Here is a 56,419-nt window from a genome sequence, read left to right as displayed (position 1 = left end):
TCGGGTGATGACACCAGGCGGCAGCTCCAGGTCGGGGAGGCGGGTGGAGTTGTAGACGAGATCGACCAGCAGGGGGAACTGACCGTCAGCGGTCTGACGGTTGAGGAGATCGAGGACCTCGCCGCGGCGGAGGCCGTTGCGGTTCTCCAGGTCGGCGCTGATCTTGCGGATAGCGGGCACGAACGCGGCGTAGTACCCCGGCGCCTGGACGGAATTGATGCCGGGAGCAACTCTGTCGATGCCTAGTCGGTGGATGTACTCGTCGAGATGATCGTGCGCCCAGGCTTCGGTGACGCCTTCCTCCAGTTGCCGGCTGCCGGGTTTGAGGAAGGCTTCGCGGGCCGACTCCTGGGTGGAGCCGGACGGACCGAGGAAGTGGGCGTGTTCGTGGAGCAGTGTGGCCAGGGACTCCCGGTAGCTGGCAAGGGTGGGGATGGCGTGATCCTCACCGGCGTGCTCGTACAGGTGGTGGATGGGATCGAGGATGGATTCGCGGTCGAGATAGAGCGTGCCGTCCCAGTGCGCCAGACCGAGCACACCGGCGGGTGCCTCGGCGATCCGCCCGTTCCACGCCGACTGGTCGGCCCCGGCAAGAACGCGAGCGGTCTCGCCGCTGGCGGCGAGGAGTTCAGCGGCGGAGGTCGGGACGGTAGGGCTGGGTGCGGTCGTCGCGGTGGTCACGAGCGGAACGCGATCGCGAGCCGGACGAGCGAGTCGGCAGTGCGTCGGAAGCGGGCCTGGTCGTGCGGATCGTCGGCGTCGGCCGCGAGCCGCCCGAGCTCGGTGATCAGCCAGTCGGCCCGAGCCTGCCGCTCGTCGACGGGCGCGACCGACGCGACTGCGGCGACTGCGGCGACAGGCGCGCCAGATCCGGCCGATGCGGCAGATGCGGCCGTCGCGACAGATCCGGCAGGTGCGTACGGCGTCGTACCGCTGGGGTGCTCCATGTGATGTCCTCCCGAGGTGTGAAGTCGGCGGAGAACATACGGAGATCGACCACGAAATCAGCGGCCGATTCTGGAGCTGTGGATAACTAGAAGAGCGTCGGCGGCTCGGTGGCGACCGGTTCGGGGAGCGGCGCCAGTGTGGGCACCGCTGCGGCGACAGTCGCGTGGAAGCGGCGCGCGAGGTTGAGCGCCTCGTCGTTGTCCGGGGTGTGCAGGAAGATCGTCGGGGAGCGCCCTTCGGACAGCCAGGTCACGACGAGTTCGACGAGGTACGCCCAGCCTTCGACGGTTTCGTGGACAGAGTCCCGGCCGATGTAGCGCACGATCGGGTGGCCGGTGAGCGCACGGGTCCGCCGGGCGACCCGCGGCTTCTTCATCCAGGCGTCGCGCTCGGCGAGGCTCGTCGGGCGGCGACCGAACAGCGTGCCCGTGTCGAACGGCACCCATTCTGCGTTCGCGCGGGCCAGCACGCGCTCCAGGTTGGCGGCCGCGCCCGGGTCCTCGAAGAACGCACGGTGGCGGACCTCGACGGCGTACCGGAACTCGCGGGGCGCGTGGTGCAGGAAGGCGGCGAGGGTGCCGAGGTCGGTGGGGGAGAACGCGGCCGGCAGTTGGATCCACAGGGCATGGTTGCGCGGGCCGAGCGGTTCGACGGCGCTCACGAACTCGCGCAGTTCCGCGTCGACGTTGGTCAGTCGTCGCTCATGGCTGATGACCTGCGGCAGCTTCACCACGAAACGGAAGTCCGGCGGTGTCTGCGCAGCCCAGGAAGCCACCGAGGACACGGACGGCGTCGCATAGAACGTGGTGTTGCTCTCGACCGCATTGCACCACGAGGCGTACGACCGCAGCTTCTCCCGAGCCGGCTGCGGCCAGGCGGGATGCGTCCACTGCGCACAACCGACGTGAAGCGGCATGGTCACAGCGCCCGGACGTACTGCCGGCAGACATGCACCCGCTCGAACCGCTCCCGCATCGAGGCCTCGGCCGACATCGGCGCATGCATGAACGCAGACACCACTTTGTCCACCCCGTCGGGCGCCTCAAAGCCGTCCGAGTCGTCCTGCCACGACTTGTAGACATGCAGATACCGGAAGCTCTCCACGAACCCCGACCGCTGGTACCAAGCGTTCGCCGACGCATCCCCACGCGTCCACGCATCCAGTACGCCGACCTTCAGCCGAGGCAGCACCGCCTCGAGCATCTGAGACGCCAACCCGCGCCGCTGATGATCCGGATGGACGGCGAGCACGTCGATCGTTGCCCGGTCCTCGAAGATCTCGACGTCCATCAGCCCGACGACCGTGTCGTCCTCGGCCGCGACGAGGCGATACGCGGGGTTCTCGAACGTGGGGCGGTCGACCACGACGTCGTCGAAGTACTCGGTGCCGAAGAAGCCGAGCAGGCGGCAGCGTAGCCAGCTGTGGGCGTCGGAGTCGCGGTACGCACGGATCTCGGTCATCCGGCGCCATGATGGCACGCTGCCCCGCGACCCGGGAGGGGTGCGGGGCGGCGTGCTGTCAGAACGAGGTCAGCGCTCGACCTCGCCGCGGATGAACTTCTCCACCAGGTCGCGGCAGACGTCGTCGGCGTACTGCTCCGGCGGCGACTTCATGAAGTACGAAGAGGCGGAGAGGATCGGGCCGCCGATGCCGCGGTCCTTGGCGATCTTGACCGCGCGGATGGCGTCGATGATGATGCCGGCCGAGTTCGGCGAGTCCCAGACCTCGAGCTTGTACTCCAGCGACAGCGGGACGTCGCCGAAGTTGCGGCCCTCGAGCCGGATGAACGCCCACTTGCGGTCGTCCAGCCAGGCCACGTAGTCCGACGGGCCGATGTGCACGTTGCGGGGCTCGATCTCGTCGCGCAGCTGCGAGGTGACCGACTGCGTCTTGCTGATCTTCTTGGACTCCAGGCGCTCGCGCTCGAGCATGTTCTTGAAGTCCATGTTGCCGCCGACGTTCAGCTGGTACGTGCGGTCCACGGTGACACCGCGGTCCTCGAACAGCTTGGTCAGCACGCGGTGCGTGATGGTGGCACCGATCTGCGACTTGATGTCGTCGCCGACGATCGGCACGCCGGCCGCGGTGAACTTGTCCGCCCACTCCTTGGTGCCGGCGATGAACACCGGCAGCGCGTTCACGAACGCGACACCCGCGTCGATCGCGCACTGCGCGTAGAACTTGGCCGCCTGCTCCGAACCCACCGGCAGGTAGCAGACCAGGACGTCGACCTGCGCCTCGCGCAGCGCCGCGACCACGTCGACAGGGTCCGCGTCGGACTCGGTGATGGTCTCCCGGTAGTACTTGCCGAGGCCGTCGAGGGTGTGACCACGCTGGACGGTGACGCCGGTCGGCGGCACGTCGCAGATCTTGATCGTGTTGTTCTCGCTGGCACCGATCGCGTCGGCGAGGTCCAGGCCGACCTTCTTGCCGTCGACGTCGAACGCGGCCACGAACTGCACGTCGCGGACGTGGTAGTCGCCGAACTGGACGTGCATCAGACCCGGGACGCGCTCCTCGGGCTTGGCGTCGCGGTAGTAGTGCACGCCCTGGACGAGCGAGCTTGCGCAGTTGCCGACGCCGACGATCGCTACGCGGATCGAGGTCATCTGGAATCTCCTTGAGTAGGCGGGTGGTGCTTGTCAGGGGGCCGCTGGTGCCGCCGCTCGCCGTCGATCAACTCGGACAGCCAGCGGACCTCGCGCTCGGCCGACTCCAGGCCGTGCCGTTGCAGCTCGAGGGTGTAGGCATCGACGCGCTCCGCCGTCCGGCTCATCGCCGCCCGGAAGTTGGCCAGCCGCTCCTCCATCCGGGCCTTGCGGCCCTCGAGGATGCGCAACCGGGTGGCCGGATCGGTCCGGCCGAAGAACGAGAAGCGGACGCCGAAGGTGTCGTCCTCCCAGGCCGACGGGCCGGCCTCGTGCATCGCGTGCGCGAAGTAGTCCTTGCCGTCGGCGGTGATCGTGTACACGATCTTGGGCCTGCGACCCGACTCCGGCGTCCCGGGGTCGGCCGTGATCAGCCCGTTGCGAAGCATCGCTTTCAGGCACGGGTAGAGCGAACCGAACGACAGCACGCGTCCCCACCCGAACTGGGCGTTGACGCGCTTGCGGAGCTCGTAGCCGTGCATCGGCGCTTCGTGCAGCAGACCGAGTACGGCGAGCTCCAGGACACCACTGCGGTTTCCCATGACTCACCTCCCTCGGTCCTAGTTTGTCATGACCTGATGTATCGGTTCGATACATCGCACCGCCACTGTAAGCAGACGCCAGGCCTGTGGACAAGCCCTAACAAAGTCCGCGTTTGTCAGCTATAAGGGCCGCCGCGCCCAGAAACCTGTTACGTCAGGCGCCGATCTGCGTTAATCGAATGACAACCCAGAGTCGTGGTCCAGGAGCGGAGGGTCATGGCCGACGTCCATGCCAAGCACGCCAAGTCCGATGTCGAGACCGACGGGGCGCTCGCCCGGCTGGCGCTGCGGTTCACCGCCTTCACCGAGAAATGGCTGCCGGACGCGTTCGGATTCGTCCTGGTCGGCACGTTCGTGGTGCTGGCGTTCGGCCTGCTCACCGGCGAACCGCTGCTGAAGCGCCCCGACGACCCGGCCGCGACCAAGGGCTTCGGGCTGGTCGACGCCTGGGGCATCGGGTTCTGGTCGCTGATCACGTTCACCCTGCAGATGGCGATGATCATCATCGGTGGGTACGCCGTCGCGACCAGCGGACCGGTCGCGCGTCTGATCACCCGACTGGCGCGGATTCCGAAGAGTCCACGGAGTGCGGTCGCGTTCGTCGCCGCGATCGCGATGCTGGCGTCGTACCTGAACTGGGCGTTCAGTCTGATCTTCGCCGCGATCCTGGCGCGCGAAGTGGCGCGGAACGTGCCGAAGGCGGATTACCGCGCGCTGGGTGCGATGGCGTTCCTTGGTCTCGGGACTGTGTGGGCACAGGGGCTGTCCGGCTCGGCCGCGTTGCAGGTGGCGAGTGCGAGCAGCAGTCCGCCGCCGGTGCAGGAAGTCATCAAGGCAAGCGGCCACGCGAGTGGACTGATCCCGCTCAGCGACACGATCTTCACCTGGCAAGCGCTCGTGGCGACGCTGATCGTGTACGTCGTCGGCGTCGGGATGGCGTGGTTCATCGCCCCGGGAGAAGGCACTGCGCGGACCGCGGACGACATCGGGATCGAACTCAAACCGCTGATCGGCCGAGGATCGGCATACAACGGTCAGCGGGAGGAGGGCGAGACGCGGAGGCCTGGTGACTGGTTGGAGCATTCACCACTGTTCAGTCTGCTGATCGTTCTGCTCGGTGCGGTCTATCTGGTCCGCTACTTCAGTGGGAAGAGTTTCTTCAACGCACTGGACCTCAACACGGTCAACCTGATCCTGTTCCTGCTCGCACTGCTGCTGCATTGGCGGCCGTGGCGGATGGCGCGCGCGGTGCGTGACGGTGCTCCCGCGGCAGCCGGCGTACTGCTCCAGTTCCCCTTGTACGGCGGGATCTTCGGGATGATCGCCTACACGGGGATCTCCGCGCGACTGGCCGGCTGGTTGGTGCACGCGAGCAACCAGTTCCTGTTCCCGCCACTCGTCGCGATCTATTCGTGCGTGCTCGGCATCTTCGTCCCGAGTGGCGGCAGCAAGTGGGTCATCGAGGCGCCGTACGTGCTGCAGGCTGCCAACGAGCTCAAGGTCGACGCGGGCTGGATGGTCGTCGTGTACGACCTCGGGGAGGCGAGCGCCAATCTGCTGCAACCGTTCTGGATGCTGCCGACGCTCGCCATCCTCGGCCTGAAGGCGCGGGACATCATGGGCTACACGTTCACGATGTTCCTGGCCTGCTTCCCCGCCGCACTGATCGCCGTGACGCTACTGGCGCCGCACATCACCTCATGACCCGGAAGTAGTCGAACTGCGCGGTCGCCTTGCCGTACTGCGCTTCTGTCTGCGTTGACGATCCCTGCGACACCAGTCCGATCCGAGGCGTCGTACCGGCGGGCAGCGTCCAGGCCGCACCCCACACCCAGTGCTTCCTGTCGGTGCTGGACGCAGCGCGGTACCGGTGCTCACCGGTCTGCGGTACGACGTCGTGCGCGAGCCGCAACCAGGTCGTCTCGGCCGGCGGACCGATCATCGCGCCGCCGAACGTGACGACAGACGGAGCGCCGACCGGAGTGAACCGCATCCGCTTGCCGAACTCGACGAAACGGCCGGTGCCACCGGCAACGTGGTCGAGCCGCATCCAGTTCTCGTCGTCCACATAGACCAGCAGACCGGCCTGCTGGTAGTTCCGCACGGTGTCGGTGCCGACGTCGAGCTTCAGCTTGGTCTCCACGACGAAGTCGCCAGTCGGCTGATCACGCAGCAGCAGAGACGCCTTGGCTGCTGTGTTGTTGTCAGTCAGGTCGTTCGTCTCGGTCTTCCACTGCAGTTCGCCGTTGCTGACCGTGGCGTCCGCACTGGTGTTCCGCCAGGTCCAGCCAGAGCCCAGTCCGCGCGTGAACTCGTCGGAGTACCGCTGGTCGACCTGACCGATGCGAGGAGTGGGTGCAGCACGCGTGACCGGCTTGTACAGAGGTGCGACCGAGAAGTTGCCGGCTGCACCGACCGGGCTCGCAGTACCGCCGGTCCGCGCGACCGGAACGGAGATGGTGGACAGGGCATCGCCGAGTCGGTCCTCGCTGAACTCGGCTGTCGCCTGGTGACCGCGGACCTCCAAGGAGACAGTGCCTGGGACATTCAGTGGAAGACGCGCGGTCCGCGTGAAACCGGTAGCTGTCGTCAGTCGGAGCTGGCCGTTGTCGATGACCGCAGTCGCGCCGCCTGCGGTCACACCTTGGCCGGATCCCGTCACGTCAACCTCAGCGCGTACGTCGCCTGGTACGGCGCTCGACGTGGTGACTGGGGAGGCCTTGCTCGACTCGCTCGGGCCGGCGCCGGCGTTGACGGCAGGCCAGCCGTCGATCCAGTCGAGGCGGTCCAGCAGCATCGGTCGGAGCAGCCACCCGTTGGAGTTGGTCACGAACGGGTCCGTCCGGTCGACCGCGTGGTACGCGAACCACTGCTGACCGCTCAGGTCCGTGACGATCGACGAGTGCCCCGTACCGACCCAGCGGTTCCCGTTCGACGCGACCACCGGCGTACCTCCGGTGCGAGACGCGTTCAGGTCGTTGCCGAGTCGATCCACGAACGGCCCGAGTGGACTACGGGATCGGCCGGCGAAGACGGCGTACCCGGTGGTCGGGCCGGCGCAGCAGTTCGAGGAGGAGCCGAACAAGTAGTAGTACCCGTCGCGCTTCACGACGTACGGACCCTCGAAGCGGTCGCGGGCCACGTCGGTGACGGCACCGACGGTCCGCAGTCCGTCAGCGGTCAGTCGTACGGCGTGGATGCCGCCGTTGTAACTGCCCCAGTACAGGTACCGCGTACCGTCCGTGTCCGTGAACTCGGCTGGGTCGATGGTCCACTGGAATCCACCACCGGACGCTGGCCGTGGCGCGACAACAGGTGCGCCGGAGTCGGTCCACGGGCCTGCTGGCGTCGGGGCGGTCGCCGCACCGATCGCGTAGTCCCAGTTGTCCGGCGTGGTCGTGGTGTTGTGGACGGTGAAGTACAGCACGTACTTCCCGTCGATGTAGCGGATGTCCGGAGCCCAGAACCCGCTGGTCGGGTCGGCCCAGGTCGGCCGGTTGTCCGCGCCGAACACCGAGCCCACCTTCTCCCAGTGCGTCAGGTCGCGGGAGCGGGCGATCTTGTACGAGTCGCCGTCGTGCCCGTCCTTCGCGTACGGACCGCCGGTCGAGTAGGCGTACCACCAGCCGTCCCGGCCCTTGATCATCGACGGGTCCGGGAAGTCGGCCGAGTACCCGGCGGTGACGGGGTTGGCGTAGCCGGTGGCCGGCGGGGCCGCGGCGTGGGTCACAGGCGCGGCGTGGGTGACGGACGTGGCCAGCAGACTGAGGCCGGCGGCGAGCAGTGAGAGGCGGATCACAGTCGTCAGCCAAGGCCAACCTTGCAACGTTGTAAAGGGTCAGTACTCCGGTGCCCGTAGACCACTTTTCGCTTGGGAGACCCGGCGTTGCTACGATCCGGAGCGGATTCGGGCCCGTTACCACACCCACCGTAGTCTGTGGGGCAATGACTTCCGCGAGATCGTCGAGGATTGCACTGTGAGTGAAGCTCGTAGAAAGGCCGCCCCGACCCGCCGGCGCAAGAAGCACTGGGCGCTGCGGGTCCTCGGGTGGTTCGCCGCACTCCTCTTCCTCGGCGTCATCGCGGGCTGCGCGGCGTTCTTCATCATGTACCAGACGACGAAGATCCCGGACCCGAACAAGGAGTTCGCCACCAACACCACCACGGTGACGTACGCCGACCAGCGGAACCCGCTGGGATCGTTCTACGAGCAGAACCGGCACACGGTGCCGCTCGCCCAGATCCCGAAGTGGGTGCAGGACTCGGTCATCGCCGCCGAGGACCGCACGTTCTGGACGAACCCCGGTATCTCCCCGTCCGGCATGGTCCGGGCCGGCGTGAACATCATGCGAGGTGAGCAACTGCAGGGTGGTTCGACGATCACCCAGCAGTACGTCAAGGTCATGTACCTGACTCAGGAGCGGACGGTCTCCCGCAAGTTCAAGGAACTGTTCATCGCCACCAAGCTGGGCCGGCAGCAGGATAAGAGCAAGACCCTCGAGGGCTACCTGAACACGATCTACTTCGGTGAGGGTGCGTATGGCATCTCCGCCGCGGGTGATGCCTACTTCAAGAAGTCTGACCCGAAGACGCTGAGCGTTCCGGAGTCGGCTCTGCTCGCGACCGTGCTGAACAACCCGACCCTGTTCGACGTCAATGACCCCGATCCGCGGACCAAGAAGCGGATCATCGACCGCTACAAGTACGTGCTCGACGGCATGCAGCAGATGGGCACGATCACCCCGGCCCAGGAGAAGCAGTACGCCAACAAGCTGCCGACGCTCAACCCGAGGGAGAAGAGCAGCCGCTACGGGGGTCCGAACGGCTTCCTGCTCGACATGGCGCGCAAAGAGCTGGTGCGCCTCGGCTTCGACGAGGACGCGATCACCGGTGGCGGTCTGAAGGTCACCACCACGTTCAACTACCAGCAGCAGAAGAAGATCCTGCTCGCCGCCAAGAACGAGCACCCGGAGAAGACCGGCGGACTGCACGTCGGGATGGCCGCGGTGCAACCCGGCACGGGCCAGTTGCTGGCGATGTACGGCGGACCGGACTTCCTGAAGAGTCAGCTGAACTGGGCGACGACGAAGGCCAGACCGGGTTCGTCGTTCAAGCCGTTCGCGTTGGCCGCGGCGCTCGAGCAAGGGAAGTCGCTCTGGGACGTCTATCAAGGCGACAGTCCGATCGTGGTCCAAGGGCAGAAGTTCGGTAACGAGCTCAGCACCGACTACGGCGACGTCACGCTGATGAAGGCGACGGAGCAGTCGATCAACACCGCCTTCTACGACCTGGTCGACAACGCCATGGAGGACGGGCCCTCCAAGGTCGTCGACGCTGCCGAGGCGGCGGGTGTCCCGGCAACGAAGACACTGGAGAAGGACCGGAAAGCCCCGGCCACCGTGCTCGGCCCGGACGCGTACGCCTCGCCGGTCGACATGGCGAACGCCTACGCGACGTTCGCTGCCGACGGCAAGTACACGCCACTGCACGTGATCAAGGAAGTCCGCGGCCCGGACGGCAAGGTGCTGTGGTCGGACGCGCAGGTGCTGAAGCAGCAGAAGGATGCCTTCGATCCGGAGATCGCCAAACTGGTGAACTTCGCCCTGCAGAACGTGGTTCAGAAGGGCACCGGCGAGGGCGCCAAGGATCTGGACCGTGCGGTCGCCGGCAAGACCGGTACGGCGGGTGGCGTCGCCGTTGAGGACCGTGCGAAGAACAAGGCGTGCGATGGCTGTAAGGAGGGCTCCGCGACGCTGACCTCGTGGTGGACGGGCTACACGCCGCAGGTGTCCACGTCGGTGCTGTACCGGGCCGGCGCCACTGGTGAATCGGACCTCGACCCGTACAGCGACGACCCCGCGTTCTTCGGTGGCAACTGGCCGCTGAAGACCTGGCTGGCGTTCATGAAGTCGGCCCTCGAAGGTGTGCCCGACGCGGAGTTCGCGGAGCCGGACAAGGACCAGATCAAGGACACGTCGACCCCGACGTTCACGCCGCCGACGAACACGCCGACGAACACCCCGCCGCCCAGCACGCCGCCCCCGAGCACCCCGCCGCCGAGCACACCGCCGCCCAACACGCCGCCCCCGAACACGCCGACGGACAAGCCGACCAAGACGAAGCCGACGAAGCCGACGACGACCCCGGTCTTCCCGTCACTACCGACCGGCGGGGCGACGACCAAACCCACCGACACTCCGCGAACACCCGGCGGAGGCCAATAGCTCCACCAGAACGGCACCCCACCCGGGGTGCCGTTCTTGTTGACGGGGCCGGACCGGCTGGCACGGGGATGAGGGACGATAGAGGCGTGACTCGGGTGGACTGTGGTGTGCGGTGGTGTGGGCGTGTTTGAGCGCTTGGCCGTCGGTGAGCCCAGGCCCGGGCGGGCTCGGCGGGCTCGGGTGGACGGGGTCGGCTGGAAGCGGTGGATGCCGACCGCGCAGGCCCGGGAGGTGCTCGGGTGGTGGCTGGTCACCCGGATCGGGCTGTTCTTACTGTCGATTTCGGCGCCGTTGCTGTTCAACCGTGGCAGTGATTACCCGAACGTCTGGCGCGCCTGGTTGCAGTGGGACGTTTGGCACCTGAAGGCGGTCGCCGAGTTCGGCTACAACCATGGCGAGCCGTCCGGTGCGCCGCTGGCCGCGTTCTTCCCGGGGTTCCCGTCGCTGATGCGGCTGGTCAGCTACACCGGCATCGGGTACGTCGCCGCGGGCATCGTGGTGTCGGCGGTCGCCAGCGCGGTCGCGGGTGTCTATCTCGCGCGACTGGCGCAGTACGAGTTCCCGGAGCTGAAAGGTATCGGGCCGAACGCCGCGGTCATCTGGTACTGCGCTCCGGTCGGGGTGTTTCTCGCCGCGGGGTACACCGAGGCACTGTTCTGTGCGTTCGCCTTCCCGGGCTGGCTGGCCGCTCGGCAGGGGCGCTGGGCCCGCGCCGCGATCTTCGTCGCGCTGGCGTCGACCGTGCGGGTGTCCGGGCTCTTCCTGATCTTCGCGTTGCTGGTCGAGTTCCTGACCTCGAAGAAGCGGGACTGGCTGTCACTGCCCTGGCTGGCGTTGCCCGCCGTACCGGTGCTCGGCTTCATGGCGTACCTGAAGCAGATTCACGGGTCCTGGTTCGCCTGGCAGCAGGCGCAGGAGAAGGGCTGGGCGCGCGAGTTCACCTGGCCGTGGACCTCGCTGATGCACACCGTTCAGGCCGCCAGCACGGGCCACTTCCCGGCGGACCGCAGCGACTGGACCTGGATGTTCCGCGCCGAGCTGGTCGCCCTCTTCGTCGGGCTGATCCTCCTGGTCTGGCTGTTCTGGCGCCGCTCCTGGGGCGAGGCGGCCTGGGTCGCCGCCACGCTGGGCGCCTTCTGTACGTCGTTCTGGATCTACTCGCTCACCCGCGCCACCCTGCTGATGTGGCCGCTGTGGATCGGGCTGGCCGTCCTGTCCAGACGCAAACCGTGGCTCGGCCGGCTGTACCTGGGCGTGGCGATCCCACTGGCCGCGATCTGGGCGGCCGCCTTCTTCACCGGCCGCTGGTCCGGCTGAGGAGAACCGGGGCCTGGAGCCCGCCTTTGTCCGGCATGTGGACAGTTCTGGGCGAAGGCAACCCTCGGGAGGGTTCGGACGTCGATAGGGAAGAAGGGGTGGCAGTCCGGGCGGGGACCGCCACCCCTCATTCGCCAAGAATCCGGCGGAGCCTCTCAGGGGCAGGCTCCACGGCGACACGATCGAGGGCGACGGCAGCAGCCGTCGCCCTCGCGTCGTCTGTCAGCCCCAGTTGCGGTCGATCGACTGGGACGGGGTCGGGCTCGGCTTGGTCGCCGCGACCCGCTTGTCGCTCGGGTGCGTCCCGGTCTCGACGCCCTTCAGCGTGCCCAGGAGCTCGATCTCGGACAGCGTGACGCCGTCAGCGCCCGCCGCCGGGGTCAGCACCAGGCGGTACTGCGTGTACGCCTTGGGAGACGCGACACTGAAGGACCTGGTGTACGACGCCCACGCCCATTTCTGATCGGTACGCCGGTCCACCGTCGTCCACGTCGTACCGTCGTTGGATCCTTCCAGCGTCCAGGCGGACGGCGCCGTACCGGTTGCGCCGCTGGTCAGCGTGTACATGCCGACCGGGCGGCCCTGCGGCAGGGCGACCGTGACGGTCGGCTGCGCGCCGGGCAGCGTGACCTGCGTCTTCGAGTCGTTGTCGATCAGCGTCGAGACGTCCGTACCGCCCGCACCGATCACCGCGCCGGTGTCGGAGGTGGAGTCCCGCCACGTCATCGGGTCCTCGCCCGGAGTGGTGATCGACGGCGGGGCGTCGTTGCGTCCGGTGCCCCACTTGGTCGGCTGGTCGGTCATCTCGAACTCGATCTTGCCGCCGTTCGCGATCAGGTCGTGCGGCAGCGCGGTCGAGGTCCAGTTCTTGCCGTTGACCTTGACGCTCTTCACGTAGATGTTCTTCGCGGAGTTCTGCGGCGCGCTGACCACCAGCTTCTTGCCGCCGGCCAGTCGGATCGTCGCCTTGGTGAACAGCGGCGAACCGATCGCGTACGACGGTGAACCGACCTGCAACGGGTAGAAGCCGAGCGAGCTGAACAGGAACCACGACGACATCTCGCCGTTGTCCTCGTCACCCGGGTACCCCTGGCCGATCTCGGACCCGAGGTACAACCGGGACAGCACCTCACGCACCTTCTCCTGCGTCTTCCACGGCTGCCCGGCCACGTCGTACATGTAGGTGATGTGGTGCGACGGCTGGTTGCTGTGCCCGTACTGACCCATCCGGACGTCGCGGGCCTCGAGCATCTCGTGGATCGTGCCGCCGTACCCGCCGGGGTGCAGCGCGTCCTCGGGGGTGCTGAAGAACTCGTCGAGCTTCTTCGCCAGACCGTCCCGGCCGCCGTAGATCGCGGCCAGACCGGCCCCGTCCTGCGGTGTCGAGAACGCCATGTTCCACGCGTTCGTCTCGGTGTAGTCGTGACCCCAGTCCTGCGGGTCGAACGTGGTCGGCGAGTTGCCCCAGACTCCGTCCGGGCCCTTGCCCTGGAAGAACCCGACCGTCGGGTCGAACAGCGTGACGTAGTTCCGGGCCCGGTTCAGGAAGTACTTGTAGTTGTCCAGGTACTCCTGCTTGCGTGGGTCGTTCCGCTTCGCCTGGTCGTAAAGCGCCTTCGACAGGTTCGCGATGCCGTAGTCGTTGATGTAGCCGTCCATTGACCAGCTGAAGCCCTCACCGGTGGTGTTGGCCGTGTAGCCGTTGAACGTGGACAGGTCCATGCCCTTGCGGCCGACGTTCTGCGACGGTGGTACGACGGACGCGTTCTTCACCGCCGCGTCGTACATCGCCGGGACGTCGATCCCCTTGATCCCCTTCAGGTACGCGTCCGCGAAGGCGACGTCGGACGACGTACCGACCATCAGGTTCGCGTACCCCGGTGACGACCAGCGGGAGATCCAGCCGCCGTCCTTGTACTGCTGGACGAACCCGTTGACCAGACTCGCCGCGTCGTCCTGGGAGAACAGCGAGTACGCCGGCCACACAGTGCGGTACGTGTCCCAGAACCCGTTGTTCACGTAGGTCTGGCCGGCCACGATCTTCGAGCCGGTGGTGGTCGGTGTGTCGGTGCCGACCTTGGGGGAGGTCGGCGACGCGTACGTGATCACCGGCTTCGACGCCGTACCGGTGTTCTCGGAACCGTTGTTCGGGTAGAGGAACAGCCGGTAGAGGTTCGAGTACAGCGTGGTCAGCTGGTCGGCCGTCGCGCCCTCGACCTCGATCGTGCTGAGCTTCTTGTCCCACTGCTCCTGCGCGGCGTCCTTGACCTGGTTGAACTTCGAGCCCTCGGGAAGCTCCAGCTCCAGATTCTTGCGAGCCTGTGCAGTACCGATCAGCGAGGTGGCCATCCGCAGCTGCACTTGAGTGGTCTTGGCGTCGAACATGAAGTAGCCGCCGACGTTCGCGCCGCCGCCGTTGGACAGTTTGCCCGAGGCAAGGACCTTCTGGTCCACGACGCCGTACACGAACAGGCGGCCGGCGCCGTTGGACAGTCCGCTCTTGATGTCGGAGTACCCGGTGACCACGCCGGTCGCTGGGTCGAGGGTCAGACCGCCGCTGTTGTTGACGTTGTCGAAGACCAGCGACGCCTTCCCGGCGGGGAAGCTGAACCGCAGCATCGCCGCGTGGTCGGTCGGCGCGATCTCGGCCGCGTTGCCGTTGTCGAACGTGACGCCGTAGTAGTACGGCCGGGCGATCTCGTTGTCGTGGCTGAACGACCACGCGCGGGCCTTGCGATCCGCGGTCGGGGTGTCGGCCGTCGACGGCATCACCTGGAACGTCTGCCGGTCACCCATCCACGGGCTCGGCTCGTGGCTGATCGACAACGCCTGCATCGTCGGCTTGTTCGCCTCGTTGTTGCCCTTGGCGTAGTCGTACAGCCAGGAGGTCGAGCCGGCGTTCGTGACCGGCGTCCAGAAGTTGAAGCCGCGCGGTACGGCGGTCGCCGGGAAGTTGTTGCCGCGCGAGAAACCGCCGGTGGCGTTCGTCCCGCGGGTGGTCAGCGCCAGGTCCGACGGGTGCTTGGCCGCGGTCTTCTGGGCGGCCAGGTCCGGGTTGATCGCGGCGGCGATCCGGATGTCGTCGAGCCAGCCGCGGAAGTCGGCGGGGCCGGACGGCTTGTCGTACCCGACCAGGATCCGGGTGATCGTCTTGCCGGCGGCCACCGCGCCGAGGTCGGCCTCGACGTTGTTCCACTGGTTCGTGGACAGCGCCTTCGAGTCGCCCTGGCCGCGCGGGCTGAGCTCGAACCCGTGGTGGTCCTTCGCCTTCAGGTCGCTCAGATAGGTGCCGTCGGAGAACGCGAGGTCGAGCGCGGCGTACGTGCTCGGATAGCTCAGGTCGCCTTCGACGTGCTCGGGGAAGATCTTGTACGAGAGACGGGTGTCCTTACCCACCAACAGGTCGACGTCGGAGATCTTGTTCCAGGTGTAACCACGACCCTTGCTGTCCTGATGACCGGCGTACCGGAAGGACTTGACGCCGGTGAAGCCGACGCGGGCGCGGGCGTTGTAGGCGCTGGTCGGGCCGGAGTCCAGCCGCGACTCCGCGACCGGTCCGGGCGGCGGCAGCGGGTCGCCGTTCGAGAGGTACCAGTCGGCGAGCTGGACGATGTTCTCGCCGTGGTTCAGCGTGACGTCCAGCTTGAAGTACGTGTACGCCGTGGTGTTGGCGAAGCTGTACTCCCTGGTCTGGAAGCGGTTCTCGAAGCTCTGGTTCGTCTGGGTGTCCAGCGTGGTCCAGGTGGTGCCGTCGTTCGAGCCGGACACGGTCCAGTTCTTCGGGTCGCGACCGTCGGCGTCGTTCGCCGAGGTCAGCGCGTACTTCTTGATCACCACCGGGGCCGAGGTCTGGTAGACCAGCCAGCCGGTCGGCTGGAACACCAGCCACTTGGTGAACTTGTCACCGTCCGCGGCGTTGCTGGCGATCTCGCCGCCGCCGGTGTTCTCACCGCTGGCGGTCACCTTGGTGACCTTGTCCATCTCGCTGCCGCCGATCCCGGTCGGCGTCGGGCCGCGGACACCGTCGGTGCGCGGCTTCCCGTCCGGTCCGGTTTCGACCGCGTCGGTGTAACCCGGCTGCGGCTGCCCGGGCTCGAACGAGGTGAAGTACGACGAGCCGCTGACGACCTCCTGCGCGGAGGAGGGGACGGCATGTGCTGGCGTCATGGCAGACGACATTGTCACAACTAACCCGAGAGACGCGACGAGCCCCAGGGGGCGGCGGAGATCCATCTACGCTCCTTGCACACGGCCGGCACCACGGGACGCCCCCGTCCGCCGGTGTGGGTCCGCGGCCCCGATGACAAGGTTGTCAGCCCGCGCCCGGCCGTGATCGTCTCCCGCCGATCACTCCGGGTCAAGACCTCGTCGCAGTCGGTTCGCCTCGTGGCCGGGAGTTTTCCACAAGTGGCAACGCGATCGTGGTGCGACAGGCACAGGCGGTAACTACAGTTACCTTGCGCGGTGCCGGTCCCGGCGCCGCCACGTCGCGATCTCGGGAGGATGTGTGGCTGTGGAACGAGCCAAGCTCGTCCGTCGGCAGCACACCCACCTCCTGCTGCCGCACGCCGCGCTCGACAACCCGCAGCGTGCCTTGTTCGAGATGGCGCTCCGCCCGGCCGGATGGATCCGGGACGAGGAGCCGCCGTCGACGCTGTCGTTGCAGTGGACCAAGGGGCTCGCCGTTCTGCGGTTGCAGACGCTCGGGTGGTTCCCGCTGCTGGTGACCGCCGGGCCGGTCGGGAAGACCCTGGCCGTGCACCGTGACGCGATGGCCCGGCTGACGTCAGCGGTCCTGGGCAGCGGCGGCAAGACCTTCACGGATCAGCAACTGGTGGAGTACCTGCCGCAGGCTCAACAGCGCTGGCAGCGGGCGCTGGCAGAGCGGCAGCGGCTGACCCGTGCGCAGCAGTTGCTGGAGGCACGCCGGTGCGCGAACTGCGGGTCGTGGTCCGACATGTCCGCGACGCACTGCGCGGGCTGCCGTCGTCGGTTCACCTCCGCCGACGACGCGCTCCGGGACACGAGTGCGGAGCGCGCCGGTGCGATCGCAGACGAGGCTGAGGCCGCGCTGGCGGACCTCGCGCGCGGCGTGATGCTCGAGCGGCTGAACGGCGTACGGAACGACATCGCATGACTGAGACGAGGGTCGCGACGCGGCAGACCGAGCAGTGGGGCTGGGAGTACCGGGGCCGGGAGGTCGTGGTCGTCGAGCACCAGGAGCCGCCTGTTCCCGCCGTACCGCCGCCGTCGGAGCTCGCCAAGCTCGAGAGCCGGCGGGCGACGGTGACGCGGCTCAGCCCGGTCCTGGTGTGGGCGGTGGTCGGGGGCGCCGTACTGACGGTTGTGGTGGGCGTCGTCGTACAGCCGCTGTTGGCGCTGGTACCCGCGGCGGTCACGCTCGGGCTTGCCTGGCTGCGGTGGGGGTGGCCGGAGCAGTTGCGGCGGGCGGCGGCTGCTGAGCATCAACGGTGGCTCGAAGAATGCATCGACACGATGGACGAGTTCGAGCACGACGTACAGGCCTGGCAGTTCGAACGGAGCGAGCAGGAGCGGACCAAGACCTCCCAGGTCGCCGCGACGCGTCCGTGGGTGCCTGTCGGTCCGGCGACCAAGGAGCGCGTCGATCTGTACGGCGGGACCGCCGCAGGTTGGCGAGCCGCGGTGCTGGCGATGGGCAGCTCGCTGATGAGCGCCGGCGGGCGGCTGACCGTCCTCGACCTCACGCAGGACGCGGTGGTGGAGCCGCTGCGTCGCATGGCCGAGGAGTACGGCGCACCGATCCAGGCGACCGTGGTGCCGTCCACGGACACGTCGCCGAACCTGCTCGACGGTCTGAGCGCTGACGAGATCGGTGTGGTGATCGCGGAAGGGCTGCGTGGAGCCGAGCCCGAGCAGTCCGAGTCGCGCGGTGTGGATGCGGCGTTGGTGCAGCAGGTCGTGGAGTGTCTGACGGACGCGCCGGTGACGTTCTCGCGGCTGCATCTGGCGTTCCAGGTTCTGCAGCGTCAGCTCACGCCGGATCAGCGCGGGGAGCTATCGCGGGGCGAGTTCGCGGCGTCGACCGATCTGTTGAGCGAGTCGGCGCGCCGGTCCGCGGAGGCGCGGTTGTTCCGGCTGGCCGCGGGCGTGAAGCGGTTGGCGTCCGTCAGCGGTGATCTCGCGATGGACGGGCCGGACATCTCGTTGCGGGTAGTGCAGCTGTCGCATCGTGAGTCCGAGCTGACCGCATCGTTGCTGCGGCACCTGTTGTTCCAGATCACGATGGTCCGGATTCAGCGTGGCGAGCTGTCCGGGCGCGGCGAGCGGATCGTGCTGATCGCGGGTGCGGATGCGCTGGCGCGACCGGAGCTCGAGCGTTTCGACAGTCTCTGCCGGCGGAACGGTCTGCGGCTGGTGCTGCTGTTCGCGCATCTGCGGGACAGCGCGGTCGAGTTGCTCGGCGGCGGGGACGCCGTACTGTTCATGCGGCTCGGCAACGCGAAGGAGGCCGAGCAGGCCGCGACCTTCATCGGGCGGCAGCATCGGCTGGTGGCGAGCCAGTTCACGTATTCGCACGGGACGAACACGTCGGAGTCGACTTCCGACAGCACGAGCCGCAGCAACAACGCCTCGACGAGCGAGTCCCTCGGCACGCAAACGTCGGACAGCCGGCAGGCCACCTTCGGATTGCTCTTCAGCCGACGGCACCGAGGCGGCAGCAAGAGCAGCGGCGAGAACTACTCGTCGAGCACCACCGGCGGTACGTCGTGGTCCGAGTCGACGTCGACCTCGACGTCCACGGGGACCAACGAGAGCACCTCGGTCGGGTACCAGCGCACATACGAGTTCTCGGTCGAGCCGACGGTCCTGCAAGGGTTGTCGCCGACCGCGTTCGTGATGGTGGACCCGCTCGACCCGGCCAGCCCTCGACTCGGCGATTGCGACCCGCGCCTGGGCGCTTCATGATCCCGCGCTGGCGGATCACCGAAGTACCGCTCATCGGTTCAGAGGTGACCCAACGGCTGACCGGACTGCGGCGCGGGCTGCTGCCGACCCTGAGGTTGCAGGCGTCGGCGGGCCGGCCGTTCAGTTGTTGCTGGACGCGCACGGTCGCGAACGGGCCGATCGAGATACGGGTGGGGATCGAGCCGGACGCGACGGGCGGGGTCGCCTATCCAGCCGGGGCTCGAGCGGTCGCTGCGCCAGACGCCGAGTTCTCGAATTGGGTGGCGGTCGACGGCGCGCACGACGTACTCAGTGCCCTCCCCGAGGCGGAGATCGAGCCGGCCGGAACGCTGGAGGATCTGGTCGAGGTCTTGCCGGATGCCCCGTTCGCGTGGCTGATCCGGGCCGCGCCGGTCGTCGGCGAGGAGCAGGCGGAGCTGCTCGACGATCTGCATTTGCGGATGACGATCGGGCTCGACCGCGAGAAGATCTCCGGCCGCGAGGCCCTCGAACTCGAACGCAACCGAGCGCGTTACCGCGACTTCTCCACAGCCCAGGGCGGCCTGTGGACAGTTGAGATTCTCGCCGGTGGCCTCGACGAATCCACAGCGCGGTTGGTTGCACAGACCTTGGCCGGTGCAGCCGACCTGCACTCCACGCCGTACAACCTGACGGCAACCACCACCCAGCCGACGGCATCCTTCCCGGCGACCGGTGAGGTGTTGGCGGCGATCGCTCGGCCTCCCGTGCGCGAGATCGCCGGCGTTCGTGCTGTTGAGCAAGTGCGCTTCGATCTGACGCCGGAGACACCTGCTGACGGCATCCCGCTCGGCGACGTCATCGACACCGCCGGCCGGGTCGTGTCCACGATGACGGTCTCGACCGACACGCTGAACCGGCACGCGTTCGTCGCCGGCGCCACCGGCTCAGGCAAGTCGCAAACGATCCGGCACCTCCTCGAAGGTCTGTCCGCGGCGTCGGTGCCCTGGCTGGTGATCGAGCCGGCGAAGGCGGAGTACGCCGGAATGGCCGGCCGCCTCGGCAGCGATTCATCGGTCGCGGTCATCCGCCTGGGCGACCCGGACGCCGTACCGCTCAGCCTGAACCCGCTCGAACCCGAGCCCGGCTTCCCGCTGCAGACGCATCTGGATCTCGTCCGCGCACTGTTCCTCGCCGCCTTCGAGGCCAACGAGCCGTTCCCGCAAGTGCTGAGTCAGGCGTTGACCCGGTGCTACACGTCGTACGGCTGGGACCTGGCGTTGAGCGAGCCGGCAGGCGCCCCGCAGTACCCAACGCTCGCCGACCTGCAAACCACCGCGCGCGCAGTGGTCGACGACATCGGGTACGGCGCCGAGCTCGCCGCTGACGTCCGCGGCTTCGTCGACGTCCGCCTCACCTCGCTCCTCCTCGGGACACCCGGCCGCTTCCTCGGCGGCGGACACCCGCTGGACGTCGGCGACCTCCTCAGCCGGAACGTCGTCCTCGAATTCGAAGACGTCGGCGACGACCAGGACAAGGCGTTCTGCATGGGCGTCGTCCTGATCCGCCTGATCGAACACCTCCGCGTCCGCCGTACGACGCCGACCGGCCTGCGCCACGTCACGGTCGTCGAAGAGGCCCACCGCTTGCTCAAGGCAACCACCGACGGCACCGCCGGCCACGCCGTGGAGATGTTCGCCGGCCTGCTCGCCGAGATCCGCGCGTACGGCGAGGGCCTGGTGATCGCCGAACAGATCCCCAGCAAGGTCATCCCCGACGTCGTCAAGAACTCCGCCCTGAAGATCCTGCACCGCCTCCCCGCCGCCGACGACCGCGAAACCGTCGGCGCCACCATGAACCTCGACGACCCCCAGTCCCGAGCCGTCGTCTCCCTCCCACCCGGCCAAGCCGCCACCTTCACCGACGGCATGGACCGCCCCGTCCTCCTCAAAGTCCCCCACGGCGAACTCAAAGAACGCCGCGCCCCATACCCCCCAACCATCGCCACCACAACCACCCGCACCCCCGCCTGCGGACCGTCGTGCCGGGAGACGCCCTGCAGCATTCGCGAGATCGGCTCCGCAGCCGCCGTGCTGAGCAACAACCCCCGATTGACGGTGTACGTCGAACTGCTGACGATCGCCCACGTCGCGGGACTGGCCCGTCCGGTGCCCATCGCCGCTAGTCTCCCGGCCGATCTGCCCGCGCGTGTCCGCGGGTGTGTCGTCGCTGAGGCCGTCACACAGGCGGTCGCTGGTCGGTCTCATCTCATCCGGGCGGACTATGCACCGCAGACGTTGGCGGAGCATCTTGCGCCCGTCGTCACACGATCCCTGGTGGGGGACGCTCCGGCCTGTTCGGTCGCCTCGGAGACGCGGTGGCAGGCAGGCCGCTACCGCTTCGCTGACATCGCAGAGACTCTCCACTCTTGGTCCGGTCCACGCGACCGACCGCACCCACTGACTACTTCGTGGCGCGATCGCGGTCTCGCGCTGACCGGCTCGACGATCCAGGAGCAACTCTTGAGCTACGCGCTTCGTCCGAGCAGCCGGCTGCCGGCGGCAGACCTTCTGTGGGGCGGAGGCCGGCTGGCGGCAGCGATCGAAAGTCTTTCCGGTGCGGCCGACCCGCTCACGGGACTCGTCGATGCCGCCCGTTTCCTGCGTGTCCCCGACAACTGGCATCACCACACCTTTCGGCTGGCAACCACAGCAGACGGTCCACTTTCATGACCGGCGTGCGGGTCTTTCCCGGATGGAGCGATTGGACAGCTGCCGAGACCGATCTGTTGGAACGCCTACCCGAGAAGGCCGTCAGCGAGCTCGGTGTGGCGTTCGCGGCCGCGGTCGAGTGGCACGACGGACAGTGCAGGCCGGCCGGCGAGCCCTACTGGCAGCATCTGCTGCAGGTTCTGCAGGTGCTGGCGACCGGGCTCGAGGTGAAGGACGTCGACCTGTTGCGGGCTGGGCTGTTGCACGACGTGGTGGAGGACACCGCTGGGAACCGGGCTGATCTCGTAGCGAGGTTCAGTGAAGGTACGGCGAGATTGGTCGACGCCGTCACGATTCCGGAGGTCGGTGCGGGCGAATCGAAGGATGCCGTGCGTACGGCGTACCTCGGCAGGCTCGCCTACGCGTCGCCCGACGTACTGCTCTTGAAGCTCTCGGATCGTTACAGCAATGTCCAGCGACTGCACACGCATCCCCGCGTGGCGAAACAGCGCTCGTACTACGCCGAGACGGTTGAGCACTTCGTGCCGCTGGCGCCTGTGGACGATCGGCTCGGGGCGCTGTTCACCGCCTGGGCAGACGCCTACTCCTATCTTGGTGGTCCCGTCGAGACGATCGAGACCGCAGACAAGCTCGCGGCGGCTCTCCATCGCGAGCAGGTCGACAAGAGCGGCTCACCATATGTCGCTCATGTCCGCGGTGCTGCTGCCATTGCCCGTGCCAACGGTGCAACTCCACACCAGCAGATCGCGGCGCTGCTTCACGACACGGTCGAAGACACCGACTCCACGCTCGCTCAGCTCGACGACCTGGGCGTGCCGGATTCCGTCGTGGAGATGGTGGATGCCCTCACGCGCCGGCCCGACGAGTCTCACGTCGCCTACCTGACCCGACTCGTTCAGACTCCGAGTGCCGTTCTGGTCAAACGCGCGGACATCCAGCACAACAGCAGCCCCGAGCGCCTCGGCCAACTTGACGAGGCGACCCGGCAGCGACTGCGCGCCAAGTACGCCCACGCGATCGACGTACTCGCGAAGGCGACCAATCGCCATGGATAGGCCAGGCCGTCGCAACGTCGAGCAGTCCGACGTCGCCTCCCCGCCGCCCCCGGAGGCGATCACCAGTACGCCGGACCATGACACCGCATCGGTCGGGGACGAGACGCCTGGCCTCCCCGAGGCAACACGCTCGGAGCCAGACCGCCCGCGCCCTGAGCCCGAGCCGGACCGGTCCGAGCGGCCGGCGTACGAGGCTCGCGCATCGGAGCAAGCAGTGGAGTCGAACTCCTCATCGACTGATCGAACGGCTGACTCCCGTGTAGAGCAGGAAGATCCGTTCGCGTCGTACCCGCCCGAGCTCCGCGCCCACATGCACCACGACGACACGCTGTCCCGTCTCCAGTACGTCAGTAAGCAGGAACCGGAACCAGTCGTCGACGCTCAGCAGACGACACCAGCGACAGACGAGCCATCGCACCCCCGAGTCGACCCGCCCACCGCACCTTCGGGCGAGGCAGAAGCTGTGACTGTTGAAGCTGGCGACACTGAGACTGCCGGAACCGATGAGCCAGATGTTGCTCAGCTCCCCGACGGCGCCGACGAGCCCGAGTCAGTTGCCGAACCCGACGTCGCAGCCCGGCTGGCCGAGCTGGACAAGCGGTGGGATACGTCTGAGGCCGGATTGCCACCCGGTCCGCTGCCGGAGTCCGCTCAATCGCTCGACACGGACGCCGTCGACTCGATGGACCCCGACACCAGACGCGGTCTCGAGTACGAGGGCGCCGAGGAGTACATCGCCAAGAACAAAGACGATCATCCGTGGCTCGAACCCGCAACCGATGCCTCGCCGGCCGTCCAACGCATCTTCTCCGCCATCGACCAAGGCTCCGGCCACGCCCACATCCGCCACGGCCCAATGGGCGACGATCAGCTCTACGCCGACCGAGTCGCTCGTCTCCAAGATCCCGCCCAAACGGATACCGTCAAGCGTGAAGCTGGTGTCGATGGGCTGAAGCCGAACAAGATGCACCGCTGTAGTTGGGAGGCCACTCGGATCCACGACGCAACGGCATTTGCCGCGGCATTTGCTGCTGCGGTGGAGCTCCCGGAAGTGCAATCTGCCTTGGCCACGCCGCTCGGATCGACCATCGAGCCGCCGGACACAGTCAAGGTTCCCATTGCAGAGCTTCTTGGACCTGACGGCCACAAGTTCTGCTCGGGTTATCGGCTGGAAGGTGGTCCTGAGGCGATGCAGAGCCGCAAGGAATGGCTCCAGGCCCACGCGCAGGGCGGGGACCTCAGCAATATCCCTGAGCCACGGTCCGAGCGCATCGAGTCGTTCGAGGGCGGTCACGCCGTAATTCGCTTCAAGCCCAATGACAAGGGTTACGAGATCGGCACCCTGTTCGTTGAGCCACCGGCACCTGAGAACTAGGAGGACGAGAGATATGCCGTTGATCGAGAGGTATTGGCTCGACGACAAGTCCGTGCCGTTCGGGACGCTGCTGAGGTACTTGGAGAAGTACTACAGTCCCGAGATCCACCACGACAACTTCGAGTTCCTGCTCAGCCGGGCGAGGCTGGGCGATCCGGCAGACGCCGGCATGGCCACCTTCAAGGACGAACTGAGCCGGCTGTTGAGGGGTGATCGGGAAGGTCTGCACCCGAAGGCGATCATCACGGCGGCGGAGTACGACGAGTGGGACAGCGACGACGAGTTCCTGGCTTGGTTGTGGCATGAGCTTTATCCGGAGGAGGCGGTGCCGGCTCCGGATGGTACGGGCGCTGAGTGACGAGGTGTGTGCGGGCGGTCGTCGGTGCGGTGGAGGCGTGGTCGCGGGTGGATGGGTGTGGGTAGGTTGAGGGGCATGGACGAGCGTGTGTTGGTCACTGGGGCCTCGGGGTTTATTGGGCGGGGTGTGGTGGCTGCCTTGCGGGGGCGGGGGGTGGCGGTGACTGCGGTGGATCGGGAGCCGCCGGATTCTTCGTGGGACGACGGGGTGCACGTGGTGACGGGGGATCTTGCAGAGCAGGAGACCTGTGTGGCGGCGTTCGAGACGCGGCCGACCAGCGTGGTGCACCTCGCGGCGTTGACGTCGGTACTGCGGTCGGTGGATGCGCCGATGCAGACGTTCGCGCAGAACGTGACGATCACTCAGGTGCTGCTGGAGTTGTCGCGCGGAAGCGGCGTGGACCGGTTCGTGCTCGCCTCGACCAACGCGGTCGTGGGTGATGTGGGTACGTCGACCATCACCGCGGACCTGCCGCTGCGCCCGTTGACGCCGTACGGCGCGACGAAGGCGGCGTGCGAGATGCTGCTCTCGGCGTACTCGGGAAGCTACGGCCTCGCGACTGCCGCGCTGCGGTTCACGAACGTGTACGGGCCGGGCATGTCGCACAAGGACAGCTTCGTACCGCGGATGATGCGGGCCGCGCTGAGCGGGACCGGCGTCCGGGTGTACGGCGACGGCGAACAGCGGCGCGACCTGGTCTTCATCGACGACGTGGTGAGCGGGATCTTGCTCGCGCTCGACAACCGGTACGACGGTCGCGCGATCATCGGGTCCGGCCGCTCGATCAGTGTGCTCGAGATGATCGAGACGGTTCGCAAGGTGACGGACTGTCCGGTGCCGGCCGAGCACGTCGAAGCACCGGCCGGTGAGATGCCGGCGGTGGTCGTGGACATCACCAACGATCTCGGCTACCAGCCGGCGGTCTCGTTGGAGGACGGCCTGGCGCGGACGTGGCAGTACTTCCAACAGCAGTGAGACTCAAAGCAACACTGAGGAAGCACTGGTTGCTCGCCATCTTCCTGGTGGCGGGCATCTTTCTGCGAGTCCTCGCAACCGTCGCGTACCGCCCGGCGATCGTCTACACCGACTCCATCCAGTACCTGACGAACATGGGCAAGCTGAGCCCCGATCAGCTGAACCCGATCGGGTACGACTTCGTGCTCGGCCCACTGGTCTGGATCGGCGGCCTCACCTTCGTCGTCATCGTCCAGCACGTCGTCGGACTCCTGCTCGGCGTCGTGATCTACGCACTGGCCCGCAGACTCACCGTCTACCGCTGGCTGGCCGCGGTCGCCGCCGCGCCGATCCTGCTCGACGCCTACCAGGTGCAGATCGAGCAGAACATCATGGCCGAGACCACGTTCGACGTGATCCTGGTGGCGATCCTCTGGCTGCTGCTCGCCAAGGGCGTGCCGGGCTGGCGTCGCGCGGCCTTCGTCGGTCTGCTCGTCGGCGCCGCGTTCGCGGTCCGCGCGATCGGCCTGGTGCTCCTGATCCCGGTGGTCCTCTACCTGGTTGTCGTCGGCAACGCCTGGCGCAAGCGCCGCATGGACGTGGTACGCCGTACCGCTGCCGCCGTGGCGGGCTTCGCTGTCGTCTTCGTCGCGTACGCCGGCTACTACCGCGCTGACACGGGCCGCTGGGGTTTCACGGGTGCCGAGAACCAGATCCTGTACGGGCGGACCGCGACGGTCGCGAACTGCGAGACCCTCCCGCTCAACGAGGGCACCAGACTGTTCTGCCCGAAGGAGCCGCTCGGCCAGCGCCTCGGCGTCGACAACTACGCCCACAACCACTACGGCGACCCGAACTGGCCAGGCCCGCTGCCACCCGGTACGACGAAGCGTCAGCTGGCCACCGAGTTCGCGCATCTCGTCATCACGCACCAGCCGCTCGACGTGACATGGGCTGCTCTGAAGGACTTCGCGAAGGGTTTCGCCCCGACACGCACCAGCTCACCCGACGACGTACCGCTGGGTCGTTGGCAGTTCCAACTGACCTATCCGAACCTCAAGGACCCCAACACCGCGAAAGCGGCAGTCAAATGGGGAGGGTCCGAGCCGCAGGTCTCCCACGGACCTGCGGTCATCCTGCGCGGCTACCAGCTACACGGCGGCTACACGTCTGGCACGTTCCTCGGTCTGTGTGTGCTGATCGCACTGGCCGCAGTCGCTGGGCTGGGGCGCGCAAAGCAGTCACGTCTCCGCTCGGCTGCACTGTTCCCCGCAGCGGCCGGCGTGCTCCTTCTGCTCGGCTCAGCAGCGTTTGAGTTCTCCTGGCGCTACCAACTGCCGGGACTGGTCTTCTTCCCACTCGCAGGTGCGATCGGTCTCCGCGCGATCCTCGGCAAGGACCAGGCCCGGCCTGCGATGGCGGACTACCCGGATGCCGTGGATTCCGAAGCGGCGAAGGACTTCGGCGAGCACGAGTTCGCGCCGGTGGTCGTCGTCATCGCGGCGTACAACGAGGCCGGCGGGATCGGTCCGGTGCTGACCAACATGCCTCGGACGTGTGCCGGCCTGCCGGTCGATGTCCTGGTCGTGGTCGACGGCGCCACCGACAACACCGCTGAGATCGCTCGCGAGCGCGGGGCCTCCGTCTGCGTTGCTCCGAGCAACCGTGGTCAGGGCGCGGCGCTCCGGCTCGGGTACCACCTGGCGGCCGCGGGCGGAGCGGAGTACGTCGTCACGACCGACGCGGATGGGCAGTACGACAACGACGAGCTCGAGACGCTGATGGAGCCGATCCTGCTCGACCGGGCCGACTTCGTCACCGGGTCGCGGCGGCTCGGGGCCGAGGACGCGGACAGCCGGCTGCGCTGGGTCGGCGTCCGGGTGTTCGCGGTCCTCGCGTCGGTCCTGACCCGGCGGAAGCTCACCGACACGTCGTTCGGGTTCCGCGCGATGCGGGCCGAGCTGGCGACCGCGGTCACGCTGCGTGAACCGCAGTACCAGTCGTCGGAGCTGCTGCTCGGTGCGCTGGCGCTCGGCGCACGCGTCGTCGAGCTGCCGATGACGATGCGCCGCCGCGGTGACGGGAGCAGCAAGAAGGGCCCGGGCGTCGTGTACGGCGCCAACTACGGGCGGGTGATGACGACTACGTGGCTACGGGAGTACGCGCTGGGCCGGGCTCGGAAGAAGCGGTCTCGGGCTTGGCGAAAACCAGCCGATCGAACAGTACGAACTTCACGATGAACAGCAGCGCATAGGTCGCGAAGTACGAGCCGGTCACCCAGAGTGTCTTCCAGACGTGGGAGTCGAGGCCCCGCACCAAGTGGTCGGTCAGCGAGGTGACGAGCGCGGCGGTCACGGCCGAACCGATCACGATCAGCGTGTACGGCAGCTTCTGACCGCTCCGGCCCCAGGTCCACCGGCGGTTCAGGACGTAGTTCGGGACCGCGCCGGCCAGCCAGGCGACCAGGGTCGCGACGAGGGCCGCCGTACCGAACCAGTAACAGAGAGCGAACGCCAACTGACTCACCACGGTGGCGACCACGGAGGACGCCGAGTACTTCGCCCAGAGCGACAATCGGGCACGAGTGGGCTTGACCTTGGTGAGAGCACGCATCGGGGCCTATTCTGCACCCCCGCACCGATGGACGGCAGTCCGCCGAAGATTCTCAGCCGATTACCAGCGAATAGGTGGGGCCGGTCACGTTACTGGAGCGGGTACTCGGGATAGGAAGGACTGTGACGACTTTCCCCGACGGAAGGCGGCCGAGCCGTGCGCGTACTCGTCCTGGGCGGTGACGGCTACTTAGGGTGGCCGACAGCCCTGCACCTCTCCGACCGCGGCCACCACACGGCCGTGCTCGACAACATGGCCCGCCGCGGTTACGACCGTGAGCTGGGCGTCCAGAGCCTGGTCCCGATCGAGGATCTCGATGCCCGGGTGGCGGCCTGGAAGGAGGTCTCCGGTCAGGAGATCCCGGCGTACACCGGTGATCTGCTCGACGCCGACTTCGTCTACCGGGTACTGCGTGAGTTCCAGCCGGACGCGATCGTGCACTTCGCCGAGCAGCGCGCCGCACCGTACTCGATGATCGACCGCGAACACGCTGTGTACACGCAGCACAACAACGTGGTCGGCACGCTGAACCTGATGTACGCCATCGCCGAGACGAACCCGGACATCCACCTGGTGAAGCTCGGCACGATGGGCGAGTACGGCACGCCGAACATCGACATCGAGGAAGGCTGGCTGGAGGTCGAGCACAACGGGCGCAAGGACCGGATGCTCTACCCGAAGAAGCCCGGCTCGTTCTACCACCTCAGCAAGGTGCACGACTCGCACAACCTCGAGTTCGGCTGCCGGATCTGGGGAATGCGCGTCACCGACCTCAACCAGGGCGTGGTGTACGGGCAGCAGACCGACCAGACCGTGCGGGACGCCCGGCTGGCGACGCGGTTCGACTACGACGCCGTGTTCGGCACCGTGCTCAACCGGTTCTGCATCCAGGCCGTGCTCGGCGAGCCGCTGACGGTGTACGGCGCCGGCGGTCAGACGCGAGGCTTCCTCGACATCCGGGACACCGTGGAGTGCATCCGGCTCGCGGTGGAGAACCCGGCGGACGCCGGTGAGTTCCGGGTCTTCAACCAGATGACCGAGAGCTACTCGGTGTCGCAGCTCGCCGATCTGGTCGCTGAGTGCTTCCCCGGCCCGGTCCAGGTCGAGCACTTGGAGAATCCGCGGGTCGAGCAGGCTGAGCACTATTACAACGTCAAACACACCGGCCTGGTCGGGCTCGGTCTCCAGCCGCACCTGCTGTCGGAGACCCTGATCGAGTCGATGTTCGACATCGTGTCGGCCAACAAGGACCGCGTCGACCCGGCCGCCCTCCTCCCGACCGTCCGCTGGAAGGGTCACCTCAAGCAGTGAGCCTGGCGTTGGAGCCCACCGTTCAGCGGTGGGCTCCAACGAGCAGCGTCGGTAATACGGCCAGGAAACGGTCGCGGCGGCCGCGGCGGGACTGCTCCGCGAGCCAACTGTCGGCGTCTTCCTGGGTGATCAGCGCTTTCTCGACTGCCGCTGCGGCGGCTGATTTGAGCTGCGGCGCCAGCTGCTTGTGGTCGGTGACGGCCTCCGTGTGGACGGTGACCTTGACGTCGTGGAATCCCGCGTCGAGGAGCAGGTCGCGCAGCATTCGGGTAGCGCGCGGCGAAACCGTGCGCGACTCGAGGCCGAGGCAGATCACGTCCGTCAGGTCCTGGTCGGAGCTGTCGATCAACAGGAAACCGTAGTCCTGTCCGCCCACCGCGATCCGTCCGCCGGGACGGAGTACCCGATGGGCCTCGGCGATCGTCGGCGCCGGGTCCTCGAGCAGGTGGAAGAGCCGCAGCGCGCGGTACCCGTCCATCGACTCGTCCTCGAGGGGCAGGTCGTCGGAATGTGCCACGTGAAACATTGCACTAGGCGCCCGCCGACGCGCGGCCTCGACCGCTTCGGGATCGGCGTCCACCCCGGTCACCTTCAGGCCCTTCTTGGCCAACTCCGCCACCGCGTGCCCCGCGCCGCACGCCACATCGACGCAGCTCGCACCGCGTTTCAGCCCCAGCACCCGGTACGACGCAGCGCGCAACTCCGCCGCCCCGGGACGTTCCTCGATCTGCTCCAGAAAGCTCATACGGTCCACGCTGCAACTTCAGGTGGACCTGAAGTCAATCCATCGACACCTTGTCGAAGTCCGTCGTCGTGTACCGGACGTCGACCGTGACCTCGTCGCCGACCGCCGGCGGGGCCACCGAGGACGGCAGGAACAGCATGCTCGCCTGCATGTGCGGCGGCTCGGCGAACCAGCGCTGCTTGCCGTCGATGCTGAACGGCGACAACGCCATCCCGGCCGCGTCCAGGCTGCCCTTCGCCATCGCGATCGCGCGCTGCCGGACGGTCGCGGCCGCCGTCGGGGCCTCCAGTCCGACGCCGTGCGCCGTACCGCCGGAGACGATCAGGATGTGGCCGTCGCCGCTGACCCGGCGCTGCCGGTAGCCGACGCGTTCGCCGCGCCGTACCGAGTGCACGTCCAGAACGGTTGCTCGGACGGACAGCGCGCCGCGGTCACCGAGCCACAGCCCGGTGCCCATCCGGAGCTTCACGTCGTCGCCGATGTCACCGAGCTTCTGCGCCGGGACGTGCGACACCCACAGCGGGCTCTTCCGTACGTCGAGGGCCGCCTTCGCCAGCTGCTGCGCCTCGCGGAGGTTCGCCGACGTACCGCCCGCGCCCATCGGGAAGTGCAGCGACCAGCCCTCGAAGCGGATCCGGTCGAGCGCGTTCAGCAGCATCGTGTGCCGCAGTTCGCGGGCGCCGATGCCGTGCCGGCGCATCGAGGTCATCACCTCGATCAGCACCCGGCTGCCGGCCGGGATCGACACCAGGTCGGCCAGCCGGCTGACCGTGTGGATCACGTTCCGGCTCTGCGGCACCTCGAGGAACGGCCGCCACGGCGACAGCACCACGATGTCCTCGCGGGGATCCGCGGGAACCTCGAAGTACGTGCCGACCGCGACCGTCCGGGCGCCGAGCGCGCGGGATTCCGCGAGCAGGCGCTGGTTGCCGAACCCGTACCCGTTGCCCTTGGCGACCGGGACGATGTCGGGGTTCCACGTGGAACGCAGGTGATCACGCCAGCGATCGGAATCGACGTGCAGGACTAGGGGCATGGTGTCAACGCCGTCTCATGTAGAGGTCGAATGCGGTGTAGAGCGCCTTGTTCAACGGCAGATCCCACTCACCGACGTACTCGACGGCCTCGCCGCCGGTCCCGGTCTTGAACTGGATCAACCCGACGTGCGGGTCGTTCGGGTCCAAGGTGTCGGTGATGCCCCGTAGGTCGTACACGGACGCACCCGCCGCGAGTGCGTCCGACATCATGCGCCACTGGACCGCGTTCGATCCGCGCACGTCGCGTTTGGCGGTCGAGCTGGCCCCGTAGGAGTACCAGGAATGACCGCCGACCCGGACCCAGATCGTCGACGCGACCAGGTCGCCCTCGTGGTGGGCGTTGTAGATCCGGAAGTCACAGCAATCGGCCGGCTGGTTCGCCATCGCGGCGTACATCTTCTCGAAGTACGGCAGCGGCCGGGGAGTGAAGTGGTCGCGGTGGGCGGTCTCGACGTACAGGGCGTGGAAGGCCTTGATGTCCTCCGGCCCGCCCTGCGTCACCTCGACGCCGGCCTTGTCGGCCTTCTTGATGTTCCGCCGCCACAGCTGGTTCATGCCCTTCAGCAGGTCGTCCGAGCTGCGGCCGCCGAGCGGAACCTGGAAGACGTACTGCGGTTGTCCGGCCGCGAACCCCTCCGCGAGCCGGGGCGCCTTCCAGCCGAGTTTGCGCAGCTGCTCGGTGACGGTCGCGCCGGACGGCTCGATCACGTCCGGCCGGACGTCGCCGAGCTTCGGCTGCTGGCCGCCGGCGATCGCGTCCTTGATGGTCTTCGCGGTCCAGCGCCGGGTGGCGACCGGCGGACCCATCCGGATGCCGAACGCGCCGCGCTCGGCCAGGTGCGCGGCCAGCGGACGCAGGTAGCGGCCGAGGTCGATCGCATCCCAGTCGATCACCGGACCTTCCGGCAGGTAGGCGAGGTACCGCTTCACCCTCGGCATCTGCCGGTACAGCACCAGGCCGACGCCGACCAGTTCGGCCGGGTTCGCCGGGTCGTACCAGCCGAGTGACTCCGCCTTCCATTCACTCTTCACCGCCGCCCACCCAGGGGTCTGCAGGAAGCTCGCCGCCGGCTGCGCCGCGATGTAGGCGGCGTGCTCGTCGGCCGAGATGGTCCGAATGCTCAAGTCACTCACGGGTGGTCACAGTACCGGCCCAGCCGCGGGAACCGTAGCTGAGCCGGTGTCTGATCACACCTGTGCGAGCAGCGTCGCGGACAGGTCCCACAACCGAGTGGCCGACTCCGGATCCAGGGCGTACGGCGCGACTCCGGTGTTCTCGCCCGGGACGTTGGGCAGCGCCTCGTTGTTGTCCTCGAAGTACTTGCCCGTCACGCCCTGGACGAGCGGCGAGGCGGCCAGCAGCAGCGAGGTCGCGGCACCCTGCTCGACCGTCTTCCAGCGGAACTGGTCCCACTGCTGCTGCACGTCCTCCGGTACATATCGCTGGAGCGCGGTCCGGATCCCGCCGGGCATCAGTGCGTTGACCACGATCCCGTCCGAGGCCCAGCGCTTCGCCCCTTCGATCGCGAACAAGATGTTGGCGGTCTTCGACTGTCCGTACGCCGCCCACGGTTCGTACTCACGGTTCTCGAAGTGTGGGTCGTCGAGGTCCACGTCCGAGCGCAGGTGCGCGCTCGAGCTGACCGACACGACGCGCGCGTCACCGGCGGCCGCGAGTGCGTCGTACAGGCCGAGGGTGAGTCCGAAGTGGCCGAGGTGGTTGGTCGCGAACTGGTGCTCCCAGCCCTCGGGTGTCCGGTTCAGCGGCTCGGCCATTACGCCGGCGTTGTTGACCAGGATGTGCAGGGGGCCGCTCCAGCTCTCGGCGAACGCGCGCACCGAGGCGCGGTCGGCGAGCTCGATCGGCGCGACGAAGACGTGGTTGTTGCCGGTGCTCTCGATGATCTGACCGGCGACGCGCTCGCCGGCGGCGGTGTTCCGGACGGCCAGCGTCACCTCGGCGCCTGCCGCGGCGAGGGCGCGGACGGTCTCGACCCCGATCCCGGACGCGCCGCCGGTGACGACCGCGCGCCGGCCGCTCAGGTCGACTCCGGCGATCACCTCGGCGGCGGTGGAGTCGTAGCCGAAGGGGGTGGTGAATCTGCTCATCAGCGTCTGTCCTGTTCTGCGAGCTAGGCTTAACCGGAGGAGCCTCCGGTAAATCCAGTTAACCGGAGGAGGCTCCGGTTCTCAAGTTCGGCTAGGTTTGGTGGTCCGGGAGGGGAGGGGACATGAGCAGCACGAGCGAGCGACCGCTGCGCGCGGACGCTCAGCGCAACCGCGGCCAGATCCTGACCGCGGCCTCGCAGGCGTTCACGAAGTGCGGCCTCGAGGCGACCCTCGAAGGGATCGCGAAGGACGCCGGCGTCGGCATCGGCACCCTCTACCGGCACTTCCCGACGCGGGAGGCGCTGATCGAAGCGGCGTACCGCAAGGAGCTCGCGTCCGTCTGCGACGCGGCGCCCGAACTGCTCTCGGAGCTGCCGCCGGCGGAGGCACTGCGGGCCTGGATGGACCGCTTCATCGACTACATGGCCCGCAAGCTGGGCATGGCCGACGCGCTGCGCGCCGTGATCGCCTCCGGCGCCGACCCGTACGCGCACAGTCGCGACCTGCTGGTCGGCGCGATCAAGCCGATCCTCGACGCCGGCGCCGCGTCCGGTGACCTGCGGTCCGACGTGACAGCTGACGACGTACTACTAAGCCTGAGCGGTGTCGGCCTGGCCGCGAGCGGTCGGCGGGAGCAGGCCGACCGTCTCCTCGACCTGCTGCTCGACGGTCTGCGGTACGGCGCGTGAGACGGAAGGTGGCCCTGGTCACGGGGTCCGCCTCAGGCATCGGAGCGGCAACGGTACGGCGGTTCGCCGCGGACGGGATGACCGTCGCGGTGCACTCGCGATCCAGCCGGGACGCGGGGGAGGCGCTGGCCGCGGAGCTGGGCGGTTCGTACCACCAGGCTGACCTCGCCGACGACGCGGCGGCGCAGGCGCTGGTGCCCGAAGTGCTCGCCGCGCACGGGCGCCTCGACGTACTCGTGAACAACGCAGGGATCAGCTGGCCGGTCCCGCACGCGGACCTCGACGGCCTGACCGCGACCGACTGGCGCCGCCTGCTCGACGTCAACCTGATCGCCCCGTGGCTGCTCTGTACTGCGGCCCTGCCTGTACTGCGGGAGTCGGGCGGCTGCATCGTCAACGTGACCAGTCACGCCGGCGTCCGCCCAAAGGGCAGCTCAGTCGCGTACGCCGCATCGAAGGCCGCGCTGAACCACATGACCAAGTTGCTCGCTGCCGCTCTCGGGCCCGACGTCCGAGTCAATGCGATCGCCCCAGGCCTCGTCGACACACCGCTCACCGAGTCGTGGACCGAGGCCCAGGACCTGTGGAAAACCTCCAGCCCGATGGGCCGCGCGGCGCAGCCGGCGGACGTCGCCGACCTGATTTCGGCAGTTGTCCACAACTCCTATCTGACCGGTGAAGTGATCCTGCTCGACGGCGGCCTGAACCTGCGCTGATTCTGTCGGCGGCGGCTTCTACGATCGCGGGATGTCTTTGGGTCGAGACTTCCGTCGGTTGTGGTTCGCGTTCACGGTCAGTGCCTTCGGATCGGCGGTTGGTCTCGGCGCCTTGCCACTGGTCGCCGTCCTGGCGCTCGACTCGAGCACCCTGCAGGTCTCGATGCTCGCCGCGATCTCCGCGGTGGCCGGCGCCGCGCTCGCGTTGCCGATGGGGGACTTCATCGAGCAGCGCCGGAAGCGGCCGGTGATGATCGCGGCGGACCTTGTGCGGTTCGCCGCGCTGGCCTCGGTGCCGATCGCGGCCGCGTTCGGCGTACTGACTTATCTACTGCTGTGCGTGGCGGGGGTGCTGCAGGCGGCTGGGACGATCGCGTTCCAATCGGCGAGTGGGGCGCACCTGAAGGCGCTGGTGCCGGCCGAGGGACGGGCCGAGGCCAACAGCCGGTTCGAGCAGACCAACTGGATCTCGCTGAGTATCGGTCCGGCGGTCGGCGGCGCACTGGTCAGTCTGGTCGGTGCGACGATCACGCTGGCGGTCGACGCGGTGTCGTTCCTCGGGTCGGCGCTCGGCATCCGGCGGATCCAGGCGCCCGAGCCCGAGCCGGTGAAGCGCGAGGGCCGCGCCGACTTCACCGCCGGCTGGCGCTACATCCTGCGGCATCGGGGCCTGCGCGCCCTGTTCTGGAACTCGCAGTTGTTCGGCGGGCCGGCCATGATGATCTCGCCGTTGCTGGCCGTCTTCATGCTGCGCGACCTCGGACTCGCCGCGTGGAGCTACGGCGTGTTCCTCGGTATCTCCTGCATCGGTGGGGTGATCGGCGCGCGGATGGCGCCGCGGCTCACCAAGCGGTACGGGCTGCACTGGATGCTGCTGGTGTTCGGCGTACTGCGGGCCCCCTGGCTGCTGCTGCTCCCGCTGGCGCCGCCCGGGTGGGGCGGGTTCGTCCTGCTGACGCTGGCCGAGACGGCGCTGCTGGTCGGCGCCGGCGCGTTCAACCCGTCGTTCGCGACGTACCGGATGGAGGTGACCGAGGACGCGTACATGGCGCGAGTCGTGGGTTCGTGGTCGATCAGTTCGCGGTGCGTGCAGCCCGCGTTCATCGCGCTCGGTGGCGTGCTCGCGACGCTGGTCGGGACGCGTGGCGCCCTCTGGGTCGCGGGGATCGCCTGCGCGCTGAGCGCCGTACTGCTGCCTTGGCGCGCTGCTAAACCAGCTGCATTGCCTGAGCCAGCCTGACGATCGGGCCCATCACCCCGTCGGGCTGACCTTCGAGGTACGTCGCCGCCTCGTCCGGAGGCAGCACCAGGACGTCGGTCACCTGCTCGCCGTCCTCGGGGTTGGTCGGCTCCTGCTCGATCACGGCGTCTGCGACGAAGTTCGCCCAGTACGAGACCGGATGCGGCAGGTGCGGACGGTACGGCGCGGGGCGGCGGTGATCGGCGCGATGCGCACCCAGCCAGGTCATCGGCCCGGTCAAGCGGGCGCCGGCCTCCTCGAGCAGCTCACCCTCGACGAGCTGCTCGATCGTCTCACCGGGTTCGCGGGTCCCGCCGGGGAGGAAACGCCAGCCGAGGTCGTTGGCGCACACAACGATTCCGCCGGCGGTCCGGCAGACGACGTGGACGTTGCTGATCAGCTCGTCCTGCGGTTCCTCGAGCGTGTACCGAACGTCGAGGTCGCCCCACTCCCAGTAGCCGGAGGTGAACAGTTCGGGGAACCGGTCCGACCAGGGCTGCATAGCCTCATTCTGCGCTACCGTCACAGGCATGCCGCAGTCAGACCCCGAGCCCGTCCCGGACGCCGATCCTGTGACCACGTCCGAGACCGGCTCTGACGCGGAATCCGGGAACGACGCCGCCGCCGAAGCGACGCCCGAGCCGAAAACCGAGCCGAAGACCGAGGCAGAGCTCGCGGAAGAGGCGGAAGCCAAGCAGCGTGCCACGGTGGCCCGCTTCCTGTGGTCCTGCGCCTGGCTGACCGTCCTGGCCGGCGTCTTCCTGATCTCCGGCATGGCCCAGAGCTACCGGAGCTACAGCGCCCTCGCCACCCTCGGCGCAGTCGTGGTCGTCCTCTGCCTGCTCGCGCTCATCGCCGGGTACGTCGCTTGCGCGCGGACCACGATCACCCTGCGGACCCCCGTCCTCGGCCGCATCGACGTGTTCCAGGTGAGCACGCTGGTCGTGGCGATCGCCGTCATCTGCGGCCTGCTCGTCCCGGCCACCAACTCGTCGGCGCTGGCGCTGCTCCTCCCGTGGGCCTTGACGTACTGGATGCACGGCCTGGACCGCGTGAAGAGCGAGGCGCGGCCTAGCTGAGGTTCCGCCTAGCTGAGGTGCGTCCGAAGGTAGTCGAGGTCGGCCTTCTGCCCGTTGTTCGCGGTCGGGGTCTCGACGACGACCGGGGCGCCGGCCGCCTGGACGACCGCAACGATGTCGGCCGGGTCGATATGACCCTCCTCGAAGTTGCTGTGCCGGTCCGCGCCCGAGCCGAACTCGTCCCGTGACCCGTTGGCGTGCACCAGGTCAATCCGCCCGGTGATCGCCAGCACCCGCTCGACGACCGTCGGCAGCTCCTCACCGGCCGCGTGGAAGTGGCAGGTGTCCAGGCAGAATCCGACGTTCTCCAGCCGGTCGTTGCCGGACGCCTGCACCGCGTCCCACAGCCGGGCGATCCGCTCCAGCTGGCGGGCCATCGCGTTCTCACCGCCGGCGGTGTTCTCGATCAGCAGCGGCACCGGGAGCTCCGCGCGCTCGATGCACTTGCGCCAGTTGTCGAACCCGGCCTCCGGGTCGTCCTCGTCGCCGACGTGCCCGCCGTGCACGATCACGCCCTTGACGTCGATCTCGGCCGCCTTGTCCAGCGTCTGCTGCAGCAGCTTCCGGCTCGGGATCCGGATCCGGTTGTTCGTGTTCGCCACGTTCAACCGGTACGGCGCGTGCACGTACAGGTCGACGCCCGCGGCGGCGGCCCGCTCCTTGAGTGCCTCCTCGCCGTCGGCGTAGGCGAGCTTGGGCGCCTTGTAGTCCTGCGGATTCCCCAGGAAGAACTGCACCAGGTCAGCACCCCGATCGGCCGCCTCGGCCAACGGGTCGTCCTGGTCTACGTGCGCACCCAACTTCACAGTCATGACACCACCCTAGAACCGCCCACGGACAAGTTCAGGAACCCCACCCGGGCGACCGGGTCACCTTCCGCTCGTCGGTCGTCGGTTCCTGCACCGCACGCCCCTCGAACTCTGTGGACAACACGATGTGCGTGTTCATCTCACCGTGCTCCCCGAGCCGCTCGAACAGCCCCTCGAGATGCCGCATCGACGTCACGCGAACCCGCAGCATCGAGCACGAGTTGCCGCTCAGCTTGTGGATCTCGAGTACTTCCGGGAAGTCCTCCGCGCGCGTCGTCTTCAGTAGGCAGCGCCCCGTCGTACAGCGCATCTGGACGAAGGCGGACAGCGGTTGGCCGGCCTTCGCGGGGTCCACCGCGGCGCGGTAGCCGGTGATGACGCCGGCCTCTTCGAGGCGTCGTACCCGGTCGGCGACGGCAGGTGGGGAGAGGTTGACGCGCTTGGCGAGCTGGTTGAAGGACAGCCGGCCGTCCGACTGCAACGCGGCCAGGATCTGCCAGTCGGTGGAGTCCAGTTCGCGCTCCTGAAAGGTCATCTCCCCAGAACACCTTCGATATCGGTACTCCACAAGGCCTGACGCCTTCCTTCGACCATTCTTCGGGGGCGCGCGCCTTTCTAGCGTTGTGAGCATGTTGTTCCCCGTCGTTCTCGCCGCCGCCCTGATGAACGCCGCGATGGTCGCCGCCAGTGCAGTCAGCGCCATCCTGATCGCCGATGACCTCGGCCCCGCACTCGCCGGTCTCCCCAACACCGCCGGTGTCCTCGGCACTGCCGCCGGCGCCATGCTGGTCGGCCGCTGGACAGCCCGCCTCAGTCGCGCCCAAGCGCTCCGCACCGGGTACGGCGTGGGCGTAGCCGGCGGAGCGCTCACCGTCCTCGCCGCAGTGGGCGCACCGGTCGCCCTACTCTTCGTCGGCATGTTCCTGCTCGGTGTCGGCAACGCAGCGAGCCTTCTGTCGCGGTACGCCGCAGCAGACGCCGTACCGCTTGCTCGGAGGGCACGGGCGATGAGCACCGTCGTCTGGGCCAGCACGATCGGTGCGGCGGGCGGACCGTTCCTGATGGCGCCGTCACAGTCGTTCGCCTCCGGATTCGGACTTCCGGCGATCGCGGGGCCCTTCCTGCTCGCAGTGGCCGCGGTGTTCTCCGCACTCGTCGCTTCGACGTACATCCGGCGTACCGACTCCGCTGACGTGCTCCAGGTGCGTCAGGACTCGGCAAAGCGACCTGTATTACTGGCTGCGGGTGTGATGGTCGTGGGGCACGTGGTGATGGTGTCGCTGACGAGCGCTGTACCGGTTCACGCGCACCAGCACCACGAAGGGCTTGGCGTGCTCGGGGTCATGCTGTCTGTCCACACCCTGGGGATGTTCGCGCTGTCGCCGCTGACGGGCTGGTTGATCGACCGGTTCGGGGCGCGGGTCGTGATGCTCGCCGGACTGGTCGGTTTGCTCGCGTCCGCCGTACTGATGACGCAGACCGGACTGTTGTTCACGCCTGCGCTGTTCCTGCTCGGGTACGCGTGGAACCTCTGTTATCTCGGAGGCAGTGCACAGCTCGGATCGGCTGAGTTGGAGAGTCGCGTCGAGTCGTCGATCTGGACTGTCGCGGCGCTGGCCACCGCGGCGTCCCCGTGGCTGTTCACACTCGGCGGGTTCCCGGTCCTGGCCGCGGTCTCACTCGCTCTCGCCGTACCGCTGCTCGTCCTTGTCCTGGTCCGGATCAGTCGCCACGGCCGCCACGACCTCGCTCCCGCGGACCCACCTCACGCGAATCCCGCGACCGCGAGCGAGACCGTGCTTCCTGCTCCCTGACCTGATCCGGTGTGAGCCTCGCGCCGGGTGAAAAGGGTCCGTGGGCCTCCAGGATGCGTTGCACTTGCTCAATGTTCCGCTCGGCGCGCTCCCGATCCCGCTCCGCGATCTCTCGTGCCAGCCGCTCACGCTCCTCCGCCCGCGTCTCCCGCACGGGTTGCGGCGGCGTGTAACTGCCGAACGCTTTCCACGTCTGCTCGAGCTGCTTGCCGTACGAGATCAGTGTCTGGGCCAGGTCGATCGCGGTCCGGCCGTCCCCGAACACCCTGTTCCCCAGAGTGACCAGGCGCTGGACGCTGCCTTTGCCCGCCTGGTTCGGGCCGTTCTGGATACGGTCCTCGAGCGATCGCTTCAACTCCTGGCCGATCCGGCCTTCGCGTTCCTCGATCCGCCGGCGGGCCTCGGCGAGGTGCTGGTGCTGCTCGGGGCCCGTCCGCTCGCGCGCGATGCTCTCGGCCCGGTCGAGCGCCTTGCGCTCGCGCTCCCGCAGCTTCGCCAGCTGCTTCTTCCGCGCCTCGCGGTCCAGCCTGGCCTTGCGCTGGTACTCATTCTCCGGGCTCATTGTTGAACAATCCTCCGCGCGGTTCGGCGTCCTGAGGTCCGACGGTGAGGTCATCGGACGCCCGCGCGGGCGGTGTGGCCGCGTCCGGCCAGACGTTGGCAGCTTGGCGGCAACAGGCCTGTGGATATGGTCAAGTGGCCGTCCGGACGCTGGTATTCTCTTGGGTGTGGCCCGGTCCATCGACCGGGCTCATTGTTTGGCGCCGGTGGCAAGTGCCGGCGCGAAGCACACCGCATCGCCCTCCTGCCACGGAGAGACCGTGGCCGCCAAGTCCGAAGGAGGTGGAGTTCGCGCATGCGTCGTTATGAAGTCATGGTGATCCTCGACCCGGAGCTCGATGAGCGCACCGTGGAGCCGTCCATCGACCAGTACCTGAACATCGTCCGCAAGGAAGGTGGCACGGTCGAGAAGCTCGACATCTGGGGTCGTCGCAAGCTTGCTTATGACGTGAAGAAGAAGTCCGAAGGCATCTATGCCGTCGTCGACCTGACCGCCGAGCCGGCGGTCGTGAAGGAGCTCGACCGTCAGCTCACGCTGAACGAGTCGATCCTGCGCACCAAGGTCATCCGGCCGGACCAGCACTGAACCTGGGGTCGTCAGCAGCCATCGGTACTGTCGGTTCCAGCCGCTACTGATAGCTGTAGACACAGCCACACCCGATAGCAGGAGGAACGGCAATGGCAGGCGAAACCGTCGTCACACTGGTCGGCAACCTTGTCGACGATCCCGAGCTCCGGTTCACGCCGTCCGGTGCCGCCGTCGCGAACTTCAGAATCGCGTCGACGCCACGGACGTACGACCGGCAGTCCGGGGAATGGAAGGACGGCGAGTCGCTCTTCCTGAGCTGCTCCGTCTGGCGGCAGGCGGCGGAGAACGTCGCCGAGTCGCTGCAGCGCGGTATGCGCGTGATCGTGCAGGGCCGGCTGAAGTCCCGTTCGTACGACGACCGTGACGGCAACAAGCGCACGGTCTTCGAGATCGACGTGGACGAGGTCGGTCCGAGCCTGCGCAGCGCCACCGCGAAGGTGACCCGGGCGATGCGCTCCGGTCCCGGCGGCGGTGACGGTGGCGGCGGTGGCGGCTTCGGTGGTGGCGGTGGCAACCAGAACCAGGGTGGGGGCTACGGAGGCGGCGGCCAAGGTGGCAGCGCCCCGCAGAACGACCCCTGGGCGACCCCGCAGGGCGGTGGCGGCCAGTCCGCCCCGCAGAACGACCCCTGGGCCAGCCAGGGCGGCGGCTCGATGGAGGAGCCCCCGTTCTGATCGGCCCGCAAGAACCAGTCAGTGACCATTCCGGCATCCGTGCCGGGCTCTGGAAGTAGGAAGAGAGCACCACAATGGCCAAGATCATTCGGAAGCCGAAGAAGAAGGTCTGCGGCTTCTGCAAGGACAAGGCGACGTACGTCGATTACAAGGACACCGCGCTGCTGCGCAAGTTCATCTCGGACCGCGGCAAGATCCGCGCCCGCCGGGTGACCGGGAACTGCGTGCAGCACCAGCGCGATGTGGCCACCGCTATCAAGAACGCTCGTGAGGTGGCCCTGCTGCCGTACACGAGCACGGCTCGCTGAGGGAGGCACGGACCATGAAGCTCATCCTGTCTCAGGAGGTCGAGGGCCTCGGGGCTCCCGGCGACATCGTCGAGGTCAAGGACGGCTACGGCCGCAACTACCTCGTCCCGCGCGGCCTGGCCATCGGCTGGACCCGCGGTGCGGAGAAGCAGATCCAGACGATCAAGCGGGCGCGTGACGCCCGGGCGATCCAGGGCAAGGAGCACGCGAGCGAGGTCAAGAACCAGCTCGAGCAGCTTGCCGTGACGCTGGACGTGAAGGCCGGTGACACCGGCCGCCTGTTCGGTTCGGTCACCCCGGCCGACATCGCCGGTGCCATCAAGGCCGCCGGCGGCCCGCTGGTCGAGAAGCGCGCGATCGCGATCGCGTCGCCGATCAAGACCACCGGCAAGCACCAGGTCTCCGTGCAGCTGCACCCGGAGGTGGCCGCCACGGTCCGCCTCGAGGTCGCGGCCGGCTGACCTCAGCGCCGAGAAACCTTCAGCGCCGCAACACCAACACCAAGGCCCGCGGTCCCGTCAGGGATCGCGGGCCTTGTCGTTCGCAGGGCTTGTCGTTCGGCGGGGGCCTACCGTTGCACGACGGTCGGCCAGTCCGTGGGCTCCGGCTCGGACGACTGACCGTCCTGTTGGGGCTGCACGACCGTCGGCCACTCGGTCGGCTCGGGCTCGTTGTTGTCGGCCAGCGCCCGCGCGGACGGCACCAGCAGTACGCCGACGGCCGCCAGCGCACTCAGGACCCGCGTCGCGCGCTTCACTTGGCCACCGGGTCCAGCGCGTACAGGACCGAGTCGTAGACGACGATCGCGTGCCGGCCGGCGATACCCCACGGACGGGTCGGCGCCGGGTCCAGCGGGTGCGGCGTGCGGCCGGGAGTCACGGCGTACATCTTGCTGCCGATCGTGCCGTAGATCAGCGAGCCGGTGATCGACAGCGGGTGGAAGTCCTGGAGGATCTTGGCCCAGGGGTTCGCCAGGTTGATCAGGCACTGACCCCAGGCGGCGATCTTCCGGTTCGGGTCCGGCACCCAGTCCCAGGACTGGACGTCGCTCAGGCTCGACGGCGAGCAGACCGCGACGACCTTGCCGCTCGCGGTCGACTGCACCGTGGGAATGATCTTCTCCGGGTCCTTCGTTGACCACGCCACCAGGGCGTAGTCCGGGCTGGCTGCCAGCACCTGCTGGATCTGCAGCGCGCCACCCGGCTTCTGCGGTTCCACCTTCTGCAGCTGCTTGTCCGGCGCACTCCAGAACAACGGCCCCTTGTACAGCCCGATCAGCGCGCGATCGCCCTCGGCGAGCAGGACCGTCGACAACCGCAGCTGGTTCTGGACGGCCTTCAGGACACCGCCGGACACGACCATCGACCCGGCGTCCTCGCCACTCAGCACGATCAGCGGGGACTTGCCGAGGAACTGCACCTTCGCGCCATCGGGCAGCTTGAGCTGCTTCGGCTCCGCGCCACCGCCGGCCCAGTAGATCAGGGTGTCCTGCGTGGCGACCGCGACCACCAGCTTGTTGTCGATCGTCGTGTAGACCGGCGCTTCGGCGTCCTTCGGCACCTTGTCCTGCCACAGCACCTTGCCGTTGCTGTCGAAGACCGCGACCTTCTGGTCGTTGGTCAGGATCGCGACCTCGGTGCCGTCCGGCTTGATCGCGGGCGTGCTGTCCTGGGCGAGGTCGACCGACCAGCCGGCGTGCGTCGAGAAGCCCGGCGGGACCGTCCCCGGGGAGAACTCGTACGGTTGCACCTCCGGGCCCGGCAGCGACGGCAGCAGCGGTGACGCGGTCACGGTCGGCTTCTTGTGCAGGTTGGGCTTGATCACCGCGACGTACACGATGGTGCCGAGGACGAGCACGCAGCCCGTCACCATCGCGACGACGATCGGCCAGATCGGCTTCTTGCCCCCGCCGCGGCCGCCGCCCTCGGGTTCGAGGGCCTCGACCTGCCCGTCCGGGTGGATGATCAGCGGCCAGGAGGCGCCGTCGGACTCGATCGCGGTCGCCTTCACGGCGCGGCCGAGCTGGGCCGCGCGCTCGCTGACGAGCTGGATGGAGGCCTGGCGCGGGTCGTGGTGGTTGACCGGGTGGCTCCGGCCGGCGATCTTCACCTCGGCGTTGTGGTCGTCGTACAGCCGAATCGTGACCTTTGGCCAGGAGGGGACCTTCTCAGCCACAATGACCTCTCATTCCCGCCACAGATCTCCCTCGCTCATCCGGCTCCGACGTCCTCGTTCTAGCATGTCCACCGCACGAGGCATGCCACGGATTCCGGGCACGCAGAAACCGCGCGGGCCCGGCGGCTCGACTGACCCCGACAAGGGGGTAGAAACATCCTCGCCTGTGGATGGGTCACGAAAGTACACCCGGAAAGCGAGAGAATACTGTGGGCGACAGCCTGTGACGCACCGCGAGAGGAGGGGCCATGACGCAGAACCCGTGGACACGAGACCAGTCTCCGGGTCCGCAACAGCCGTCACCCGGCCCGACACCTCAGCCGGACATCACCCCGCGAGGGCCGTCCGCCCCGCAGCACGGGGTGCCGGCGCCCGCGGAGGATCAGCGCCTGCCCAAATTCGCGATTCCGGTGGCGGACACGTTGTGGTGGGTCGGTGTGCACGGTGGCGCCGGCGAGACCACGATGGCGCAACTCCTCCCGGGCACCCGGGCGGCCAATCACCGGTGGCCGATTCCGCCGCCGCCGGTGCCGACCCCGGTGATCCTGGTGGCCCGCACCCACGGCTCGGGTCTGCGCGCCGCGCAGCGCGCCGCGATCGAGTGGGCCTCCGGCGTCGTGCAGGGGGTCGCCGTCCTGGGCCTGGTGCTGATCGCCGACGCACCGGGACGGTTGCCACGGGTCCTCGACGACTTCGCCGACATCGTCGGTGGGGGTGTTCCGCGCGTCTGGGACATCCCGTGGATCGAGGAGTGGCGCAGAGGGGAGGCTCCGACGCCTGACAACACCCCGGACGAGGTTTTCGAAGTCCTTGAATCCATCTACGCACTTCGCGCGTCAAACCCAGCGGACTACCCCGCCCCGTACTGAAAGGTTTTCACCCTCATGATGTTCGTTCACCACCTGGTCACCGAAGTCAACACGGTGTTCCCGCTCGAGGCGCCGCCCGGGGTCGAAGGCGGCCTGACCAAGGTTCTCGGCTGGGTCAAGTGGATCGCGTACATGGTTTGTACTCTCGGCATCCTGATCGCCGGCGGCATGATGGCCGTCGGTCAGCGCCGCGGTGAAGGTGGCGAGCACGCCGCCCGCCTCGGCTGGGTGCTGGCGGCCTGCATCGTGATCGGCGCGGCGACTGCCCTTGTGGACGCTCTGAAGTGATCCTGACCCGCGTCAACCTGCTGGGAGGCTGATCGCAGGTGGGACTGTTCAGCAGGAACCCGGACTCCGATGACGATTCCGACGGCGAGAAGACCAGCTTCCTCGAGGAGCGTGGCTTCATCGCGTCGGCAATCGTCATCGGAGCGGTGCTGATCTGCCTGGTGGTCTGGTTCATGGCGTCCGGCCGGGACGACACCCCGACCGCGAACCCCAGCCAGTCTCCGAGCACCGAGGCTCCTACCGGACAGCCCACCGAGCCGACCGGCCCGCCCGCGACGCCCGAGCCGACCGAGCAGCCGACCAAGACGGCGCCGCCCCCGCCGAACAACCACACCGGTGGCTGTCACGACCGGAGCCCGGAGCAGCGCATCCCGCGCCTGGCCGCCCCGGCCGCGGTCACCTGGCAGTTCGAAGGCGAGATCCTGGTGCCGATCCAGGCCGCCAGCGGTCCCGCGGCCACCAGCCCGGGCGGCGTGCGTTCGTGTTTCGCGCACTCGCCGACGGGGGCGGTGCTCGCGGCGATGGTGGTGCTCGGCCAGATCCAGAACCCCGAGGTCAGCCTCGACGTCCTGCGGACCCGGGTGCTGCCCGGTCCGGGACGGAACGCAGCCATCGCGGCGGCGAAGGAGCAGCTCAAGACGCCGCCGACGCCGGGCGGTGAGGTCCAGTTCGCCGGCTTCAAGGTGCTCGACTACCCGCCGGGTGCGACCCGGGCGATCATCCAGGTCGTCGCCGACCTGAACCACAAGGCGTACGGCGCGTTGCCGATCACGATGCAGTGGTCCCATGGCGACTGGTACGCCGTACTGCAGGAGGACGGCACCTTCAACGGCTCGGTGGAGCCGGACATCCTGTCGAGTCTGAACGGCTACGTAAGGTTCAGTGGTGCGTCATGATCGCCCTCGGATGCTCGAAGTGGCCCTGGGACTGGGACGACTGCATCAGGGACGGCCTGAAGATCGCCCTGCAATGGGCCTTCGGCAAGTTCTTCGACTTCATCTTCCAGGCGATCGCGAACATCGTCGTCGCGGCCGTCGAGGCGGTCCTGAAGGCGGTCGGCCTGCTCTGGGTCTACATCAAGACCCCGAACATCGCCGAGAACACCCCGGCCCTGTGGGTCCAGGAGCACACGAACTTCATCATGGTGTTCATCGCCTCGCTCGCGGTGATCGTGGGCGCGGTCCAGATGGCGATCTCGCACCGTGGTGAGCCGGCCAAGGAGATCCTCCGGTCGTTGATCACGCTGGTCGTCGTGACAGCCTCCGCGACGGCCTTCGCCGGGACGCTGATCTCGGCGGCGGACGGGTTCTCGAGCTGGATCATCGACCAGGCGCTGGCCGCGAACAACCACGACTTCGCCAAGGCGCTGGCCGAGACGATGACCGATCCGCTGAAGAGTCCCGGCGAGCAGTTCGGCTTCGTGCTGGTGATCTTCGTCGGGATCCTGATGGTGATCACCTCGATCATCCAGCTCTGCCTGATGATCGTCCGCTACGGGATGCTCGTGCTGCTCGTCGGTGTGCTGCCGTTGACCGCGGCGGCGACCAACACCGAGATGGGGATGATGTGGTTCAAACGGGCCCTCGCCTGGCTGGCCGGATTCATCATCTACAAACCGGTCGCCGCGCTGATCTACGCCACCGCGCTCTACCTGATGTCGACGCCGGACACCAAGGGTGCACCGGAAGGCACGCCGCAGACCCTCAAGATCATCATGGGCGTCACGATGATGATCGTGGCAGTCGTCGCACTGCCGGCCATTCTCAGATTCGTCTCGCCAAGGACGTCTTGACATGATTCCGCTCGGTGCAATCGATTGGGCCGTGGGTCTGCTGAAGACAGCGCTCGAGAAGGTCCTTGTGCCCGGTATGGAAGCGATGATGCAGCGCGTGTTCCAACCAATTCTCGACGCGATCTCATCGGCCGTCGGCACCCTGATGAGCACGATCGCCACCTTCTGGATCTACGTGCCGACACCGTCCATCGAGGGCGGTACGCCGGGTCAGCCGGCCAACGACTCGGTCAGCTGGATCTGGTCGCACACGCAGTTCATCACGCTGTTCATCGCCGCCATCGGGTTGGTCGTGGGTGCCATGCAGATGGCCTGGACCCAGCGCGGGGAGTCGGCCCGCGAACTGCTCCGCTCACTGATCACGCTCGCCGTCGCGGCGGCGTTCTCGATCGCCGTCGCCCAGGCGCTGATCTCGCTCGGTGACAAGTTCTCCCAGTGCATCGTCAGCTCCGCGCTCTCCTCGAACTCGGGGTGGGTGCCGAACTGTGACGAGATCGGCTCGGGCGACGCGAAGGCGTTCGGCGGGAAGATGGCGCTGGTGCTCGGCTTCGCCGCGGTCGCGGCGCTGGCCGGCTCGCCGCTGCTGATCGGCATCATGATTGCCGTCGGCATCCTCTGCGTGGTCGCCGGCGTGATTCAGATCGTGCTGATGGTCGTCCGCAGCGCGATGCTGATCCTGCTGCTCGGCGTGCTGCCGATGGCGGCCGCCGCGACGAACACCGAGATGGGCCGAACATGGTTCAAACGGATCATCGCCTGGATCCTCGCGTTCATCCTGTACAAACCGGTGGCGGCGATCGTCTATGCGACCGCGATCAAGCTGGTGGCCAACGACAACGGCCCGCTGAAGTTCGACATCACGAACGCGGAGGACGTCGGCAGCCTGGTGATGAACGTGGTCACCGGTCTCACGATGCTGGTGCTCGCGCTGTTCGCGCTGCCGGCCCTGATGCGGTTCATCGTGCCGATGGTCGCGGCCACCGCGGGTGGTGCCGGCGCTGGTGCGCTCGCCGCGAAGCTTTCCCCGGTCATGGACAAGATGGCCCAGTCGGCCAACAAGTCCGCCAGCGACAGCGGCAGCGACAGCGACGGCGGTGGGGATGACGGCCCGAGCGGCGCCCAGAACGTCGGCCGCGCCCAACAGCAGGCGCCGAGCGGCGGCGGTGAGGGTGCCGCCGGCGGCGGCGAAGGCGCGGCTGCGGGTGGTGAAGGTGCTGCCGCAGCCGGTGGCGAAGGCGCGGCTGCAGGCGCTGGCGGTGGTGGCGCGGCTGCCGGTGCAGGTGCCGGAGCTGCTTCTGCAGCACCGCCAGTGGCGGTGGCAGTGGCCGCCTACAAGGTAGGCAAGGCGGCCCACGACGGCGCGAAGCAGCTCTCCCACGAGGGCATGGGCGACCCCGATGCCGGCGGTGGGGGCGGTGGCGGCGGTGGCGGCAACCCGTCAGGCAGCGACCCGAACCAGGGCGGCCAGCCACAGGGTGGCGGAGGCAACCAGCCGCCGCCGCAGGGGCCACAGGGCGCCAACGACGACCCACCACAACCACCACCATCGTCACCACCACCACCGGACGGACCAAGTGGCAGCGGCTGAGAACGTACGACGCGCACCTCGCACCTACGGCAACTGGCGGCAGCCAGCCTCGGCGGGCATCGCCGGGCTAGGCATGCTCGGCACGGCCATCATGATGGGCGGCCTGCTGGCGGTGGTCATCGCGACGATGTCCGGCGGTATCGAGGCCGCCGTCGTCACGCTGCTGATCGTCGGAGTCGCGCTGCTGCTCCTGATGAGCAAGGACAAGCACGGCCAGTCCGCGCTGCAACGGATCTCGACCCGTATTGGATGGCAACGAGCAAAGATGGCGAAGCACAACATCTACCGTTCCGGTCCGCTCGGCCGGACCGCATGGGGTAAATTCCAGCTCCCCGGTCTGGCCGCTTCCTCCCAGCTCAGCGAGTACCAGGATTCGTACGGGCGCCCGTTCGCGCTGCTCTACTACCCGGGCACGCGGCACTTCACGGTCGTGATCAACGCGGAGCCGGACGGCGCCTCGCTGGTGGACGAGGAGCAGGTCGACGTCTGGGTGGCGCACTGGGGACAGTGGCTGGCGTCGCTGGGTCACGAGCCCGGCATCGTCGCCGCGTCGGTGACGGTGGAGAGCGCCCCGGACACCGGTATCCGGCTGCGCCGTGAGGTCGGCTCCAACATGATGGACGGTACGCCGCCGATCGCCCGCGCGATGCTCACCGAGGTCGTGCAGACCTACCCGGAGGGCTCGGCGCTGGTCTCGGCCCGGGTCGCCCTGACCTTCAAGGGCACCGACCGGAGCGGCAAGCGGCGTAAGGAAGACGACATGGGCCGCGAGCTCGCGGCCCGGCTGCCCGCTCTCACCCAGAGCCTGAACGCGACCGGCGCTGGTGCCGCCAGGCCGGTCACCGCGCAGGAGCTCTGCGAGGCCATCCGGATCGCGTACGACCCGGCGTCGGCCGGGCTGATCGACGAGGCCCGTGCCCAGGGCATGCCGCCCGAGCTGCAGTGGACCGACGTCGGTCCGGCCGGCACCCAGTCGTTCTGGGACAAGTACCGGCACGACTCGGCCTGGTCAGTGACGTGGCAGATGTCGCAGGCGCCGCGTGGTGAGGTGTTCTCGTCGGTGCTCTCGCAGCTGGTCGCGCCGCACGTCGACATCGACCGCAAGCGGGTCACCCTGCTCTACCGTCCACTGGACGCCGGTACGGCGGCCCGGATGGTGGAGGCCGACAAGCGCAACGCCTCCTTCCGCGCCAGTACGTCGAGCCGCCCGTCGGCCCGTAGCCTCGCCGAGGCGCGCGCCGCCGACCGCTCCGCGCAGGAGGAGGCCCGCGGCGCGGGTCTGGTGAACTTCGGCATGGTCGTGACCGGCACGGTGATGACTGCCGAGCAGATTCCGGACATGATCGCTGCGATCGACAACCTGGGCGCCACCGCGCGCGTCCTGCTCCGGCCGGCGTACGGCTCGCAGGACTCCGCGTTCGTGGCCGCCTTGCCGCTGGGCGTCGTACTGCAGAACCACCTGGCTGTGCCGGCGGGTCTGCGGGAGTCCCTATGACCGAAGCAAGCACAGTGACCGCTGGGGAGTCACAGTGAGCCAGAAGAAGCAGAAGAAGCCCGTCGACCCGACCCGCCGGGGCAAGCGGCCGATGCCGCGTGGCTGGCCCGGCCCGGGTGGCGGCTACTCGACGTACCTGCAGGCGCCGCAGGAGTGGCGCGGTACGACGGTCCAGGTCTGCGGGATGTGGCCGTTCTCGGCCGGCACGGGCAGCCCGATGGTCGGCGTACCGATCGGACGGAACATCCTGTCCGGCGCGACCATGTGCTGCGACCCGATCAGCTGGTTCATGCGGGCCAAGCTGATCTCGAACCCGTCGATGTTCGTGCTCGGCAAGCCGGGTCTGGGCAAGTCGACGATCACCCGGCGGATGGCCCTCGGCCTGGCCGGGTACGGCGTGATGCCGCTGGTGCTCGGCGACCTGAAGCCCGACTACAAGGACCTGATCGAGGCCCTCGGCGGCCAGGTCATCCAGCTCGGTCGTGGCCGTGGGCACCTGAACGTGCTCGACCCGGGCGAGTCCCGGGAGGCGGCGCTGCGGCTCACCGGCAAGGCGCGCGAGGCGATCCAGGCCGACGCGCACGGCCGCCGGCAGACGATGGTCTCGGCGCTGATCTCGATCATGCGGTCCGCACCGCCGAACGACCGCGAGGAGACCATCCTCGACGAGGCGCTCAAGGTCCTCGACGAGCGGTTCCAAGGTACGCCGGTCCTTCGCGACCTGCTCCAGGTCGTCCAGGACGCTCCGGACCGGGTCCGCAACGTGGCCCTGGACCGCGGCAGCCTGGACCGGTACCGGCAGATCACCGAGGGACTCGAGGCGTCGCTGATCGGTCTGGTCGGTGGTGGCCGGCTCGGTGAGATCTTCTCCGAGCAGACCGACAACCCGATGCAGCTGGACCGGCCGGTCGTCTTCGACGTGTCCAACATCGACGACTCCGAGACCAGCCTGCAGGCCGCCGTACTGCTGGCCTGCTGGTCGTACGGGTTCGGCGCGGTCGCGGTCTCGCAGGCGCTGGCAGACGCCGGCCTCGAGCCGCGCCGGCACTACTTCGTCATCCTCGACGAGCTGTGGCGGGTGCTCCGGGCCGGCAGCGGCCTGGTCGACCGGGTCGACGCGCTGACCCGTCTGAACCGGCAGCGAGGTGTCGGGATGGCGATGATCTCGCACACCATGTCCGACCTGCTGGCGCTGCAGAACCCCGAGGACCGGATGAAGGCGAAGGGGTTCGTCGAGCGGTCCGGCATGGTGGTCCTCGGCGGTCTGCCGCGGGCCGAGATGGAGAACCTGAACGAGGTCGTCCCGATGTCCGGCGAGGAGCAGAACATGCTCATCGGCTGGCAGGACCCGCCCGCGTGGGACCCGGCCACCGGCAAGGAGGCCGCACCTCCGGGCCGAGGCAACTTCCTGATCAAGGTCGGTGGCCGCCCGGGCATCCCGGTGCACGTCAGCCTGACCACGGTCGAGCGCGAGATCAACGACACCAACAAGCTGTGGAAGACCGGCGAGGACGGCAAGCCGCTGAAGGTGGAGGTCGCACCGGACGGCACCGAGGCCGTCGTCGGCGAGTACAGCCTGGACGACCCGGCACTGCTGCCGCCACCCGACCCGACCACTCGCGTGGTCGCCAAAACGGGAGTTGACGAGTAATGGCCCAGGGCAGGAAGAGCACCGGACCGGGCGGCCTGTCGCCCGAGTCGATCATGATCTTCGCCGCCGTCGGTGTGCTCGCGCTGGTGGTGTTCTCCCTCTTCGGCGCACTGAAGGTCGCAGCGGCGATCAACGGCACCATCGTGGGCGGGAACCCGTTCAACGCGATCGTCGACCTGATCAAGGGGCACATCGCCTGGTCCGGCGCGGCCACCGGCGTCCTGATCCTCGAGCTGGTCGTGCTGTTCGGTCTGGTCGGCACCGGCTTCTGGTACTTCCGGAACCGGCAGGCGTCGGTCGGTCGCGTCGACCGGCAGGCGCAGCTGATGTCGAAGCGGTCCGAGATCTACAAGCTGACCCGCGAGGGCGCGCAGGAGAAGGCGAACTCGCTCGGCGCCGGCCACGCGGGCCCGGGCATCCTGATCGGCCGGACCGTCCGGGACAACCTCGAGGTCTTCGGCAACTGGGAAGACATGCACGTCGACATCTGGGGTCCCCGTACCGGTAAGACCACGTCGCGCGCGGTGCCGGCGATCCTGGACGCGCCCGGCTGCGTGATCGCCACCTCGAACAAGCGGGACATCGTCGACGCGACCCGCGGGCCGCGCTCGGACAAGGGCCCGGTCTGGGTGTTCGACCCGCAGGAGGTCTGCGAGGAGCCGAACACCTGGTGGTGGAACCCGCTCAGCTACATCACCGACGAGACCAAGGCCCGTGAACTGGCCGAGCACTTCGTCGCCTCGCAGCGCCAGGTGGGCGCCCAGACCGACGCGTTCTTCGACGCCGCCGGTACCGACCTGCTCGCCGGTCTGCTGCTCGCCGCCGCGGTCGCCAAGCGGCCGATCACCCAGGTGTATTCCTGGCTGGCCGACCAGCGCAACGACGAGCCGGAGCGGATCCTGCGCAACACCCCCGGTCTGCAGCTGTCGGCGGATGCGCTGTCCGGTGTCATCAACGCCCCCGACAAGCAGCGCGCGGGCGTCTACGGTACGGCGCAGCAGAGCGCGCAGTTCCTGGTCAACCGCAAGGTCACCCGCTGGGTCATCCCGAACGGGCAGAACGACAACCGGCCTCAGTTCAACCCGCACGAGTTCGTCCGCCAGGGCGGCACCCTGTACAGCCTCTCCAAGGAAGGCGCCGGTACGGCCGGCCCGCTGGTCACCGCCCTCACGGTGGCGGTCGTGGAAGCGGCCGAGCAGTACGCGCGCGGTTGCCCGATGGGCCGGATGCCGAGCCCGCTGGTCGGCGTACTCGACGAGGCCGCCAACGTGTGCCGGTGGAAGAACCTCCCCGACCTGTACTCGCACTTCGGTTCCCGCGGCATCGTGCTGATGACGATCCTGCAGTCGTGGGCGCAGGGCCAGGAGTGCTGGGGCGACCACGGCATGCAGAAGCTGTGGGGTTCGGCGAACATCCGGGTGTACGGCGGTGGCGCGGCCGACGCGTCCTTCCTGGAGAACCTGAGCAAGATGATCGGCGACTACGACATCAGCTCGAACTCGGTGTCGTACAACGAGGGCAAGCGCGGCACCAGCCAGCAGGTCCAGCGGCACAACATCATGGAGGTCTCCGACCTCGCCTCGATGCCGCCCGGTCGCGCGGTGGTGTTCCCGTCCGGTATCCCGGCGACGCTGGTGAAGACCGTCCCGTGGTTCACCCGGCCGGACGCCGGTGTCGTGAAGGCGTCGCTGGCGAAGTACGATCCGGGAGCGTCGTCGAGCGTCCCGGCGAGCAACAACCCGTGGGTGGCGGCAGGCAGCGGTCAGCAGGCGCCCGCGCCGCAGCGTGGTCCGGACCGACCGGTCTGGGAGCAGAACGAGGGAGACAACCGCGGTGGATGGTGAACAGGAGCTCTTCTACCCACACGTCGCGGCGTTCGTCGAGGACCGGCTGATCTACCTCTACACCCGGCGGCTCGGGCAGCAGTTCATCTGGTGCCCCGAGTGGTACCGGCACGCGGAGGCGCTCAGCCGGCTGGACTCGATCTGGCGCGCGTGGGAGCACCTGCGGCTCGACCCCGCGACCGGTATGTCGGTCTGGTGGCGCGACCACGCGGACCCGCACATGATGTCGCTGCTGGACCCGGACGGCCCGTTCGCCGCCTGCCGGAACAACCAGCACACCGACTACCCGATCCCGCCGCTCCCGGTCCAGGAGCCGCCGGCGGGCCTGTTCTTCGACCAGCGCCAACCGAACATTCGTAGCGTCTGACGATGTGGAGGTGGGGCAACCTTCTCGTCGCTTTCGCCGCCGAGCTGGTTGCCCTCGGCATCTTCGCCTGGTGGGGCTGGGCCACCGGCGGTACGACGCTCACCCGGTGGCTGCTCGTCCTCGCGCTCCCGCTGGTGACCGCGATCGTCTGGGCGCTGTTCGCGGCGCCCACCGCCAAGCGCACAACGCCCGTACTGCGCTGGACCGTGAAGGTCCTCGTCTTCGGCCTGGCGGGCGCTGCCCTGTGGAGCCTGGGCCACCCGCTACTCGGCGTCGTCTTCGTCGTTGTGGTCGCCGCGAACCTGCTGATCATCCAGCTCCAGAAACTGGACGCGAACCTACCGTCGACCTAGAGGTCGAGGTCGATGTTCACCCGCTGCTGCGCCTTCTTCTTCTGCTGCGGGGTGCGCGCCAGGTCGCGGCGATGCAGGCTGTCCTGCGGAGCCTGCGCCTCCGGAGCTTCCTGCGGTCGGTTGCGCACCGCGCCGGCGGCGGGTGCCTGCTCCTCGCGGGCGTTCGCCCGGTGCTGTTCCGCCCGGTCGTCGTACGCGCGCGCGGCGTCGATGTCGGCGTTCACCTGGTAGCCCTCGAGCTGGCTGGCGCGCACGTTACGGCGCCCCTCGGCGCCGAGTTCGGCGGCTCCACGCGCATCCGGGTTGACGGCGGCCTCGTCCTGCTTGTGCTGCCCGCGGGCCTGCAGGTCGAGCTCTCGCTGTTGCCCACTCGCCGCGAGGCCGCGATACCGATCGGCCGTCGCCGCCGCGTCGTCGGCGAAGGCGATCTCCCGGGCGCGCCGGGCCTCGACCACGTCGGTCCGGTTGCGGAGTTCTTCTCGCGCCTGCTCATCCGCCGCGTCCAGGTCCAGCTGCTCGGCACGCGCCACCTCGTCCTCGGCGTCGTGACGGGCCTGCACCTCTTCCTCGGCGCGGCGCTCGGCGGCGTCTTCCTCGGCGAGGTCGTGGGTCGGGGAGTTGGCTGCCTCGGTACGCAGTCTGGTGGCTCGGCGCTGGCTGGCGGCCTCGGTGTCGTCGTCGCCCTGCTCGCGCTGGTCGAGCTCGAGCGACTCGGACGTGCCGTCGTCGGTGTCGGGCATGCCCCGCTCCTTTCCTCCCGCAACACGATGCCGTACCGCAGGGTCAGCGGGTAGCTCCGGTGACCAGCCAGTCGTCGCGGCGCTCCCGGAGGGTGAGCGTGAGGAAGCGCAGCAGCATGTACCCGCCGAACGCCCACCACAACGCTACGATCCCGCCACCGAGCCACAACACCGCCAACGCGAGCGGCACGTACAGCGCGAGTGCCACGACCCCCGCGAGCGCCAGGTACCGCCCGTCCCCGGCCCCGATCAGTACGCCGTCCAGCACGAACACGACCCCGTTGATCGGTTGCCACAGCGCCGACACGATCAGGACGGCCGCGAGCGTACGCCGTACCTCGGGATCGGAGGTGAACCACGGGACGTAGAGGTCGCGCAGCCCCCAGAGCGCCAGACCACCGATCACCCCGGAGAACAGGCCCCACCACATCATCCGGCGGGTGATCGCCCGGGTTCCCGCGACGTCACCCGCGCCGAGGGCCCGCCCGGTGAGTGCCTGCGCGGCGATCGCGATCGCGTCCAGGGCGAGCGCGAGGAAGGACCAGAGCGTGAACGCGACCTGGTGCGCCGCGACCGACGTCGTACCGAGGGCGGTCGCGACGAAGGTCAGCAGGATGATCGCGGCGCGCAGCGTGAGCGTCCGGACGATCAGCGGGACACCCATCTGCGCGGACGCCAGGATGCCGGGCCGGTCGGGTCGCAGTTTCGCCCCGTCGCGCCGGGCGCCGCGGACGACCACCACAACCAGCGCGATGCCCGCTCCGGTCTGGGCGAGCGCGGTCCCGAGGGCCGAGCCGGCGATGTTGAGGTGCAGGCCGTACACCAGGAGGACGTTCAGCGCGATGTTCGCGAGGTTGGCGGTGATCGCGACGACCATCGGGGTCTTGGTGTCCTGCAGGCCGCGCAGTACGCCGGTGGCGGCGAGCAGGAGGAGCATCGAGGGGATGCCGAAGCAGGAGATCCGCAGGTACGTCACCGCGTAGTCGGCGACTTCGGGCGACGGGTCGAACGCCGCGATCGCCTGCGGTGCGAGCACCAGCCCGAGCAAGGCCAGTACGACGCCGAGCAGCAGCGCCAGCCACAAGCCGTCGATGCCCTGCGCCAGCGCACCCTTGTGATCGCCGGCGCCGATCCGGCGGGCGACCGACGACGTGGTCCCGTACGCGAGGAAAACGCAGATGCCGACGAGGGTCTGCAGGATGGTGCCCGCGACGCCGAGCGCGGCGAGTTGCGGCGTACCCAGGTGGCCGACGATCGCGGAGTCGGCGAGCAGCATCAGCGGCTCGGACACCAGCGCGAAGAACGCCGGGACGGCCAGCCGGAGGATCTCCCGATCCTGTTCACCCACCCACCGTCTGCGTCTCACCGGAGCGAGGTTACCCACGCCTGACCCCGGCTTCCGAAATTCGTCTCAGACTTTTTCTCCTCCACAGTTGTGCACTGGTGAAACCGCAGGTCAGAGCCAGGTTGTGAGTACTTGCCCACAGATATCCACAGGGTTGTGCCCAACCTGTGCACAGCCCTTCCCGGGGTTATCCACGGTTCTTCCACACCCCCTGTGGACGACTGAGTGGCTATCGGTGACAGGACCGGCGTACGGTCGCGAGGCTGGTGCCGGGAGCAGCGCCGAAACTGTCGGATGGCGTGGTTATGGTTCGAGCAGGTGTTCGAACCCGGCGCGCGGCCGGGCGGTGGCGACGAGGAGGTCGGGCGAAGTGAGCGTGGCGGAGTTCCGCGGGGGCCAGGACGACGGCCACGAAGAGCGCAGTCCGGCGATGGGCTTCGACCGCACCCCTCCCCAGGATCTGGCGGCCGAGCAGTGCGTGCTCGGCGCGATGATGCTGAGCAAGGATGCGATCGCCGACGTGATCGAGACCCTGCGCGGCACGGACTTCTACCGGCC

At 68.2% G+C, this 56,419-nt stretch carries 54 protein-coding genes (2 of these 54 only partly in view); 32 read left to right on the top strand and 22 right to left on the bottom strand.

Annotated features, from left to right (window positions below; all coding sequences use genetic code 11):
* The 6 genes from ACWGID_RS11230 to ACWGID_RS11205 all read right to left on the bottom strand — a co-directional run.
* Positions 1 to 681, bottom strand: partial view of a hypothetical protein gene (locus ACWGID_RS11230; RefSeq protein WP_452196292.1) — the 5' portion only. Its footprint begins 399 nt before the window's first position; the window shows 681 of its 1,080 coding nt (coding positions 1-681); the start codon lies at positions 679 to 681; its stop codon lies beyond the left edge, outside the window.
* Positions 678 to 947: a hypothetical protein gene (locus tag ACWGID_RS11225; RefSeq protein WP_452196291.1), complete on the bottom strand. Its 270-nt coding sequence runs from the start codon at positions 945 to 947 to the stop codon at positions 678 to 680. Before ACWGID_RS11225 ends, ACWGID_RS11230 begins: the two co-directional genes overlap by 4 nt.
* A gap of 86 nt (positions 948 to 1,033) precedes the next feature.
* The gene (locus tag ACWGID_RS11220) at positions 1,034 to 1,864 is read right to left on the bottom strand and encodes a DUF72 domain-containing protein (RefSeq protein ID WP_452196465.1); all 831 of its coding nucleotides are present in this window, start codon (positions 1,862 to 1,864) and stop codon (positions 1,034 to 1,036) included.
* A gap of 2 nt (positions 1,865 to 1,866) precedes the next feature.
* Positions 1,867 to 2,409 (bottom strand): GNAT family N-acetyltransferase, encoded by a 543-nt coding sequence (locus ACWGID_RS11215; protein WP_452196290.1) that lies wholly within the window; start codon positions 2,407 to 2,409, stop codon positions 1,867 to 1,869.
* Positions 2,410 to 2,478: 69 nt separating this feature from the next.
* Positions 2,479 to 3,558, bottom strand: a complete 1,080-nt coding sequence (locus ACWGID_RS11210; protein WP_452196289.1) for an inositol-3-phosphate synthase — start codon at positions 3,556 to 3,558, stop codon at positions 2,479 to 2,481.
* Positions 3,555 to 4,139 (bottom strand): helix-turn-helix transcriptional regulator, encoded by a 585-nt coding sequence (locus ACWGID_RS11205; RefSeq protein ID WP_452196288.1) that lies wholly within the window; start codon positions 4,137 to 4,139, stop codon positions 3,555 to 3,557. The genes ACWGID_RS11210 and ACWGID_RS11205 overlap by 4 nt, the downstream gene beginning before the upstream one ends.
* 216 nt (positions 4,140 to 4,355) lie before the next feature.
* On the opposite strand from ACWGID_RS11205, the gene ACWGID_RS11200 reads away from it, so the two are divergent.
* Entirely contained in the window at positions 4,356 to 5,843 is a 1,488-nt protein-coding gene (locus ACWGID_RS11200; RefSeq protein ID WP_452196287.1) for a short-chain fatty acid transporter, read from the top strand.
* Here ACWGID_RS11200 and ACWGID_RS11195 read toward each other — a convergent pair.
* Positions 5,833 to 7,938 carry a family 43 glycosylhydrolase gene (locus tag ACWGID_RS11195; RefSeq protein WP_452196286.1) on the bottom strand — a complete coding sequence of 702 codons (2,106 nt, stop codon included), beginning with the start codon at positions 7,936 to 7,938 and terminating at the stop codon, positions 5,833 to 5,835. The two genes, ACWGID_RS11200 and ACWGID_RS11195, sit on opposite strands and share 11 nt — an antisense overlap.
* Before the next feature lie 178 nt (positions 7,939 to 8,116).
* On the opposite strand from ACWGID_RS11195, the gene ACWGID_RS11190 reads away from it, so the two are divergent.
* Complete coding sequence (locus tag ACWGID_RS11190; RefSeq protein ID WP_452196285.1) at positions 8,117 to 10,363, top strand: transglycosylase domain-containing protein; 2,247 nt, start codon at positions 8,117 to 8,119, stop codon at positions 10,361 to 10,363.
* Between the two features lie 123 nt (positions 10,364 to 10,486).
* Complete coding sequence (locus tag ACWGID_RS11185; RefSeq protein WP_452196284.1) at positions 10,487 to 11,680, top strand: mannosyltransferase family protein; 1,194 nt, start codon at positions 10,487 to 10,489, stop codon at positions 11,678 to 11,680.
* A 222-nt stretch (positions 11,681 to 11,902) separates the two neighbouring features.
* Here ACWGID_RS11185 and ACWGID_RS11180 read toward each other — a convergent pair whose 3' ends face one another.
* The gene (locus tag ACWGID_RS11180; protein WP_452196283.1) at positions 11,903 to 15,847 is read right to left on the bottom strand and encodes a GH92 family glycosyl hydrolase; all 3,945 of its coding nucleotides are present in this window, start codon (positions 15,845 to 15,847) and stop codon (positions 11,903 to 11,905) included.
* A 340-nt stretch (positions 15,848 to 16,187) separates the two neighbouring features.
* On the opposite strand from ACWGID_RS11180, the gene ACWGID_RS11175 reads away from it, so the two are divergent.
* From ACWGID_RS11175 to ACWGID_RS11160, 4 genes are read left to right on the top strand one after another with little or no spacing between them, the layout of a single operon-like run.
* Positions 16,188 to 16,817, top strand: coding sequence for a hypothetical protein (locus ACWGID_RS11175; protein WP_452196282.1), 630 nt, complete (start codon positions 16,188 to 16,190; stop codon positions 16,815 to 16,817).
* On the top strand, positions 16,814 to 18,628 hold the full coding sequence (locus ACWGID_RS11170; RefSeq protein ID WP_452196281.1) for a hypothetical protein: 1,815 nt from the start codon (positions 16,814 to 16,816) through the stop codon (positions 18,626 to 18,628). The genes ACWGID_RS11175 and ACWGID_RS11170 overlap by 4 nt, the downstream gene beginning before the upstream one ends.
* Entirely contained in the window at positions 18,625 to 21,318 is a 2,694-nt protein-coding gene (locus ACWGID_RS11165; RefSeq protein WP_452196280.1) for an ATP-binding protein, read from the top strand. The genes ACWGID_RS11170 and ACWGID_RS11165 overlap by 4 nt, the downstream gene beginning before the upstream one ends.
* The gene (locus ACWGID_RS11160) at positions 21,315 to 22,373 is read left to right on the top strand and encodes an HD domain-containing protein (RefSeq protein WP_452196279.1); all 1,059 of its coding nucleotides are present in this window, start codon (positions 21,315 to 21,317) and stop codon (positions 22,371 to 22,373) included. Before ACWGID_RS11165 ends, ACWGID_RS11160 begins: the two co-directional genes overlap by 4 nt.
* 229 nt (positions 22,374 to 22,602) lie before the next feature.
* Here ACWGID_RS11160 and ACWGID_RS11155 read toward each other — a convergent pair whose 3' ends face one another.
* On the bottom strand, positions 22,603 to 22,791 hold the full coding sequence (locus ACWGID_RS11155; protein ID WP_452196278.1) for a hypothetical protein: 189 nt from the start codon (positions 22,789 to 22,791) through the stop codon (positions 22,603 to 22,605).
* A gap of 45 nt (positions 22,792 to 22,836) precedes the next feature.
* Here ACWGID_RS11155 and ACWGID_RS11150 point away from each other — a divergent pair, with 45 nt between their 5' ends.
* Genes ACWGID_RS11150 through ACWGID_RS11135 form a run of 4 tightly spaced genes read left to right on the top strand, consistent with a single transcriptional unit; the run spans position 22,837 to position 27,300 of the window.
* Positions 22,837 to 23,748 (top strand): hypothetical protein, encoded by a 912-nt coding sequence (locus ACWGID_RS11150; protein ID WP_452196277.1) that lies wholly within the window; start codon positions 22,837 to 22,839, stop codon positions 23,746 to 23,748.
* Between the two features lie 13 nt (positions 23,749 to 23,761).
* Entirely contained in the window at positions 23,762 to 24,106 is a 345-nt protein-coding gene (locus ACWGID_RS11145; RefSeq protein WP_452196276.1) for a hypothetical protein, read from the top strand.
* A gap of 51 nt (positions 24,107 to 24,157) precedes the next feature.
* Complete coding sequence (locus ACWGID_RS11140; protein ID WP_452196275.1) at positions 24,158 to 25,081, top strand: NAD-dependent epimerase/dehydratase family protein; 924 nt, start codon at positions 24,158 to 24,160, stop codon at positions 25,079 to 25,081.
* A gap of 29 nt (positions 25,082 to 25,110) precedes the next feature.
* Entirely contained in the window at positions 25,111 to 27,300 is a 2,190-nt protein-coding gene (locus tag ACWGID_RS11135; protein ID WP_452196274.1) for a glycosyltransferase, read from the top strand.
* Here ACWGID_RS11135 and ACWGID_RS11130 read toward each other — a convergent pair.
* Complete coding sequence (locus ACWGID_RS11130) at positions 27,203 to 27,673, bottom strand: GtrA family protein (protein WP_452196273.1); 471 nt, start codon at positions 27,671 to 27,673, stop codon at positions 27,203 to 27,205. The genes ACWGID_RS11135 and ACWGID_RS11130 overlap by 98 nt on opposite strands.
* Before the next feature lie 156 nt (positions 27,674 to 27,829).
* Here ACWGID_RS11130 and ACWGID_RS11125 point away from each other — a divergent pair, with 156 nt between their 5' ends.
* Entirely contained in the window at positions 27,830 to 28,984 is a 1,155-nt protein-coding gene (locus tag ACWGID_RS11125) for an NAD-dependent epimerase/dehydratase family protein (RefSeq protein ID WP_452196272.1), read from the top strand.
* A 22-nt stretch (positions 28,985 to 29,006) separates the two neighbouring features.
* On the opposite strand, the gene ACWGID_RS11120 is transcribed toward ACWGID_RS11125, so the two are convergent.
* From ACWGID_RS11120 to ACWGID_RS11105, 4 genes are read right to left on the bottom strand one after another with little or no spacing between them, the layout of a single operon-like run.
* Positions 29,007 to 29,729, bottom strand: coding sequence for a methyltransferase domain-containing protein (locus ACWGID_RS11120; protein ID WP_452196271.1), 723 nt, complete (start codon positions 29,727 to 29,729; stop codon positions 29,007 to 29,009).
* A 34-nt stretch (positions 29,730 to 29,763) separates the two neighbouring features.
* On the bottom strand, positions 29,764 to 30,765 hold the full coding sequence (locus ACWGID_RS11115; RefSeq protein WP_452196270.1) for an alanine racemase: 1,002 nt from the start codon (positions 30,763 to 30,765) through the stop codon (positions 29,764 to 29,766).
* Positions 30,766 to 30,769: 4 nt separating this feature from the next.
* Positions 30,770 to 31,900, bottom strand: coding sequence for a lipid II:glycine glycyltransferase FemX (locus tag ACWGID_RS11110; protein ID WP_452196269.1), 1,131 nt, complete (start codon positions 31,898 to 31,900; stop codon positions 30,770 to 30,772).
* Positions 31,901 to 31,954: 54 nt separating this feature from the next.
* The gene (locus ACWGID_RS11105) at positions 31,955 to 32,875 is read right to left on the bottom strand and encodes an SDR family NAD(P)-dependent oxidoreductase (RefSeq protein WP_452196268.1); all 921 of its coding nucleotides are present in this window, start codon (positions 32,873 to 32,875) and stop codon (positions 31,955 to 31,957) included.
* A gap of 122 nt (positions 32,876 to 32,997) precedes the next feature.
* On the opposite strand from ACWGID_RS11105, the gene ACWGID_RS11100 reads away from it, so the two are divergent.
* The 3 genes from ACWGID_RS11100 to ACWGID_RS11090 are packed head-to-tail and all read left to right on the top strand — an operon-like array spanning position 32,998 to position 35,520.
* Positions 32,998 to 33,564, top strand: coding sequence for a TetR/AcrR family transcriptional regulator (locus tag ACWGID_RS11100; RefSeq protein ID WP_452196267.1), 567 nt, complete (start codon positions 32,998 to 33,000; stop codon positions 33,562 to 33,564).
* Positions 33,561 to 34,280 (top strand): SDR family NAD(P)-dependent oxidoreductase, encoded by a 720-nt coding sequence (locus ACWGID_RS11095; protein WP_452196266.1) that lies wholly within the window; start codon positions 33,561 to 33,563, stop codon positions 34,278 to 34,280. Before ACWGID_RS11100 ends, ACWGID_RS11095 begins: the two co-directional genes overlap by 4 nt.
* 31 nt (positions 34,281 to 34,311) lie before the next feature.
* Positions 34,312 to 35,520, top strand: a complete 1,209-nt coding sequence (locus ACWGID_RS11090) for an MFS transporter (protein ID WP_452196265.1) — start codon at positions 34,312 to 34,314, stop codon at positions 35,518 to 35,520.
* On the opposite strand, the gene ACWGID_RS11085 is transcribed toward ACWGID_RS11090, so the two are convergent.
* Complete coding sequence (locus ACWGID_RS11085; protein ID WP_452196264.1) at positions 35,489 to 36,022, bottom strand: NUDIX domain-containing protein; 534 nt, start codon at positions 36,020 to 36,022, stop codon at positions 35,489 to 35,491. The genes ACWGID_RS11090 and ACWGID_RS11085 overlap by 32 nt on opposite strands.
* Positions 36,023 to 36,050: 28 nt before the next feature.
* Between ACWGID_RS11085 and ACWGID_RS11080 the strand changes: the two genes are divergently transcribed.
* The gene (locus ACWGID_RS11080; protein ID WP_452196263.1) at positions 36,051 to 36,599 is read left to right on the top strand and encodes a hypothetical protein; all 549 of its coding nucleotides are present in this window, start codon (positions 36,051 to 36,053) and stop codon (positions 36,597 to 36,599) included.
* 8 nt (positions 36,600 to 36,607) lie between these two features.
* Here the strand turns inward: ACWGID_RS11080 and ACWGID_RS11075 are convergent, their stop codons facing one another.
* Positions 36,608 to 37,411 (bottom strand): deoxyribonuclease IV, encoded by an 804-nt coding sequence (locus ACWGID_RS11075; protein WP_452196262.1) that lies wholly within the window; start codon positions 37,409 to 37,411, stop codon positions 36,608 to 36,610.
* A 31-nt stretch (positions 37,412 to 37,442) separates the two neighbouring features.
* Positions 37,443 to 37,943: an Lrp/AsnC family transcriptional regulator gene (locus ACWGID_RS11070; RefSeq protein WP_452196261.1), complete on the bottom strand. Its 501-nt coding sequence runs from the start codon at positions 37,941 to 37,943 to the stop codon at positions 37,443 to 37,445.
* Between the two features lie 94 nt (positions 37,944 to 38,037).
* On the opposite strand from ACWGID_RS11070, the gene ACWGID_RS11065 reads away from it, so the two are divergent.
* A complete protein-coding gene (locus ACWGID_RS11065) occupies positions 38,038 to 39,222 on the top strand; it encodes an MFS transporter (protein ID WP_452196260.1) in 1,185 nt (394 codons plus the stop codon).
* On the opposite strand, the gene ACWGID_RS11060 is transcribed toward ACWGID_RS11065, so the two are convergent.
* Positions 39,131 to 39,784 (bottom strand): hypothetical protein, encoded by a 654-nt coding sequence (locus ACWGID_RS11060; RefSeq protein ID WP_452196259.1) that lies wholly within the window; start codon positions 39,782 to 39,784, stop codon positions 39,131 to 39,133. The two genes, ACWGID_RS11065 and ACWGID_RS11060, sit on opposite strands and share 92 nt — an antisense overlap.
* A 294-nt stretch (positions 39,785 to 40,078) precedes the next feature.
* On the opposite strand from ACWGID_RS11060, the gene rpsF reads away from it, so the two are divergent.
* The 4 genes from rpsF (at position 40,079) to rplI (ending at position 41,815) form a co-directional block, all read left to right on the top strand.
* Entirely contained in the window at positions 40,079 to 40,369 is a 291-nt protein-coding gene (rpsF, locus tag ACWGID_RS11055) for a 30S ribosomal protein S6 (RefSeq protein WP_130386399.1), read from the top strand.
* A 92-nt stretch (positions 40,370 to 40,461) separates the two neighbouring features.
* Complete coding sequence (locus ACWGID_RS11050; protein ID WP_452196258.1) at positions 40,462 to 41,046, top strand: single-stranded DNA-binding protein; 585 nt, start codon at positions 40,462 to 40,464, stop codon at positions 41,044 to 41,046.
* A gap of 74 nt (positions 41,047 to 41,120) precedes the next feature.
* The gene (gene rpsR / locus ACWGID_RS11045; RefSeq protein ID WP_012924539.1) at positions 41,121 to 41,354 is read left to right on the top strand and encodes a 30S ribosomal protein S18; all 234 of its coding nucleotides are present in this window, start codon (positions 41,121 to 41,123) and stop codon (positions 41,352 to 41,354) included.
* Positions 41,355 to 41,368: 14 nt separating this feature from the next.
* On the top strand, positions 41,369 to 41,815 hold the full coding sequence (gene rplI, locus ACWGID_RS11040; RefSeq protein WP_387768723.1) for a 50S ribosomal protein L9: 447 nt from the start codon (positions 41,369 to 41,371) through the stop codon (positions 41,813 to 41,815).
* A gap of 107 nt (positions 41,816 to 41,922) precedes the next feature.
* On the opposite strand, the gene ACWGID_RS11035 is transcribed toward rplI, so the two are convergent.
* The gene (locus ACWGID_RS11035; RefSeq protein ID WP_452196257.1) at positions 41,923 to 42,111 is read right to left on the bottom strand and encodes a hypothetical protein; all 189 of its coding nucleotides are present in this window, start codon (positions 42,109 to 42,111) and stop codon (positions 41,923 to 41,925) included.
* Positions 42,108 to 43,529: a hypothetical protein gene (locus ACWGID_RS11030; RefSeq protein WP_452196256.1), complete on the bottom strand. Its 1,422-nt coding sequence runs from the start codon at positions 43,527 to 43,529 to the stop codon at positions 42,108 to 42,110. The genes ACWGID_RS11035 and ACWGID_RS11030 overlap by 4 nt, the downstream gene beginning before the upstream one ends.
* Positions 43,530 to 43,777: 248 nt before the next feature.
* Between ACWGID_RS11030 and ACWGID_RS11025 the strand changes: the two genes are divergently transcribed.
* From ACWGID_RS11025 to ACWGID_RS10980, 10 genes are read left to right on the top strand one after another with little or no spacing between them, the layout of a single operon-like run.
* Positions 43,778 to 44,398: a DUF6668 family protein gene (locus ACWGID_RS11025; RefSeq protein ID WP_452196255.1), complete on the top strand. Its 621-nt coding sequence runs from the start codon at positions 43,778 to 43,780 to the stop codon at positions 44,396 to 44,398.
* Positions 44,399 to 44,413: 15 nt separating this feature from the next.
* Positions 44,414 to 44,686: a TrbC/VirB2 family protein gene (locus tag ACWGID_RS11020; protein WP_452196254.1), complete on the top strand. Its 273-nt coding sequence runs from the start codon at positions 44,414 to 44,416 to the stop codon at positions 44,684 to 44,686.
* Between the two features lie 38 nt (positions 44,687 to 44,724).
* Positions 44,725 to 45,582 carry a hypothetical protein gene (locus ACWGID_RS11015; RefSeq protein ID WP_452196253.1) on the top strand — a complete coding sequence of 286 codons (858 nt, stop codon included), beginning with the start codon at positions 44,725 to 44,727 and terminating at the stop codon, positions 45,580 to 45,582.
* Positions 45,579 to 46,478, top strand: coding sequence for a hypothetical protein (locus ACWGID_RS11010; RefSeq protein WP_452196252.1), 900 nt, complete (start codon positions 45,579 to 45,581; stop codon positions 46,476 to 46,478). Before ACWGID_RS11015 ends, ACWGID_RS11010 begins: the two co-directional genes overlap by 4 nt.
* 1 nt (position 46,479) lies before the next feature.
* Positions 46,480 to 48,066, top strand: coding sequence for a hypothetical protein (locus ACWGID_RS11005; RefSeq protein WP_452196251.1), 1,587 nt, complete (start codon positions 46,480 to 46,482; stop codon positions 48,064 to 48,066).
* Positions 48,053 to 49,561, top strand: a complete 1,509-nt coding sequence (locus ACWGID_RS11000) for an SCO6880 family protein (RefSeq protein WP_452196250.1) — start codon at positions 48,053 to 48,055, stop codon at positions 49,559 to 49,561. Before ACWGID_RS11005 ends, ACWGID_RS11000 begins: the two co-directional genes overlap by 14 nt.
* A 34-nt stretch (positions 49,562 to 49,595) precedes the next feature.
* A complete protein-coding gene (locus ACWGID_RS10995) occupies positions 49,596 to 51,212 on the top strand; it encodes an ATP/GTP-binding protein (protein ID WP_452196249.1) in 1,617 nt (538 codons plus the stop codon).
* On the top strand, positions 51,212 to 53,056 hold the full coding sequence (locus tag ACWGID_RS10990) for a type IV secretory system conjugative DNA transfer family protein (protein ID WP_452196248.1): 1,845 nt from the start codon (positions 51,212 to 51,214) through the stop codon (positions 53,054 to 53,056). Before ACWGID_RS10995 ends, ACWGID_RS10990 begins: the two co-directional genes overlap by 1 nt.
* Positions 53,046 to 53,423: a DUF4913 domain-containing protein gene (locus ACWGID_RS10985; protein ID WP_387768755.1), complete on the top strand. Its 378-nt coding sequence runs from the start codon at positions 53,046 to 53,048 to the stop codon at positions 53,421 to 53,423. The genes ACWGID_RS10990 and ACWGID_RS10985 overlap by 11 nt, the downstream gene beginning before the upstream one ends.
* A gap of 2 nt (positions 53,424 to 53,425) precedes the next feature.
* On the top strand, positions 53,426 to 53,776 hold the full coding sequence (locus ACWGID_RS10980; protein WP_452196247.1) for a YrdB family protein: 351 nt from the start codon (positions 53,426 to 53,428) through the stop codon (positions 53,774 to 53,776).
* Here ACWGID_RS10980 and ACWGID_RS10975 read toward each other — a convergent pair.
* Positions 53,773 to 54,516 carry a hypothetical protein gene (locus ACWGID_RS10975; protein WP_452196246.1) on the bottom strand — a complete coding sequence of 248 codons (744 nt, stop codon included), beginning with the start codon at positions 54,514 to 54,516 and terminating at the stop codon, positions 53,773 to 53,775. The genes ACWGID_RS10980 and ACWGID_RS10975 overlap by 4 nt on opposite strands.
* Positions 54,517 to 54,559: 43 nt before the next feature.
* Positions 54,560 to 55,882 (bottom strand): MATE family efflux transporter, encoded by a 1,323-nt coding sequence (locus ACWGID_RS10970; protein ID WP_452196245.1) that lies wholly within the window; start codon positions 55,880 to 55,882, stop codon positions 54,560 to 54,562.
* A gap of 409 nt (positions 55,883 to 56,291) precedes the next feature.
* Between ACWGID_RS10970 and ACWGID_RS10965 the strand changes: the two genes are divergently transcribed.
* Positions 56,292 to 56,419, top strand: the beginning of a protein-coding gene (locus ACWGID_RS10965; RefSeq protein WP_452196464.1) for a replicative DNA helicase. Its footprint extends 2,947 nt past the window's final position; 128 of the gene's 3,075 nt are visible here — the first part of the coding sequence; it begins with the start codon at positions 56,292 to 56,294; its stop codon lies off the right edge, out of view.

This window comes from Kribbella sp. NPDC054772 (assembly GCF_053611945.1).
The sequence above is the reverse complement of the archived record's forward strand: the minus strand, read 5'-3'. Positions and strand labels throughout refer to the sequence as shown.

Excerpts from the sequence above, each read along its gene's own strand:
- ACWGID_RS11205 (WP_452196288.1), bottom strand. The coding sequence starts at position 4,139 with ATGGGAAACCGCAGTGGTGTCCTGGAGCTCGCCGTACTCGGTCTGCTG.
- ACWGID_RS10980 (WP_452196247.1), top strand. The coding sequence starts at position 53,426 with ATGTGGAGGTGGGGCAACCTTCTCGTCGCTTTCGCCGCCGAGCTGGTT.
- ACWGID_RS11100 (WP_452196267.1), top strand. The coding sequence starts at position 32,998 with ATGAGCAGCACGAGCGAGCGACCGCTGCGCGCGGACGCTCAGCGCAAC.
- ACWGID_RS11090 (WP_452196265.1), top strand. The coding sequence starts at position 34,312 with ATGTCTTTGGGTCGAGACTTCCGTCGGTTGTGGTTCGCGTTCACGGTC.
- ACWGID_RS11220 (WP_452196465.1), bottom strand. The coding sequence starts at position 1,864 with ATGCCGCTTCACGTCGGTTGTGCGCAGTGGACGCATCCCGCCTGGCCG.
- ACWGID_RS11130 (WP_452196273.1), bottom strand. The coding sequence starts at position 27,673 with ATGCGTGCTCTCACCAAGGTCAAGCCCACTCGTGCCCGATTGTCGCTC.
- rpsR (WP_012924539.1), top strand. The coding sequence starts at position 41,121 with ATGGCCAAGATCATTCGGAAGCCGAAGAAGAAGGTCTGCGGCTTCTGC.
- ACWGID_RS11085 (WP_452196264.1), bottom strand. The coding sequence starts at position 36,022 with ATGCAGCCCTGGTCGGACCGGTTCCCCGAACTGTTCACCTCCGGCTAC.
- rplI (WP_387768723.1), top strand. The coding sequence starts at position 41,369 with ATGAAGCTCATCCTGTCTCAGGAGGTCGAGGGCCTCGGGGCTCCCGGC.
- ACWGID_RS11050 (WP_452196258.1), top strand. The coding sequence starts at position 40,462 with ATGGCAGGCGAAACCGTCGTCACACTGGTCGGCAACCTTGTCGACGAT.
- ACWGID_RS11215 (WP_452196290.1), bottom strand. The coding sequence starts at position 2,409 with ATGACCGAGATCCGTGCGTACCGCGACTCCGACGCCCACAGCTGGCTA.
- ACWGID_RS11060 (WP_452196259.1), bottom strand. The coding sequence starts at position 39,784 with ATGAGCCCGGAGAATGAGTACCAGCGCAAGGCCAGGCTGGACCGCGAG.
- ACWGID_RS11070 (WP_452196261.1), bottom strand. The coding sequence starts at position 37,943 with ATGACCTTTCAGGAGCGCGAACTGGACTCCACCGACTGGCAGATCCTG.
- ACWGID_RS11165 (WP_452196280.1), top strand. The coding sequence starts at position 18,625 with ATGATCCCGCGCTGGCGGATCACCGAAGTACCGCTCATCGGTTCAGAG.
- ACWGID_RS10990 (WP_452196248.1), top strand. The coding sequence starts at position 51,212 with ATGGCCCAGGGCAGGAAGAGCACCGGACCGGGCGGCCTGTCGCCCGAG.
- ACWGID_RS11105 (WP_452196268.1), bottom strand. The coding sequence starts at position 32,875 with ATGAGCAGATTCACCACCCCCTTCGGCTACGACTCCACCGCCGCCGAG.
- ACWGID_RS11010 (WP_452196252.1), top strand. The coding sequence starts at position 45,579 with ATGATCGCCCTCGGATGCTCGAAGTGGCCCTGGGACTGGGACGACTGC.
- ACWGID_RS11120 (WP_452196271.1), bottom strand. The coding sequence starts at position 29,729 with ATGAGCTTTCTGGAGCAGATCGAGGAACGTCCCGGGGCGGCGGAGTTG.
- ACWGID_RS11160 (WP_452196279.1), top strand. The coding sequence starts at position 21,315 with ATGACCGGCGTGCGGGTCTTTCCCGGATGGAGCGATTGGACAGCTGCC.
- ACWGID_RS10975 (WP_452196246.1), bottom strand. The coding sequence starts at position 54,516 with ATGCCCGACACCGACGACGGCACGTCCGAGTCGCTCGAGCTCGACCAG.
- ACWGID_RS11075 (WP_452196262.1), bottom strand. The coding sequence starts at position 37,411 with ATGACTGTGAAGTTGGGTGCGCACGTAGACCAGGACGACCCGTTGGCC.
- ACWGID_RS11025 (WP_452196255.1), top strand. The coding sequence starts at position 43,778 with ATGACGCAGAACCCGTGGACACGAGACCAGTCTCCGGGTCCGCAACAG.
- ACWGID_RS11020 (WP_452196254.1), top strand. The coding sequence starts at position 44,414 with ATGATGTTCGTTCACCACCTGGTCACCGAAGTCAACACGGTGTTCCCG.
- ACWGID_RS11225 (WP_452196291.1), bottom strand. The coding sequence starts at position 947 with ATGGAGCACCCCAGCGGTACGACGCCGTACGCACCTGCCGGATCTGTC.
- ACWGID_RS11145 (WP_452196276.1), top strand. The coding sequence starts at position 23,762 with ATGCCGTTGATCGAGAGGTATTGGCTCGACGACAAGTCCGTGCCGTTC.
- ACWGID_RS11170 (WP_452196281.1), top strand. The coding sequence starts at position 16,814 with ATGACTGAGACGAGGGTCGCGACGCGGCAGACCGAGCAGTGGGGCTGG.
- ACWGID_RS11005 (WP_452196251.1), top strand. The coding sequence starts at position 46,480 with ATGATTCCGCTCGGTGCAATCGATTGGGCCGTGGGTCTGCTGAAGACA.
- ACWGID_RS11140 (WP_452196275.1), top strand. The coding sequence starts at position 24,158 with ATGGGTGTGGGTAGGTTGAGGGGCATGGACGAGCGTGTGTTGGTCACT.
- rpsF (WP_130386399.1), top strand. The coding sequence starts at position 40,079 with ATGCGTCGTTATGAAGTCATGGTGATCCTCGACCCGGAGCTCGATGAG.
- ACWGID_RS11065 (WP_452196260.1), top strand. The coding sequence starts at position 38,038 with ATGTTGTTCCCCGTCGTTCTCGCCGCCGCCCTGATGAACGCCGCGATG.
- ACWGID_RS11115 (WP_452196270.1), bottom strand. The coding sequence starts at position 30,765 with ATGCCCCTAGTCCTGCACGTCGATTCCGATCGCTGGCGTGATCACCTG.
- ACWGID_RS11080 (WP_452196263.1), top strand. The coding sequence starts at position 36,051 with ATGCCGCAGTCAGACCCCGAGCCCGTCCCGGACGCCGATCCTGTGACC.
- ACWGID_RS11210 (WP_452196289.1), bottom strand. The coding sequence starts at position 3,558 with ATGACCTCGATCCGCGTAGCGATCGTCGGCGTCGGCAACTGCGCAAGC.
- ACWGID_RS11200 (WP_452196287.1), top strand. The coding sequence starts at position 4,356 with ATGGCCGACGTCCATGCCAAGCACGCCAAGTCCGATGTCGAGACCGAC.
- ACWGID_RS11180 (WP_452196283.1), bottom strand. The coding sequence starts at position 15,847 with ATGACGCCAGCACATGCCGTCCCCTCCTCCGCGCAGGAGGTCGTCAGC.